The organism is Aeromonas sp. BIGb0405 (assembly GCF_024807335.1).
GTDB lineage: Bacteria > Pseudomonadota > Gammaproteobacteria > Enterobacterales > Aeromonadaceae > Aeromonas > Aeromonas rivuli.
The window spans coordinates 57,672-105,324 of record NZ_JANUEP010000009.1 but is presented as its reverse complement, the minus strand read 5'-3'; the positions used below and the strand labels follow the sequence as shown (position 1 = coordinate 105,324).

Annotated in this window: 45 protein-coding genes (1 of these 45 running past the window's edge); 29 read left to right on the top strand and 16 right to left on the bottom strand. The window is 60.1% G+C overall.

Annotated features, from left to right (window positions below; translation table 11 throughout):
• Window positions 1-533: 533 nt before the first annotated feature.
• The gene (locus M2366_RS16735) at window positions 534-1,442 is read left to right on the top strand and encodes a bifunctional methionine sulfoxide reductase B/A protein (RefSeq protein WP_042041994.1); all 909 of its coding nucleotides are present in this window, start codon (window positions 534-536) and stop codon (window positions 1,440-1,442) included.
• Between the two features lie 169 nt (window positions 1,443-1,611).
• Window positions 1,612-3,756: an AsmA family protein gene (locus M2366_RS16730; protein ID WP_259270202.1), complete on the top strand. Its 2,145-nt coding sequence runs from the start codon at window positions 1,612-1,614 to the stop codon at window positions 3,754-3,756.
• 78 nt (window positions 3,757-3,834) lie between these two features.
• Here M2366_RS16730 and M2366_RS16725 read toward each other — a convergent pair whose 3' ends face one another.
• The 3 genes from M2366_RS16725 to M2366_RS16715 form a co-directional block, all read right to left on the bottom strand.
• Window positions 3,835-4,641 carry a DNA-binding domain-containing protein gene (locus M2366_RS16725; protein ID WP_259270201.1) on the bottom strand — a complete coding sequence of 269 codons (807 nt, stop codon included), beginning with the start codon at window positions 4,639-4,641 and terminating at the stop codon, window positions 3,835-3,837.
• Window positions 4,625-5,476: a DUF692 domain-containing protein gene (locus M2366_RS16720; RefSeq protein WP_259270200.1), complete on the bottom strand. Its 852-nt coding sequence runs from the start codon at window positions 5,474-5,476 to the stop codon at window positions 4,625-4,627. The genes M2366_RS16725 and M2366_RS16720 overlap by 17 nt, the downstream gene beginning before the upstream one ends.
• Window positions 5,477-5,565: 89 nt before the next feature.
• Window positions 5,566-5,832 carry a hypothetical protein gene (locus tag M2366_RS16715; protein ID WP_259270199.1) on the bottom strand — a complete coding sequence of 89 codons (267 nt, stop codon included), beginning with the start codon at window positions 5,830-5,832 and terminating at the stop codon, window positions 5,566-5,568.
• A gap of 376 nt (window positions 5,833-6,208) precedes the next feature.
• On the opposite strand from M2366_RS16715, the gene M2366_RS16710 reads away from it, so the two are divergent.
• Window positions 6,209-6,544 (top strand): DsrE family protein, encoded by a 336-nt coding sequence (locus M2366_RS16710; protein WP_042041989.1) that lies wholly within the window; start codon window positions 6,209-6,211, stop codon window positions 6,542-6,544.
• 130 nt (window positions 6,545-6,674) lie between these two features.
• Here M2366_RS16710 and glnE read toward each other — a convergent pair whose 3' ends face one another.
• The 3 genes from glnE to M2366_RS16695 form a co-directional block, all read right to left on the bottom strand.
• Entirely contained in the window at window positions 6,675-9,503 is a 2,829-nt protein-coding gene (gene glnE, locus M2366_RS16705) for a bifunctional [glutamate--ammonia ligase]-adenylyl-L-tyrosine phosphorylase/[glutamate--ammonia-ligase] adenylyltransferase (protein WP_259270206.1), read from the bottom strand.
• A gap of 293 nt (window positions 9,504-9,796) precedes the next feature.
• Complete coding sequence (locus tag M2366_RS16700) at window positions 9,797-10,258, bottom strand: GNAT family N-acetyltransferase (RefSeq protein ID WP_259270198.1); 462 nt, start codon at window positions 10,256-10,258, stop codon at window positions 9,797-9,799.
• Window positions 10,259-10,400: 142 nt separating this feature from the next.
• Window positions 10,401-11,651, bottom strand: a complete 1,251-nt coding sequence (locus M2366_RS16695) for a methyl-accepting chemotaxis protein (RefSeq protein WP_042041987.1) — start codon at window positions 11,649-11,651, stop codon at window positions 10,401-10,403.
• Between the two features lie 101 nt (window positions 11,652-11,752).
• Here M2366_RS16695 and M2366_RS16690 point away from each other — a divergent pair, with 101 nt between their 5' ends.
• The 11 genes from M2366_RS16690 to M2366_RS16640 all read left to right on the top strand — a co-directional run bounded on the left by M2366_RS16690 (window position 11,753) and on the right by M2366_RS16640 (window position 23,012).
• Window positions 11,753-12,505, top strand: coding sequence for a potassium channel family protein (locus M2366_RS16690; protein WP_224431251.1), 753 nt, complete (start codon window positions 11,753-11,755; stop codon window positions 12,503-12,505).
• A 170-nt stretch (window positions 12,506-12,675) separates the two neighbouring features.
• Complete coding sequence (locus tag M2366_RS16685) at window positions 12,676-13,275, top strand: TIGR04211 family SH3 domain-containing protein (RefSeq protein WP_042041985.1); 600 nt, start codon at window positions 12,676-12,678, stop codon at window positions 13,273-13,275.
• Window positions 13,276-13,511: 236 nt separating this feature from the next.
• Entirely contained in the window at window positions 13,512-14,309 is a 798-nt protein-coding gene (gene nudC, locus M2366_RS16680) for an NAD(+) diphosphatase (protein ID WP_259270197.1), read from the top strand.
• A gap of 214 nt (window positions 14,310-14,523) precedes the next feature.
• Window positions 14,524-15,591 (top strand): uroporphyrinogen decarboxylase, encoded by a 1,068-nt coding sequence (gene hemE / locus M2366_RS16675; RefSeq protein ID WP_259270196.1) that lies wholly within the window; start codon window positions 14,524-14,526, stop codon window positions 15,589-15,591.
• A 216-nt stretch (window positions 15,592-15,807) separates the two neighbouring features.
• Window positions 15,808-16,737 carry an ROK family protein gene (locus tag M2366_RS16670; protein WP_259237356.1) on the top strand — a complete coding sequence of 310 codons (930 nt, stop codon included), beginning with the start codon at window positions 15,808-15,810 and terminating at the stop codon, window positions 16,735-16,737.
• Window positions 16,738-16,788: 51 nt separating this feature from the next.
• Window positions 16,789-17,799 carry an erythrose-4-phosphate dehydrogenase gene (epd, locus tag M2366_RS16665; RefSeq protein ID WP_259270195.1) on the top strand — a complete coding sequence of 337 codons (1,011 nt, stop codon included), beginning with the start codon at window positions 16,789-16,791 and terminating at the stop codon, window positions 17,797-17,799.
• A gap of 62 nt (window positions 17,800-17,861) precedes the next feature.
• On the top strand, window positions 17,862-19,025 hold the full coding sequence (locus tag M2366_RS16660; protein ID WP_259270194.1) for a phosphoglycerate kinase: 1,164 nt from the start codon (window positions 17,862-17,864) through the stop codon (window positions 19,023-19,025).
• 114 nt (window positions 19,026-19,139) lie between these two features.
• Window positions 19,140-20,219 carry a class II fructose-bisphosphate aldolase gene (fbaA, locus tag M2366_RS16655; RefSeq protein WP_042041977.1) on the top strand — a complete coding sequence of 360 codons (1,080 nt, stop codon included), beginning with the start codon at window positions 19,140-19,142 and terminating at the stop codon, window positions 20,217-20,219.
• A 170-nt stretch (window positions 20,220-20,389) separates the two neighbouring features.
• Window positions 20,390-21,682, top strand: coding sequence for an FAD-binding oxidoreductase (locus tag M2366_RS16650; RefSeq protein WP_259270193.1), 1,293 nt, complete (start codon window positions 20,390-20,392; stop codon window positions 21,680-21,682).
• Between the two features lie 241 nt (window positions 21,683-21,923).
• Window positions 21,924-22,622, top strand: a complete 699-nt coding sequence (locus tag M2366_RS16645; protein ID WP_259237353.1) for a hypothetical protein — start codon at window positions 21,924-21,926, stop codon at window positions 22,620-22,622.
• Window positions 22,623-22,634: 12 nt separating this feature from the next.
• Window positions 22,635-23,012: a hypothetical protein gene (locus M2366_RS16640; RefSeq protein WP_259270192.1), complete on the top strand. Its 378-nt coding sequence runs from the start codon at window positions 22,635-22,637 to the stop codon at window positions 23,010-23,012.
• A gap of 44 nt (window positions 23,013-23,056) precedes the next feature.
• Here M2366_RS16640 and M2366_RS16635 read toward each other — a convergent pair whose 3' ends face one another.
• The 3 genes from M2366_RS16635 to cutA all read right to left on the bottom strand — a co-directional run bounded on the left by M2366_RS16635 (window position 23,057) and on the right by cutA (window position 25,821).
• Window positions 23,057-23,467, bottom strand: coding sequence for a hypothetical protein (locus M2366_RS16635; protein WP_259270191.1), 411 nt, complete (start codon window positions 23,465-23,467; stop codon window positions 23,057-23,059).
• A gap of 264 nt (window positions 23,468-23,731) precedes the next feature.
• Window positions 23,732-25,507 carry a protein-disulfide reductase DsbD gene (locus M2366_RS16630; protein ID WP_259270190.1) on the bottom strand — a complete coding sequence of 592 codons (1,776 nt, stop codon included), beginning with the start codon at window positions 25,505-25,507 and terminating at the stop codon, window positions 23,732-23,734.
• On the bottom strand, window positions 25,504-25,821 hold the full coding sequence (gene cutA / locus M2366_RS16625) for a divalent-cation tolerance protein CutA (protein WP_259270189.1): 318 nt from the start codon (window positions 25,819-25,821) through the stop codon (window positions 25,504-25,506). The genes M2366_RS16630 and cutA overlap by 4 nt, the downstream gene beginning before the upstream one ends.
• 201 nt (window positions 25,822-26,022) lie before the next feature.
• Between cutA and M2366_RS16620 the strand changes: the two genes are divergently transcribed.
• Entirely contained in the window at window positions 26,023-26,364 is a 342-nt protein-coding gene (locus M2366_RS16620) for a hypothetical protein (RefSeq protein ID WP_224431240.1), read from the top strand.
• 166 nt (window positions 26,365-26,530) lie between these two features.
• Here the strand turns inward: M2366_RS16620 and M2366_RS16615 are convergent, their stop codons facing one another.
• Window positions 26,531-26,962: a PACE efflux transporter gene (locus M2366_RS16615; RefSeq protein ID WP_259270188.1), complete on the bottom strand. Its 432-nt coding sequence runs from the start codon at window positions 26,960-26,962 to the stop codon at window positions 26,531-26,533.
• A 155-nt stretch (window positions 26,963-27,117) separates the two neighbouring features.
• On the opposite strand from M2366_RS16615, the gene M2366_RS16610 reads away from it, so the two are divergent.
• Entirely contained in the window at window positions 27,118-28,011 is an 894-nt protein-coding gene (locus M2366_RS16610; RefSeq protein ID WP_224431239.1) for a LysR family transcriptional regulator, read from the top strand.
• A 108-nt stretch (window positions 28,012-28,119) separates the two neighbouring features.
• On the opposite strand, the gene M2366_RS16605 is transcribed toward M2366_RS16610, so the two are convergent.
• Together M2366_RS16605 and ygfZ are read right to left on the bottom strand one after the other, a co-directional pair.
• Window positions 28,120-29,844, bottom strand: a complete 1,725-nt coding sequence (locus M2366_RS16605; RefSeq protein ID WP_224431238.1) for an ABC transporter ATP-binding protein/permease — start codon at window positions 29,842-29,844, stop codon at window positions 28,120-28,122.
• A gap of 294 nt (window positions 29,845-30,138) precedes the next feature.
• Entirely contained in the window at window positions 30,139-31,086 is a 948-nt protein-coding gene (gene ygfZ, locus M2366_RS16600; RefSeq protein ID WP_259270187.1) for a tRNA-modifying protein YgfZ, read from the bottom strand.
• 76 nt (window positions 31,087-31,162) lie between these two features.
• On the opposite strand from ygfZ, the gene M2366_RS16595 reads away from it, so the two are divergent.
• Window positions 31,163-31,432, top strand: a complete 270-nt coding sequence (locus M2366_RS16595; protein ID WP_224431236.1) for a succinate dehydrogenase assembly factor 2 — start codon at window positions 31,163-31,165, stop codon at window positions 31,430-31,432.
• 13 nt (window positions 31,433-31,445) lie between these two features.
• Window positions 31,446-31,829, top strand: coding sequence for a protein YgfX (locus M2366_RS16590; protein WP_259237366.1), 384 nt, complete (start codon window positions 31,446-31,448; stop codon window positions 31,827-31,829).
• Window positions 31,830-31,930: 101 nt separating this feature from the next.
• Here the strand turns inward: M2366_RS16590 and nadB are convergent, their stop codons facing one another.
• Window positions 31,931-33,538 (bottom strand): L-aspartate oxidase, encoded by a 1,608-nt coding sequence (gene nadB, locus M2366_RS16585; protein ID WP_259270186.1) that lies wholly within the window; start codon window positions 33,536-33,538, stop codon window positions 31,931-31,933.
• A gap of 182 nt (window positions 33,539-33,720) precedes the next feature.
• Here nadB and rpoE point away from each other — a divergent pair, with 182 nt between their 5' ends.
• The 10 genes from rpoE (at window position 33,721) to pdxJ (ending at window position 42,480) form a co-directional block, all read left to right on the top strand.
• A complete protein-coding gene (rpoE, locus tag M2366_RS16580) occupies window positions 33,721-34,302 on the top strand; it encodes an RNA polymerase sigma factor RpoE (RefSeq protein ID WP_005898862.1) in 582 nt (193 codons plus the stop codon).
• A 22-nt stretch (window positions 34,303-34,324) separates the two neighbouring features.
• Window positions 34,325-34,906 (top strand): sigma-E factor negative regulatory protein, encoded by a 582-nt coding sequence (locus M2366_RS16575; RefSeq protein ID WP_259237346.1) that lies wholly within the window; start codon window positions 34,325-34,327, stop codon window positions 34,904-34,906.
• Window positions 34,907-34,947: 41 nt separating this feature from the next.
• Window positions 34,948-35,928 (top strand): MucB/RseB C-terminal domain-containing protein, encoded by a 981-nt coding sequence (locus tag M2366_RS16570; protein WP_042042965.1) that lies wholly within the window; start codon window positions 34,948-34,950, stop codon window positions 35,926-35,928.
• Window positions 35,929-35,988: 60 nt separating this feature from the next.
• The gene (locus M2366_RS16565; protein ID WP_259270205.1) at window positions 35,989-36,450 is read left to right on the top strand and encodes a SoxR reducing system RseC family protein; all 462 of its coding nucleotides are present in this window, start codon (window positions 35,989-35,991) and stop codon (window positions 36,448-36,450) included.
• Between the two features lie 116 nt (window positions 36,451-36,566).
• On the top strand, window positions 36,567-38,360 hold the full coding sequence (lepA, locus tag M2366_RS16560) for a translation elongation factor 4 (RefSeq protein ID WP_224431233.1): 1,794 nt from the start codon (window positions 36,567-36,569) through the stop codon (window positions 38,358-38,360).
• A gap of 3 nt (window positions 38,361-38,363) precedes the next feature.
• Window positions 38,364-39,287 (top strand): signal peptidase I, encoded by a 924-nt coding sequence (gene lepB / locus M2366_RS16555; protein ID WP_259237345.1) that lies wholly within the window; start codon window positions 38,364-38,366, stop codon window positions 39,285-39,287.
• A 2-nt stretch (window positions 39,288-39,289) separates the two neighbouring features.
• Entirely contained in the window at window positions 39,290-39,961 is a 672-nt protein-coding gene (gene rnc / locus M2366_RS16550) for a ribonuclease III (RefSeq protein ID WP_042043031.1), read from the top strand.
• Between the two features lie 58 nt (window positions 39,962-40,019).
• Window positions 40,020-40,925, top strand: a complete 906-nt coding sequence (gene era, locus M2366_RS16545; RefSeq protein ID WP_224431232.1) for a GTPase Era — start codon at window positions 40,020-40,022, stop codon at window positions 40,923-40,925.
• Window positions 40,926-40,939: 14 nt separating this feature from the next.
• Window positions 40,940-41,650 carry a DNA repair protein RecO gene (recO, locus tag M2366_RS16540; RefSeq protein ID WP_042042972.1) on the top strand — a complete coding sequence of 237 codons (711 nt, stop codon included), beginning with the start codon at window positions 40,940-40,942 and terminating at the stop codon, window positions 41,648-41,650.
• Between the two features lie 92 nt (window positions 41,651-41,742).
• Window positions 41,743-42,480 (top strand): pyridoxine 5'-phosphate synthase, encoded by a 738-nt coding sequence (gene pdxJ / locus M2366_RS16535; RefSeq protein WP_042042973.1) that lies wholly within the window; start codon window positions 41,743-41,745, stop codon window positions 42,478-42,480.
• A gap of 234 nt (window positions 42,481-42,714) precedes the next feature.
• On the opposite strand, the gene M2366_RS16530 is transcribed toward pdxJ, so the two are convergent.
• The 3 genes from M2366_RS16530 to barA form a co-directional block, all read right to left on the bottom strand.
• The gene (locus tag M2366_RS16530) at window positions 42,715-43,623 is read right to left on the bottom strand and encodes an N-acetylmuramoyl-L-alanine amidase (protein ID WP_310508878.1); all 909 of its coding nucleotides are present in this window, start codon (window positions 43,621-43,623) and stop codon (window positions 42,715-42,717) included.
• A gap of 3 nt (window positions 43,624-43,626) precedes the next feature.
• The gene (locus M2366_RS16525) at window positions 43,627-44,106 is read right to left on the bottom strand and encodes a DUF1456 family protein (protein ID WP_042042974.1); all 480 of its coding nucleotides are present in this window, start codon (window positions 44,104-44,106) and stop codon (window positions 43,627-43,629) included.
• An 84-nt stretch (window positions 44,107-44,190) separates the two neighbouring features.
• On the bottom strand, window positions 44,191-46,905 hold the full coding sequence (gene barA / locus M2366_RS16520; RefSeq protein ID WP_224431231.1) for a two-component sensor histidine kinase BarA: 2,715 nt from the start codon (window positions 46,903-46,905) through the stop codon (window positions 44,191-44,193).
• A gap of 461 nt (window positions 46,906-47,366) precedes the next feature.
• Here barA and rlmD point away from each other — a divergent pair, with 461 nt between their 5' ends.
• Window positions 47,367-47,653: the 5' end (the start) of a 23S rRNA (uracil(1939)-C(5))-methyltransferase RlmD gene (rlmD, locus tag M2366_RS16515; protein WP_224431230.1), read on the top strand. It continues 1,036 nt past the right edge of the window; 287 of the gene's 1,323 nt are visible here — the first part of the coding sequence; the start codon lies at window positions 47,367-47,369; its stop codon lies off the right edge, out of view.

Genomic DNA, 47,653 nt, shown 5'->3' with positions numbered 1-47,653 from the left:
CGGCCTGTCACGCCGGGGGTCGCGGGTTCGAGTCCCGTCCGCTCCGCCAATAAATAGAGAAGGCCTTCCCAATCGGGAAGGCCTTTTTGCTTTTGTGTGTTTTCAAGCCGGGTGGCAGCCATGCCCATATGATCCGACCTGCCATGTTTCAGTCTCTTTTAGTCCCCTCCACGTAATTCAAATGGCGCCAAAAGCCCACATTTTTCACCCTCATTATTGGAAACCATGGCTCTGCCGTTAGGGCTTTTACAGGCTTGTTCGCGATCGTTTGGCGCAAATATCAGCCATTGCATCATGATTTGCCATTCTGGCAGACCGGTCTGGTTGAGCACTAAGCCACGGGTTCAGCACGCCAATCAGGCAGGTGAAAGACAAGAGAGACAGGTGGGGCGCTCTGCTTGTTGGGTGATCCAACCTGTTTTTACGGTAAGGTTCCTTGTTGATGCTCAGGCTTGTATCTTGCGTCGCCTGGGCTTGAAATAGGACAAGCAGCTCCCCGGTCTACTATTCACCTGCAATAAAGGAGGTCCATCATGGCTGCCCTGACAGAGTTCGAAAAATATGTGATTGAGCAGAAAGGGACCGAGCGTCCCTTCAGTGGCGAGTATTACCGTCACGATGCACCCGGGCGCTATCTGTGCAAGAAGTGTGGTGCGCCTCTCTATACCTCAGAACACAAGTTCAATGCCCACTGCGGTTGGCCGGCCTTCGATGATGAGATCCCGGGGGCGGTGAAGAGAATTCCCGATGCGGACGGTCACCGGGTCGAGATAGTGTGCGCCCAGTGTGAAGGGCACCTTGGCCATGTTTTTGAAGGGGAGTATCTGACCGACAAGAATCTGCGCCACTGTGTCAACTCCGTCTCCCTCGATTTTGAGGCTAGGGAGGGGAGCGAGCCTCAGGGGTCGAAGATGGCATTGGCAACCCTGGGAGCAGGCTGCTTCTGGTGTGTCGAGGCGGTATTCAGCAGCCTGAAGGGGGTCAGCAAGGTCAGCTCGGGTTATGCGGGCGGAGCGGCCAGGGATGCAGATTACCAACGGGTCTGTTCGGGCCAAACCGGCCATGCCGAGGTGGTACAGATCGAATACGACCCCGCCGTCATCGACTTTGCGACCCTGTTGGAGGCCTTCTTTGCCAGCCATGATCCCACCACTCTCAATCGTCAGGGTCATGATGTGGGTCCTCAGTACCGCTCGGTGATCTTTGCCCATGATGATGAGCAAGTGCGGGTCGCTGGGGCCATGATCAAGGCGCTGGATGAAGCCAAGGTTTTCGCCAGCCCCCTGGTGACCGAGTTGACCGGCTATGATGGCTTCTATCCTGCAGAGGCGGACCACAAGGACTACTATGCCCAGCATGGTGAGCAGCCTTATTGCCAGATAGTGATCCGTCCCAAACTGGAGAAATTCAGGCAGCTGTTTGCCGAACACCTCAAGGGGTGAGGGCATTGCACGAACAGTGTTAACCGCAAAGACCGGCCAATGTGCCGGTCTTTGCCTTATCGGGGTTCAGAAGCTGTCGCCTCCCGATCGTGATGGGGGGCTAGCCCGGCCTGCTGCTGGCGGACCATGGTATAGTCGTGGCAATCGGTTTTTTGAGAGAGAGTGACTCATGAAGAAGATCATCTATGGGGTGCTGGGGCTGGGCGCGGCCTTGCTTGTCGGGGGCGCGGCTCTGGTAACCCTGGTCGACCCCAATGATTTCAAACCCTTGCTGATAGAGCAGGTGAAGAAGAGCACGGGGCGGGACCTAGTGGTATCGGGACCCATCGCATGGACCTTCTGGCCGAGTCTGGGACTCTCCCTCGAGCAGGTGGCGCTGCGCAATCCGAGCGGATTTGCCGAGCCGGACTTGGTACGCTTCGAACGGGGCCAGGCATCGGTCGCCCTGTTGCCTCTGCTCTCCCATCAGTTACAGATTGGCGAGGTGGCGCTGGACGGGGCTCACCTCTTTATCCAGACCAAGGCCGATGGCAGTTCCAACTTAAGTGGCCTGAAGAAGGCTGATGGGAGCGTGGCCACAGAGCCCAGTGCCGAGCCTGTGACACGGGAGGATCAGGCCGATCCCAACAAGGCGAAGTGGCAGTTGGACATAGAGAGCATCTCCCTCAATCAGGCCAGTGCCCTGGTGCTGGATGATCGCAGCGGCTCTCGCCTCCAGCTGGCACGCCTCGACCTCGCCCTCGGCGAGCTCAGATTCGATACCTGGGTGCCCATCAGCTTCGCCCTGGAGGGGGAGCAGCAGGGGCTCAAATTAGCGGCCAAAGGGGCAAGCAAGCTGAAACTAGGCAAGGATCTCGCGACGAGTGAGTTGCAGGGCCTCGCTGTCGAAGGCTCACTACAGCAGGCCGATACCCGAGTCGACCATTTCACGCTGAGCGCGGATCGTCTGATGCTGGATCAATGGAGCCAGCTTGACCTGAGTGCTCAAGGAGAGCAGGGAGAGCTGAAGTTCGACCTGAAGAGCAAGCTCAAGGGGCGTCTCAATGGTGCCCAGAGCCTGGTCGATTTTAGTGACTTGACCCTCGATGGCTCTTTGAGTGGTCCGCAACTGCCTGAGTCCGGGGTCAAGATGGCCTTGGCTAGTGAGGGTGAGGGGCAATGGGCCATGGCGAATAAAACGTTGACCCTGCCCAAGCTACAGCTGGGGGTTGATGATTTGCAGCTGAACGGCGATGCCAGCGTGGCGATGACGGCAGTGCCTGCCATTCGTTTCAATCTTGCGGCCGAGCGGCTGGATCTGGATGCCTGGCGTCAAAAAATGGGCAAGGGGATTACCGCTAACCCCGAGCCGGACAATCAGATTGCCCCTGCCTCCAAATCAACGAATGCCCCTGTTGCGCCATCAACCATCACGGCTGAACCGGATCTGAGCTGGTTGAAAGGGCTGGATCTGGCCGGTCGCCTGCAACTGGGGACCCTGATCGCCGATGGGGTGACCGCCCAGCAGGTTGAGCTCGATCTGGCCGCCAACAAGGGGCTGGTCAATCTCAAGCATGTTAGTGCCAAGCTGTTTGGCGGCTCGGTTCAGGGGGAGGGGGTGATCGATGCGCGTCAGCAACCGGCCAGCTTCAAGGTACACAAGCAAATCAAGGGGGTGGATCTGCAGCCCTTGCTTCACAGCGTTGCCAAGACCGACCTGCTGGCGGGCAGAGGCGATGCCGATATTGAGCTCAGTGGCCTGGGACTCTCTTCCCATGCGTTGCGTAGCCAGTTGAGCGGCACCATAGGGCTCAAGGTGGAAGATGGGGCCCTGAATGGTATCAACCTGCCGCAGATGCTGCGCGAGGCCAAGGCGACGCTCAAGGGAGAGAAAGCCAGGGAGGTCAAGGAGGCACGCAAGACAGATTTCAGTGCCCTGACGGCGAGCTTCAAGATAGCCAAAGGCGTGGCGAGCAGTGACGATATTCTGCTGTTGGCTCCGGCGCTGCGGGTCGAGGGCAAGGGAAAAACGGAGCTGCTGCCCGAGACCCTGGACTTCCTGATGGCAACGACAGTGGTGGAGACCAGCAAGGGGCAGGGCGGCAAGGATCTGGCCGAGCTCAAGGGCATTACCATCCCGGTCAAGATCGGGGGGCATTGGCGTGACCCCAGCTACAAGCTGGACATCAAGGCGCTGCTCGCCGATAACAAGCTGCTGGAGGAGAAGGCGCGCAAGGAGGCCGAGCGCGGCCTCAAGAAACTGCTTGGGGACAAGGCTGAGGATGAGCAAATCAAGGGGGTGGCCGACCAGCTGCTCAAAGGATTGTTCAAATAGCCGAGGACCCCATCAAGCAAACAGCCCTGCCGAGAGATCGGTGGGGCTGTTTTGTTTGTGTAGCTGAACCAAGCAGTGTCAATCGAGCCGTGATGCGTCTTGCTCCAGCCGGTAACCGCCGAGCAGCCCATCCGTGAGCCACTGTTGCAGATACTGGCCAGCCTGGAAGGCGGCGTTGTCACCGGGCAGGCGGGCATTGAGCAACATGCAGAGCGTTGCGAACGCCTCCTGATGGAGCAGGGCGTCGACCAGAATGGCTTCATCAGCATCCAGGCTGCGATAGCGGGTGCGCCGTTCGGGATCGCGCCAGATGAGACAAGGGATGGCACACTCACTGCGCTGTGGGGGAGGGGGGGTCTGCTCGGCCTTGAGTGCCTTCCACACCTCCAGGGAGTTGAAATGCTGGAGATGCAGATCAGTGGAGGGCGTCACCAGGAAGCGCAGATCGGGCCAGGACTCAGGGTCCAGGCGCTGGATCTCGCCGAGGGTCAGTGGCTCGGCATCGGCGGCATCGAAGGCGCCGCGCAGTCGCCATTCGAACTCGGCCAACTCGCTCACCTGAGGATGTTCGGCCAGGGCCTGCTCCAGATAGAGGGGAAACTGAGCCCCCAGCTCACGCAGGGTCCAGCTGTGGGGAGGGCGCTGCTGCAGATACTCCTGGCAGAGGGAAGCAAACATCTCATCCCCCACATAGGCCCAGGTCTGCTCGAAGTCCTGTTGCAGGCACTCCAGCAGTCGGCTCTGGTAGGCGTTGGCATAGATGTACCAGCGCAGATCGGCGGGCAGCGAACCGACAACGAGGGGAATGGGTGGGGTTGCGGTCTGCTGCTGCAAACCCGTCATGAAGGCCTGTTGCAGAGCCTGAAGCTCAACCGGCGTTGACATCTTGCGTCTCCAGAGCCCAGTGCGGGGCGGCAATCTGCCTTGCCTGATCCAGCTCGCTGACCAGCTCAGGGAAGGGGGGGATATGGTCGTCGCGCTCTATCATGGTACTGATCGGCCCGAAGCGGCGCACTGCCCGCTCAAACAGGGCCCAGACAGGATCGACGATGGGGTGGTCATGGGTATCAATGACATAGTCCCCATAGTCGCTATGGCCCGCGAGATGGAACTGCACCACGGAATCCCTGTCGATGGCGTCGAGGTAGGCGTTGGCATCGAAACCGTGATTGCGGCTGCTCACATAGATGTTGTTGATATCGAGCAGCAGGCGGCAACCACTCCGGCGGCTGAGGTGGTTGAGAAACTCATGCTCGCGGTAGTCGGCACCGGCAAATTCGAGGTAAGTGGAGGCATTTTCCAGCACCAGGGGGCGGCCGAGATAATTCTGCACCCGATCGATACGCTCGCACAGATGGGTGAGCACGGCATCGGTCAAGGGCAGCGGCAGCAGGTCATGGCTGTTGTGGCCAGAGACACCGGTCCAGCAGAGGTGATCCGACAGCCAGGCGGGCTCTATGCTGCGCATCAACTCCCTCAAGCGGCTGAGGTAATCCATGTCGAGGGGATCCGCCGAGCCTATGTTCATCGATACCCCGTGCATGACGATGGGGTAATCGGCCCGGACCTGCTCCAGGTAATAGCGGGGTTTGCCCCCTGCCACCATGAAGTTTTCCGAGAGGATCTCGAACCAGTCGGCGCCCTGCGCCCCGTCCAGCACCTCTTGGAAGTGGGGAGGCCTGAGCCCTAAACCAAAGCCGAGCCAGGGGAAACTGTGCATCTGAGCTCCTGATCTATCCATGCTTGCCATAAAAAACAGGCCGGTTGCCCCATGGGGTCACCGGCCATTCTACCCTGCGAAAGACCAGGTTAGCGGACTTTACCGCCTTGGGCATTGCACTCTTCGCGCGTCATGCTAAGGAAGCCTTGGCCCTTGCAGCTGCCTTGACCCTTGCAAGCATTGCTGGCGGTCTTGCAGTCATTATGGCCCTTGCAGCTGTTGACTCCCCAACATTGGACCTGATTTTCACCATGTTGTCCGGTATTGGCGGCCAGAGCGGCACCAGAGAGGGAAATGGCAGCCATCGCGAGGGCGGCACCGGCCAGACGGTTCATGGTTTTACGGGTTGCGTGCATGTTCTATCTCCTTGAAGGATTGTCACTCTACCAGCGTTGGCCGAGCGTCCATGTAACTTGATCTTGGTGAGGAGCGACTCCCCCACCACATGAGTCGGGGGATCAAGATGCTCAGACACCATTACGAACCTTGTTAATGAGTTGGATCATAATGACGCTGCTCTATCGACCTCGCTTTAGAAGACCGAGGGGGAGGGCTTTTACATTCATATAAAATCCATTTTTCTGCCGAAATAATGTCTAGCCCTTGTTATGACTGGGTTGGCATTCAGGTCTGACCAGTTAACTGGGGTCGCTTCTCTTGGCTGGGAGCCATGAGGCTCGCCTTGTGGGGCGGCGACTGTCATCATGGGGATCACTAACAAGGAGGTAACAGATGATTCGAGTGGTCTTTCACCTGTCCGAACGGGATCGCAGCCGGGCGGCATTCAATAATCTCAATAACTTACTGGCGGCTATGGCTGGTGAACCCGGGGAGCTGGTGTTGCTGGTCAATGGGATAGCGGTAACCAGCCTGCTGGAAGGAGGAGAGAGTGAGCCCGAGTGGGCCGGTCTGCGGCAACAGGGCGTCAGGTTGCTGGCCTGCGCCAACTCCCTGCGAGGTCAGCAGATAGCCCCCGAGCGGCTGCTGGCGGGGGTTGAGGTCGTCTCTACCGGCGTCCTGACCCTGATCGAATTGCAGCAACAGGGCTTCGCCTATATCAAGTCCTGAGCCGAGGCCAAGCATATGGAGCGTTGCTGCTCACCTCATTGACGGGTCGGTGGATGAAGGAGAGCGAGTGGCACACGTCAGCGGACATCGACCCCAGGATGAGGATCCACCCTGGGGCCGGGGCTCTGGCTCAGTCGCCAAGCTGCTGCTGCCACACCTGGCTGACCAGCTGGCGCTCGGCCAGCAGTTGATCGTCTTTTACCTTGCGGCTGATCTCGGAGAGATTGAGGCGGTGCCCCAGGTTGCGGATCTCCAGATAGGCATGTTTCAACCCTTCGGCCTGCTCCAGGCTGAGTACACCAGCCATCACGCACTCATCGAAGATGCGCACGTTATCTGACCAGCGGGTCAGTGCCTGAGGCTCGCTATGGGCATGGGCCAGTACCAGATACTGGGCAAGGAACTCGATATCCACCATGCCCCCCGGGGATTGCTTGAGATCGAACTCCCCCTCTGCCGCCTTGAGCAGGTGGCCGCGCATCTTGATACGCATCTCGCGCACCTCCTTGGCCAACTCCCCCAAATCTCGCTTGGTTGCCAAGAGATCGCGTCTGATACGCGAAAATTCGGCGACGATGTCATCATCGCCGTAAATGGGCCTTGCCCGGACCAGGGCCTGATGTTCCCAGGTCCAGGCCTCGTTCTCCTGATACTGCTGATAAGCGGCCAGGGACGACACCAGCAACCCGGCATCCCCCGATGGGCGCAGGCGCATATCGATCTCGTAGAGGATGCCGGAGGGGGTGCGGGTGCTGAACAGGTGCAACACCCGCTGGGCCAGGCGCAGGTAGAACTGGCGGCTGTCGATGGGCTTGGGGCCATTGGTGTAGCTGTTGGGGTCACCCCCGTGCAGGAACACCAGATCGAGATCCGACCCGTAGCCGAGCTCTATGCCCCCCAGCTTGCCATAGGCCACCACGGCGAAGCTGCGCCGACCGCTCTCGGCCACGTCGGGAGGCACGCCGTAACGCTCGCTGATCTGGCTCCAGGCCTGATTGACCACCTCTTCCACCAGGGCTTCGGCCAGCCAGGTGAGGTGATCGCTCACCTTCATCAGTGGCAGGGCACCGGCGATGTCGGCGGCGACGATGCGCAGCAACTGCACCTGCTTGAACTGACGCAGGGCCTCCATCTGCTGCTCTACGTCCTCTTCCGGGATGCGCAGCAGGAACTGACGCAGCTGGGGTTTGTATTGATCGAGGGGCGTAGGGTGGTAGAGGTGCTGGGGATCGAGCAGTTCATCGAGCAAGATGGGGTAGCGGGCGAGCTGCTCGCTCACCAGGTGACTGGCATCACACAGCCGCACCAGCTGGCGCAGGGCGGCCGGATTTTCCGCCAGCAGTTGCAGATAGGCGCTGCGGGTGAAGATGCGGGTGAGCAGGGTGCAGACCCGCTCGAACAGGCGGGCAGGGGTCTCGCTCGCTACCACAAGACGCAGTAACTCGGGCATCAGCCAGTCCAGGGCGATCCGGCCCTGGGGGCCAATCTGGCGACGCTTGTACTCCTCCTTGAAGCGCAGTACGGCTCCGGCCAGGGGCTCGGGGTCGCTGACTCCCTGCTCGGTGAGCAGAATGCCTACCTCGGCGGCATCCAGATCGGTGCGCCACAGATCCAGCCAGGCCTGTTCCAGATGATCCGGCGCCTCCTTCTCTTCCCCGACCACGGCGACGAACTCCCCATGGACGGCGGCCATCTCCTGATCGAGACGGGTCATGAAGGCCTCCCAATCCGGGAAGCCAAGCGCCGTGATGAGCCGCAGCCTGTCGCGCTCCTCCGTGGGCAGGGTCTGGGTCTGCTGATCGCCAATTTCCTGCAACAGGTTCTCGACCCGGCGCAGGAAACGGTAGGCATTGAGCAGGCAATCGCAACGCTCCGGGGTCAGGGCACCGCTCTGGGCGATGGCATCCAGGGCCTCGGGCAGGTGACGCACTCGCAGCAAGGGCTCTCGCCCGCCCCGGATGAGTTGCAGCGCCTGGGCGATGAACTCCACCTCGCGGATGCCACCGGCACCCAGCTTGATATTGTCCTTGAGCCCCTTGCGGCGTACCTCGGCGGCGATCATGGCCTTCATCTGGCGCAGGCCATCGATGACGCCAAAATCGATGTAGCGGCGGAACACGAAGGGGCGCAGCAGCTCGCTGAGCGCCTGGCTCTGCGCGCACTCCTGGCCAAGCACCCTGGCCTTGACCATGGCGTAGCGCTCCCAGTTGCGACCATGGTGCTGGTAGTAATCCTCCATGGCGGCGAAGGAGATGGCCAGCGGCCCCGCCTCGCCAAAGGGACGCAGCCGCATGTCGACCCGGAATACCTGACCATCGACTGTGGTCTGGTGCAGGGCGTTGATCAGCCGCTGACCCAGCTTGATGAAGAACTGTTGATTGGCCAGCTCGCGCCGCCCGCCGACCGTGTAACCGTTCTCGGGGAAGGTGAAGATGAGGTCGATGTCCGAGGAGAAGTTCAGCTCGCCACCCCCCAGTTTGCCCATGCCGAGGATCAGCAAGGGCTGGGGGTTGCCGTCACCATCCATGGGGGTGCCCAGCTCGTCGCACTGTTTGCTGTACAGCCAGTCACGGGCGCCACAGATGAGGGCATCCGCCAGCCTGGTCAGGTGAATGAAACTCTCCTCTACCTCGGCGCGGCCGAGGAGCTCACGCCAGGCGATGACCAGCATGCGGCTGCGGCGAAAACGGCGCAGGGTGCGCTTGAGTGCCTCTTCGTCCACCTGGTCGGCGAGCAGGGCCGCGAGCTCCGGCTCATAGGCGCGCCAGCGGTTGTCACTGTGAAGCTCCGTCGAGGCGAGCAGTTCGGCCAGCAGGGTCGGCTCTTGGATCAGGGCCTCGGCGGCGAAATCTGAGAGGCCAAACAGGGTGAGCAGTTCAGCGCGGCTGGCGCCGGTCAGCTCGCCATACTGGGGGGCTTGAACGAGCAGGCGTTGCCAGTGGCGATCGGCCTGGGTCATGAGGGAGGCGGGGAGCACCAAGGTTCTCTTCCTTACGTCTTGGTTAAAGGCAGATGCGGCGGCAGTGGGTGACTGACCGCATCCGGTACCGCTGTTCGGCACCGCATGACCATCAATCTAACATTGCCGGGCCCCGGGCTCATAGGGGCAAGGGCCCGGGTCCCGCAGAAGCGTGAGCCGGGTCAGATGTGCTCGCTGGCGAGGGGTCATCACAGGGGCGGGCAACTCGCAGCCTGTCAGCGGGTTGCACGTTGTCAGATGGCCCATGACGCGGTAGCGCGGGGGCCGGTTCGTCAGCGAATACTGTGATCCTGCTGGTAGATATCCGGCTGATAGCGCTCCATCAGGGTGGCTGGCCGGACGGGGGCCTGGAAGCCGAAGCCGCTGTAGAGCCCATGGGCATCCGAGGTGGCCAGGCTGATGCGGCGCAGCCCCTGGAGATTTGGGTGGGACACTATGGCCTGGATCAGCGCCTTGCCGTGGCCCAGGCCACGGTGGGCGGGCAGTACGAACACATCGGAGAGATACCCGAAGGTGGCGTGATCCGTGATGACGCGGGCGAAGGCGACCTGTTGACCGTCCAGGTAGCCACCGATGCAGAAGGAGTGGTTGATGGCTCGCTGCACGGTGGAGAGTGGTATGCCGAGGCACCAGTAGGCCTCTTGCGACAGAAACTGGTGGATGAGCGGCACATCGAGCCGCCCCTTGTCATCGCTGATTTCCAAGCCGGTGTCACTGTGGTGCAGGTCATGCATATGGGCTCCTTGCCTCGCTCTGGGGAGTATTGAAACGAAAAGAGGAACCCGCAGGCTCCTCTTTTCATAAGGTGACGATAACACCAGGGGACGTCAAGCCTCGATGAGCAGCTTGCGCCCTGCGCTCGCGCGCTCATCACGGCTAGTCCAGCTTGAAGGCCTGGATGTGACGATTCAGGGTCTGGCTGTGGGATTCGACCAGCATTGAGGCATCTTGCAGCTCGCGCAGCACCACCACGGATCCCTCGACGATCTGCTTGACCTGCTCCAGGTTGCCGCTCATCTCCTGGGCGACGGCGCTCTGCTCTTCGGAGGCGGTGGCTATCTGGCGGTTCATGTCGGCCACCCCCTGTACCCGCGCCACTATGGTGGTCAGCTGCTCACCGGCCTGGGTTACCTGCTCGACCCCGCGATCGGCCTGAGCCACGCTCTGCTCCATCAGACCCGCTGCGGTGCGGGCACTGCCCTGCAGCTGCTCAATCATCTTCTGGATCTCCACGGTCGCGGACTGAGCCCGGTTGGCGAGGCCGCGTACCTCATCGGCCACCACGGCAAAGCCGCGTCCGGCTTCACCGGCACGGGCCGCTTCGATGGCCGCATTGAGGGCCAGCAGATTGGTCTGCTCCGAGATGCTGCGAATGGTGTCCACCACTGAGCCAATGCGCTCGACCCCTTGCTCCACGTCATGGACGACGCTGGAAGATTGCTGAATGTTGCCGGACAAGGTGTGTATGGTGTTGACGGTATCGGCGACGCAGCGGCTGCCCTCCTGGGCCAGGCGGCTGGTCTCGCTGGTGGAGTGGGAGGCCTGCTCGGCGTGATGGGCCACCTCGCCGATGGCGCCGACCATCTGGGTCATGGCGCTGGCGAGCTGCTCTATCTGGACGAACTCCTCGTTGATCGCCTCATTGGCCTCTTCCATGCAGAGGGTCACCTGGGAGGCGATGTCGTTAAGCTCCTTGCAAGCCAGGCGCTGGCTGCCGAACACCTGCTTGAGTTCGTTCTGGGAGTGGGCCACCGCCTTGGCGATGTCGCCGAATTCGTCTTTGGATGCCAGTTCGACCCGGTGGCTGAGATCTTTTTGGGAGAAACGCTCCAGCAAGCTGACCAGATAGCGCACCTGCTTGACCATGAGGCGGGAACCCGCCATCAGCAGCACCACAAACACCACTCCCATCAGGGCCGTCTCGAGCAGACCGGTCCAGATCAGGCGGGAGGCGATGTCATTGGCCTTGGCGGCATCAATGCCCTCGCTGAGCAAAGTGCGCTCCAGATTACTGGCATCGAACCAAAGCTTGGTCAGCAGCAACAGGGTGCTGAATACCATCAGCAAGATCACCTTGGGCACCAGACGTATATCACTGAGCCGCTGTTCAAGCGGGTTGAACTGCATAGCTTCTCTCCTTTTAATGGGGGAATTTTCCTTTCTCATCAGGGCTATCGGCATTATCTTCTGTTTTATTAATTCGTTTCCCGTTTAAAGTTGGAATTTGCATGCGACATCACTTAACCCCCCTGCGCGCCATGGATCTGCTGATGGCAATCCTCTCTCTGGTGTCGGTTGGCCTGGTCAGTGTTCGCTGGTTTGGGGTGGCGACCCCGCAGACCATGCAGCTCTTCTATGACATCGACAGTCTCATCTGCTACATCTTTCTCGCCCACTTTGCCTACGGCTGGCTGCGGGCGGAGGATCGCTGGGGTTTTCTGAAGGCGAACTGGTTCTATCTGCCGGGTAGCCTGCCCATGGTGGAATCCCTGCGCTGGGCGCGGCTTATTCAGCTGTGGCGTGTCTATCAGCTGTTGCGCAACCAGCCGGATCTGCTGACCATGTTTCGTCGCGAGCGCAATGAGACCACTCTGTCCGGGATCTTGTTGCTGTTCTTTCTGTTGTTGGGGGTGGGATCCGGGGTCATGTTCTGGATTGAAGCCGGTCACCCCGGCAGCCAGATAGAGACCCCCTATGACGCCTTCTGGTGGACACTGGTGACGCTCTCGACCGTGGGCTACGGGGATCTGGTTCCCAAGACGGAACAAGGGCGTTTCGTCGCCAGCCTGCTCATCCTGTTCGGGGTCGGTCTCTATGCCGCCGTCAGTGGCTTCATGGCCAGCCTATTCCTGCAACCAAGGCATGGCGAGAAGAGAGAAGAAGAGCTGCGCTTCAAGCTGTTGCAGACTCAGCAGACGCAGATGCTGGCGGAGCTACAGAGCTTGCGTGACGAAATCCGTCAGCTCAAACGTGAACCCTGATCCGCGCGTGATGGCGCGCCGCGGCGCGCCAGTTCAGGGCCGCGGGTAAACATGGTGGTGTTGAACGGCCTCCCCGCCTCGGGGGGAGGCCGTTTCTTTGCTTGTCCTTTGACCACGGAGCGGCTTAACATTCCAGCCAATTCCTAACCAATCGAGAGAATCGACTGACCATGCGCGCCCTCCTCGGGATACTGATCTGCCTGTGTGCTCAATCCGCCCTGGCCGAGACCCGTTATGTTTCAGACAACATCTATATCTTCATGCACGGCGGACCGGGTACCCAGTACCGGATCCTCGGCAGCGTCAAGGCCGGTGAAGCCCTGGAAGTGAAAGGCGGCCAGGCCGGTTTCACTCAGGTGGTGGATGAACGTGGTCGTGAAGGCTGGATCAAGAGCGACGAGTTGCAGAGCGAACCCAGCCTGAAGGTACGTGTGCCCCAGCTGGAACAGGAGCTGCAAACCCTCAAGGATCGCCTGCAAAACCTCAATGGTGACAACGAGCAGCGCTTCGCCGAGAAGGATGGCAAGATTGCCGAGCAAGATAGCTTGCTCACCAACCTCAAGGGGCAGCTCGACAACCAGAGTGAGGAGCTGGCCAGCGTCAAGGCGCAGAATGATGCCCTGAACAGCAGCATCGACAACCGCGAGCATGATATGCAGATGGATTGGTTCATTCGCGGTGGCGCCATGGTCGGTGGCGGCATACTGCTTGGCATCCTCTTGCCCCTGCTGCCGCGTCGTCGCAAGCAGAGTGAGCGCTGGATGAACTGAGGCCCTGCCGAGGCAGCCAGGCCGTTTGGTCATGATAGAGGGTCGCCCATGGGCGGCCCTTTTTAGTGGGGCGGGTTGTCACTCTTTGGCTGGGGGCAGGTTTTCCACTCAAATGGGTTGAAAAGGGTCTCCCTAGGCTCGCCTGCGAGACGCATTCTTCGTAATATGCGACATATTCCTGGCAGGTTCTTACCTGCCAGATACCCCAATCGAACGTCAAAAAGAGCTTGGCTATCATGGAATTAACCGAACGGGCCCACTGGTTTGTGCTGGCGGGCGATCACCTCATCTGGCTGGATGAGGCGGACCGAGTCCCGCACTGCACCCGGCAGGCGCTGCCCCTGTGCTGGCAGGCTCTGGCCTTCGAGGAATTCGACCTGTGGGAGGGGGCCCCTTGCTATCTCCATGATCTGGGGGAAGGAGAGTCACTCCTCGGCGACTCATCGGAGTTTGGAGAGTTGAGCCCATTGCGTCAGCTGATGATGGCGGGAGACGAGGAGGGGTTTCGCCTCGGGGGCCGAGCCTGGCAGCTGGCCAGCTTCCGTCGCAGCCATAAATTCTGTGGCGAGTGCGGCGCCCCCATGACGCCCAAGACAGGGGAGTGGGCACAAGGGTGCCATCAGGGACACATGGCCTATCCGCGCATTTCCCCTTGCATCATAGTGGCGGTGCGTCGTGGCTCCCAACTGCTGCTGGGGGCCCATCGTCGTCACTATCAGGCGGACGACCCCATGTTTACCGTGCTGGCGGGCTTCGTCGAGGCCGGTGAAAACCTGGAGCAGTGCGTGGCGCGGGAGGTGTTCGAGGAGAGTGGCATCCGGGTCGGCAACATCCGCTATGTCGCCAGCCAGCCCTGGCCCTTCCCCCACAGCCTGATGATGGGCTTCACCGCCGAGTACCAGAGCGGCGAGATCCGTCTGCAGGAGGAGGAGCTGGTGGCCGCCGACTTCTTTGAACTCGATGCCCTGCCGCGTATTCCCCCCCATGGCACCATAGCGCGTCGTTTGATTGAACTCTGCCGCGAGACCCTCTAAGGGCGATTGCAATTGGGCGGCAGGTGGGGGGGGGGGGAGAGGCCTCAATTGCCCCGCGGTTGTCCCTGAGTGGCCATTGGCATCGGTGCCGAGGTTGCGCCCTCTCACATCTTTGCACTCCGGGCGGTCAGCGCCCTGGTTTGCATCCCCCGCAGCGGCGCACAAAGTGGTATCATATCCGTCATTTTATGCGTGATATGACTCAGGAACTGGGATGAAAGAGCTGAAGAACGATCGATACCTGCGCGCCCTGCTGCGCCAGGATGTGGACCTGACCCCGGTCTGGATGATGCGCCAGGCTGGCCGCTACCTGCCGGAATACAAGGCAACCCGTGCCCAGGCGGGGGATTTCATGTCCCTGTGCCGCAATGCCGAGCTGGCCTGTGAAGTCACCCTGCAGCCTCTGCGCCGCTATCCCCTCGATGCCGCTATTCTCTTCTCCGACATCCTCACCATACCCGACGCCATGGGGCTGGGTCTCTACTTCGAGCACGGCGAAGGCCCGCGCTTCGAGCGTCCCATCACCTCGCTGGCGCAGGTGCAGGCGCTGCCACATCCGGATCCGGAAGATGAACTCGGCTACGTGATGAATGCGGTGCGCACCATTCGCCGCGAGCTGAAGGGCGAAGTGCCGTTGATTGGCTTCTCCGGCAGCCCCTGGACCCTGGCCACCTACATGGTGGAGGGGGGCAGCTCCAAGGCGTTCACCAAGATCAAGCAGATGATGTATGCCGAGCCCCAGACTCTGCACCTGCTGCTCGACAAACTGGCGGACAGCGTGATCTCGTACCTCAACGCCCAGATCAAGGCCGGTGCCCAGTCTGTCATGGTGTTCGATACCTGGGGCGGCGTGCTGACCCCGCGGGATTACCGCGACTTCTCCCTGCAGTACATGCACAAGATCGTCGATGGCCTGATCCGTGAGAATGAGGGCCGCCGGGTGCCGGTGACTCTGTTCACCAAGAACGGCGGTCAATGGCTGGAGCAGATCGCCGCCACCGGCTGCGATGCCCTGGGACTGGACTGGACCATAGACATCGCGGATGCCAAGCGCCGGGTCGGTGACAAGGTGGCGCTGCAGGGCAACATGGATCCCTCCATGCTCTACGCCGCCCCTGAGCGCATTCGCGAAGAGGTCGCCACCATTTTGGCGGGCTTTGGCAGCGGCAACGGCCACGTCTTCAACCTGGGTCACGGCATCCATCAGGATGTGGATCCCGAGCACGCCGGGGTATTTGTGAACGCGGTGCATGAGCTCTCCGGCCAGTACCACGGCCGCTGAGGTTGAACCGCTGCATCAGCATCATGACAACGGGGCCCCAGGGCCCCGTTGTGTTATCCGGGGCGGCGCCGTTTTGGCCCTTGTACTGTTTTGGATACTGCGCGCCGGCCCCGGCTCGGGTTACACTGCGCCATCTGTGGCGGTGGCCACACACAAGATGAGCGACAGCGTGCGAGGCCGCGTATCGGCCGTCTCGCTCGCCATGCAGGAGGCAGAATGAGCAAGAAGTCGTGGGATTGGGGTATAGATCTGGGCGGTACCAAGTGCGAGTGCGTGGTGCTCGATGGCGACGAGGTGCTGCTGCGCCATCGCATTCCCACCGAGCGCCGTGGCGGTTACGAGCACATGATTGGTCAGATAGCCAAGCTGGTGGACGAGTGTGCCGCCAAGCTCGGTCAGCGTCCGGCCGTCATCGGCATGGGCACCCCAGGCGCCCGGGACCCCCAGACCGGGCTGATGAAGAACTGCAACACCACCGAGCTCAACGGCAAGCCGTTCAAGGAAGATCTCGAGCGCAGGCTCGGCATTCCGGTGCTCATCGCCAACGACGCCAACTGCTTCGCCCTGGCGGAAACCCACCTGGGGGCGGTGCGCCAGCACCATCCCGATGCCAGGGTTGTATTTGGCATCATCATGGGTACCGGGGTGGGCTCCGGTATCGTCATCAACGGCCAGATCCTCAATGGCCACCACGGCATCGCCGGGGAGTGGGGCCACAATGTGCTCTCCCCCGATGGCCCCGAATGCTACTGCGGCAAGCGTGGCTGCGTCGAAACGCTCATCAGCGGCCCGGCGCTGGAGGCCTGGTATGAAGCCAAGGCCAGGCGCCATCTCCCGCTGGCCCAGATTGCGGCGGCCACGGCCCACGATCACGTGGCCAAGCTCACCATCGACCGTCTGCACCTGCTGTTTGGCCAGGCCCTGGCCAACGTGGTCAATATTCTGGATCCGGATGTCATCGTCATCGGCGGCGGGGTGGGCAATGTGCAGAGTCTCTATAGCGTCCCGGCCCAGACAATTTTGCCCTTTCTCTTTAATCCCCGCTTCAGGGCCCCCATTATTGCTCCAGCCCTGGGTGACAGTGCCGGGGTCTTCGGCGCGGCACTCCTGGCTCGTGGCACCTTCCGGGAGGCGCAACTCTCATGATGCTTCCCTCTTCATCCTCTCTTTAGTCGCAGGTAAGGACACGTAATTTCCATGATCAAGATTGCCATCAATGGTTACGGGCGGATCGGCCGCAATGTACTGCGTGCTCTTTACGAGAGCGGCCGGGACAAGAGCATCAAGATAGTCGCCATCAACGAGCTGGCGGCGCCCGAGGCCATGGTGCACCTGACCCGCTTCGATACCAGCCATGGTCGTTTCGCACACCCGGTGCAACTGGCAGGTGGCAGCATGCAGGTAGGGCAGGATCTCATTGCCCTGTTCGCCGAGCGGGATCCCGCCAATTTGCCATGGCGGGCGCTGGGGGTGGATGTGGTGCTAGACTGTACCGGCGTATTTGGCTCCCGGGCGGATGCGCAGCGCCATCTGGGGGCAGGGGCGGGCAAGGTGCTCTTCTCCCATCCGGCGGATGCGGATGTGGATGCGACAATCGTTTTCGGGGTCAACCATCAGACCTTGACCGGGCGGGAGCGGATCGTCTCCAATGCCTCCTGTACCACCAACTGCGTGGTGCCCGTCATCGAAACATTGCATCGAGAATTCGAGATAAATTGTGGTACTATTACGACAATTCATTCGGCCATGCACGACCAGCAAGTCATCGATGCCTACCACAGTGACTTGCGCAGAACCCGGGCCGCCAGCCAGTCCATCATTCCGGTGGATACCAAGCTGGCAAAGGGATTGGAGCGTATCCTTCCCCACTTCGCCGGCAAGTTCGAGGCGATAGCGGTACGGGTGCCGACCATTAATGTAACGGCCATGGATCTCAGTATTACTGTTCGTAAAAAAGTGACAGTTACTGACGTAAATCAAGCCCTGCAGCGGGCATCCAGAGGTACATTAAGCGGTATTCTGGATTACACGGAGGAACCCTTGGTCTCCGTCGATTTCAATCATGATGCACACTCCTGCATCATCGATGGTACCCAGACACGGGTCAGCGATGCCAACCTCGTCAAGATGTTGATGTGGTGCGATAACGAATGGGGCTTCGCCAACCGCATGCTGGATACCACCCGGGCCATGATGGCCGCAGGCTGAGAGCCTGCACCGGGCGCAAGGTTACTGTTTTTAACATTACCTGAAAATATAGAGGACTGAATATGTCTGTTATCAAGATGACTGACCTGGATCTGGCGGGTAAACGCGTACTGATCCGTGCTGACCTGAACGTGCCGGTAAAAGATGGCAAGGTCACTTCCGATGCACGGATCAAAGCGACGCTGCCGACCATCAAGCTGGCTCTGGAAAAGGGCGCCAAGCTGATGATCACCTCCCACCTGGGTCGTCCGACCGAGGGTGAATACAACGAAGAATTCTCCCTGGCGCCGGTCGTTGACTATCTGAAAGACGCACTCTCCTGCAAAGTGACCCTGGCGAAAGATTACCTGGATGGTGTAGACGTTGCCGCCGGTGAGCTGGTTGTGCTGGAAAACTGCCGCTTCAACAAAGGCGAGAAGAAGAACACCGAAGAGCTGGCCAAAAAATACGCTGCCCTGTGTGACGTCTTTGTAATGGATGCATTCGGTACTGCTCACCGTGCCGAAGGTTCTACCTACGGTGTGGCTCAATTTGCTCCGGTAGCCTGTGCAGGTCCGCTGCTGGCCGGTGAACTGGAAGCCCTGGGCAAGGCCATGCTCAAGCCCGAGCGCCCCATGGTTGCCATCGTGGGCGGCTCCAAGGTCTCCACCAAGCTGACCGTGCTGGAATCCCTCTCCAAGATCGCAGACCAGCTGGTGGTCGGTGGTGGCATCGCCAACACCTTCATCGCCGCTGCCGGTCACAACGTCGGCAAGTCCCTGTGCGAGCACGACCTGCTCGACACCGCCAAGAAACTGGCCGCCGAGACCAACATTCCGGTGACCACAGATGTGGTCGTGGGCACCGAGTTCGCAGAAAACACCCCGGCTACCATCAAGTCCGTTAGCGATGTGACCGACGGCGACATGATCTTCGACATCGGCCCTGACTCCGCCAAGGCCCTGGCCGACATCATCATGAATGCCAAAACCATTCTGTGGAACGGCCCGGTCGGTGTGTTCGAGTTCGACCAGTTCTCCGCAGGCACCAAGGTGATCGCCGAAGCCATCGCTGCTTCCCCGGCCTTCTCCATCGCTGGCGGTGGTGACACCCTGGCGGCTATCGACAAGTTCGGCATCGCCGACAAAGTCTCCTACATCTCCACCGGCGGCGGCGCCTTCCTGGAGTTTGTAGAGGGCAAGGTACTGCCGGCAGTGGCCATGCTGGAACAGCGCGCCAAAGCCTAATTGACCCGAGACGGGGGGCAAAAGCCTCCCGTTTCGTTTATCATATGGCCGCTGCGGCGGTTCGTGATAAACCCCCACTTTTTATTAACGGCATACGAGAACAGGACGATTAACATGTCTAAGAAAATTTTCGACTTCGTAAAACCCGGCGTGATCACTGGTGATGACGTTCAGAAAGTGTTCGCTATCGCTAAAGAGAACGGCTTCGCTCTGCCGGCTGTTAACTGTGTCGGTACCGACTCCGTCAACGCCGTACTGGAAGCTGCCGCCAAGGTGAAGGCTCCGGTCATCGTTCAGTTCTCCAACGGCGGCGCCGTGTTCACCGCCGGTAAGGGCCTGAAGCTGGAAGGCCAGCAAGTTGCCGTTCTGGGTGCCATCTCCGGTGCCAAGCATGTGCACGCTGTTGCCGAAGCTTACGGCGTGCCGGTTATCCTGCACACCGACCACGCTGCCAAGAAGCTGCTGCCCTGGATCGACGGCCTGCTGGACGCCGGTGAGAAGCACTTCGCCGAGACCGGCAAGCCGCTGTTCTCCTCCCACATGCTGGACTTGTCCGAAGAGCCGCTGGAAGAGAACATCGACATCTGCTGCGAGTACCTGACTCGCATGGCCAAGATGAACATGACCCTGGAGCTGGAACTGGGCTGCACCGGCGGTGAAGAAGATGGCGTGGACAACAGCCACCTGGATCAATCTTCCCTGTACACCCAGCCGGAAGACGTGGCTTACGCCTACGAGCGCCTGTCCAAGATCAGCCCCCGTTTCACCATCGCTGCCTCCTTCGGCAACGTACACGGTGTTTACAAGCCGGGTAACGTCAAGCTGACCCCGTCCATCCTGGACGCTTCCCAGAAATTCGTTTCCGAGAAGTTTGGTCTGCCTGCCAAGTCCCTGGACTTCGTATTCCACGGTGGTTCAGGTTCTACCCTGGAAGAGATCCGCGAATCCATCTCCTACGGTGTGGTCAAGATGAACATCGACACCGACACCCAGTGGGCTACCTGGGAAGGTGTGTTGGACTTCTACAAGGCGAACGAAGCCTACCTGCAAGCCCAGCTGGGCAACCCGGAAGGTGCTGACAAGCCGAACAAGAAGTTCTACGATCCGCGCGTCTGGGTACGTGCCGGTCAGACTTCCATGATCGCTCGTCTGGAGAAAGCCTTCTCCGACCTGAACGCCATCGACGTACTGTAATTCTCGGTACTCGATTGCTGACCAAGGCGCCCCCAGGGGCGCCTTTTGCATTTCTGTGACTCGCCAAGGGTTTTCCGGTGGTGGATAGGCTGGATTGCCGACCCCCCTGTGGGTATTCTCTGTTAACGGTTGTTTATTTTAGTAAACATACATGGGCAGGATGCTGACTTATGAGTACAGGGAATCAGGAACACGCGGCCTCATACTATGCGGCGACACGCAATGACCTTTCGAGCTGGCCCGAGCTATCCGGTGAGCTGGAGGCGGATGTCTGCATCATAGGCGGCGGCTTCACCGGCCTTAACACCGCCATCAATCTGGCGGAGGCGGGCTACAAGGTCGTTTTGCTCGAGGCCAACCGCATCGGCTGGGGAGCGTCGGGTCGCAACGGTGGTCAGCTGATCCGCGGCATAGGCCACGACACCAGTCAGTTCACCCGTCATATCGGTGAGCAGGGGGTGCGCGAGCTGGATCTGATGGGGCTGGAGGCGGTGCAGCTAGTGCGCGAACGCATAGAACGCTTCAACATCGACTGCGATCTGCAGTGGGGTTACTGCGATCTGGCCACCAAGACGCGCCATCTGCGTGACTTTGAGGAGGAGGCCGAGCATCTGACCAGCCTCGGCTACCGGCATGAGGTAAGGCTGGTGCCGCGGGAGGAGATGCATACCGTGGTGGGATCGGATCGCTATATCGGTGGCATGATCGACATGGGATCGGGGCACCTGCATCCCCTCAATCTGGCCCTCGGCGAGGCGCGCGCCGCCGCCAGCCTGGGCGTCGCCCTGTTCGAGCACTCCCGGGTGACTCACATCGACTATGGCAGCACAGTGAGCGTCACCACTGCCCATGGTCGATGCCGCGCCAAATACCTGGTGCTGGGCTGCAACGCCTATCTCAATGATCTGGATGCCGAGATTGGGGGGCGGGTGCTGCCCGCCGGTTCTTACATATTGGCGACCCAGGTGCTGGAGAGGCGGTTGCGCCAGCGCTTGCTGCCGCAGAACATGGCGGTCTGCGATCAGAATGTGGCCCTCGATTACTACCGGCTATCGGCGGATGGGCGCCTGCTGTTTGGGGGAGCCTGCAACTACTCGGGAAAAGATCCCAAAGATATCAAGGCCTTCATGTTGCCCAAACTGCTACGGGTCTTTCCCGAGCTGGCGGGCACCGCCATCGAGTTTCAGTGGGGGGGGATGATAGGCATAGGTGCCAACCGCTTGCCGCAGATTGGCCGGCTATCGGCCCATGACAATGTCTTCTATGCCCAGGCTTATTCGGGGCATGGCCTCAATGCGACCCACATGGCCGCCAAGCTGGTAGCCGAGGCGATTGCGGGGCAGAGTCGAGGGTTCGATCTGTTCAGCAGCGTCCCCCACATGAGCTTCCCAGGCGGCCCTGCCCTGCGTTCTCCCTTGCTGGCGCTTGGGATGCTGTGGCACCGTATGAAGGATCTGCTGTGATCCTTTCCTGATCATATTGGGGGAGCCTGGTTCCCCCAGACATAAATCCATTAGATATCAACTTCCTGCCGCTTGCCTTCCGATAAAGCCTGATGAGTTACGAACGAAACCGTATCTGTCGGCTATAGTGAGCATCTGCTCGCCTCAAGGTGGATTCGTTTGGTGCGGCAGAATAGCAAGAGCATCAAGGCCATCAAGGGCCTGAGATGCTCAAGGAGATTACGGGATATAAGGAAATAATATGTTTAGTCCAAGACGACTCAGGTTTGATAATCTCATGCTGGATCAACATGGTCTGTCCAGCGCACCTCCCCCCACTGATTCGCTGTTCTGGCGATTGTGGCAGCCCTGCATTCCCATAGCCGAAAAAACGCTGAACACGCCCTTCATGTCAGGCATAAAGTCGGCCAGCCTGGATCCTGTTACTTATGGCGGGTTTAATGTGAGCGATGCTTATTATTGCTTCAATGGCGCCCAGAGTTATCTGGCTGCCGAGAGCCGTACCAGTGATGAGGTGCTGAAGTTTTTCCTGCTGGAGAAATATAAAAGATACCAAGCCTATAATGAGGCGTTCCCAACCATCTGGCATATTCGTGATGCCAATGGGGTGGTTCCGACGACGGCCTGTCGTGACTATGCCCAGTTTGAATCGGATACCGCCTCCCATGCCGATCCTATCTACACCCTCATCATGATGATCCCCTGTGAATATCTCTGGTATTGGCTCGCCAATCAGTTGATGCCTCCTTCCCCTGGCAACCTGTATGCGCCTTGGATCACGGGTAACAACAGCGCGTCTGGTGCTTATGCCATGGGGAATTTTCTGGATCAATATCAGAAAGAGCATCCGGGAGCCATAGATGAGGACAAGGCAATGAGCATCTATAGCACCGCCATGAATTTCGAGTGGAAAAACTTTTTATCAGCGACTCAACCTTAAGGGAGATCTATCATGGCGAATAAAACATTTAATATTGACTCATTCCCAGCCGGTTATTATATGTCCTGGTTTGTCACCACTCAGGCCGCCTTTTTAATAAAGGCGAAATTATATGATGGTAATAAAATTTATTTCGATAAGCAGAAGCAGAGTGTGGATATTAATCCTCCGCTGGCTCAGGGGGCTGATTTCGTCCAGGGAGGGCAAGTCAAACTGTCGATAGATATAGCTCAGTCAGTCAAATTGAGTAGCAGCATCAACACTTATAACATCACGACCAATGATGGCACTGTCATCGGTTATGGCTATAACATCTCCATCGAAGATCAAGATGATGATGACTATAACGATGTCGCCATCTCTCTGGTTGCGTGGAAAAACAAGGGATAGATAAGTAGCGGGGAAGGTTTTTATGACCTTCCCCATCAGCATTATCAGGTGGGTTCTGCCAGGCGCCAGCCTTGTTCCGTCTTGAGCATCCATACCTGGCTCTGTTGCGCCACGACCTGGCCCGCCTCAAAGTTGCCGTATTTACGCTCCAGCTCCATCAGCGCCATTTCCTGTTGATAGGGACCAACCCTGTCGTAGACCAGATCCTCGTCCTGCAATACTTGCAGTTGATCCAGCCCCTGCTTGAAATGAAGCTGATAACTGACCCTGATCAGATAAACCCCATCCTGGGTCTCACTCTGGTCCAGTACCTGAAAGTCACTCATGTCAAACAGCTTGGCATCGCTACCGGTCAGCAGCTGGGTCCTCACCTGACGCTCTATCTCGTCGACCCCGGGTCCCGAGCTGCAGGCAAACAGCCAGAGGGCTAACAGGGGGATGAACCACTTTTTCATCAAAACTCCGGACGACCGAGACGGGAAAGGGCAAATTTTGCCATGCTGCCGGGCATATACAAGGGATGACCAGAAAAATCAGGGGTTATCGGCCAGATCCCACCCAGGGTGGCGACAAATCCCTCTGATCCTCACCCGGGCTGCAATGACACCGGGGATGCTTTTTCTCTGGCTGCGTGTGAGCACTCTAGCTTGAAAAGGGGTTACCCCGCATAGGAATCACTTTCTCCCCTTGGCGAAGGCGTGGCTTCTAGCGAGCGGATATCAGCGCAGCTTGTCGAGCCGGCCGAGAAACTCGCTGGGACCCATAAAGCCGGTTACCCGCTGGCCACTTTGCTCGTTGCCTTCAGGGTCGAAGAAGATCAGGGTCGGCAGCCCCAGCACCTCCAGCTCATTGAGCAGGGTGACGTCGTCGTCATCATTGGCGGTGACATCGGCCTGCAGCAATACCATCTGATCGAAACGCGCACGCACGGCGGGATCGCTGAATGTCTTGTGCTCGAACTCCTTGCAGGCCACACACCAGCCGGCGTAGAGATCCAGCATGACCGGTGTGCCACGGGCGGCGGCCAGCTGCTGCTGCAGATCCTGCACCGTCTTGATCCGCACAAACTGAGGCGCCTTGGCCTCGACTTGCGCGATGGGGGGCGGGAGCAGGGTCTCCTTGACCATGAACACGCTGGTTATCATGGCCAGCAGTATGAGAAAACCGCGCAGGCTCTTGCCGATACCGTGGGGGGATCCCTGATTGTGATGATAGAGATAGCCGCACAGGGCCAGTCCCCAGCCGAGCCAGACCAGGGTGGTGACCTGCTCGCTCCACAGCCGTGACAGTAACAGCACGGGCACCGCCAGCAGCGCAAACCCGAAGAGCTGTTTGATGAGATCCATCCAGGCGCCAGCCCTGGGCAGCAGCTTGCCCCCCGAGGTGCCGAGCAGTATCAGTGGCAGACCCATCCCTAGCGACAGTGCATAGAGCGCCGCGCCGCCAAGCCAGAGATCGCCACTCTGGGCCACATAGATGAGCGCCCCCGAGAGCGGCGCCGTGGTGCAGGGGGAGCAGACCAGGCCGGAGATCATCCCCATGATGGCGACCCCGGGCACTGAGCCGCCCTGCTGGCGGTTCGACATGCCACTCAACCGGGTCTGCAGGCTGCTGGGCAGTTGCAGGTTATAGAGGCCGAACATGGAGAGCGCCAGCAGCACGAACATGACGGAGAGGCCGATCAGCACATAGGGGTGCTGGAGCGCGGCCTGGAATTTCAATCCCGCAGAGGCCACCACCAGGCCGAGCAGGGTGTAGGTGACCGCCATGCCCTGCACATAAACCAGAGAGAGCAGGAAGGCGCGTCGGGTCGACAGCCGCTCTCCTGCCCCCGCGATGATGCCGGTCAGAATGGGGTACATGGGGAAGACGCAGGGGGTGAAGGCGAGCCCCAGCCCGAGCACGAAGAAGGCGGCGATGCTGAGCCAGAATCCCTGACTGCCAAGCGCCGCGGCCAGTCTGTCTTGCTGGCTGGTGGGGCCATCAACGTCTGACTGGCTCTCGCCGGGATCCGCCGCCGCGGCGTGGGCCGCCAGGGGCGTCAGCGTGATGACCTTGTCCGTGGGCGGGTAGCAGAGGCCCTCGGTACAGCCTTGATAGCTGATGTGCAGGCGGCCCTGCTCGTCGACCTGGGTCAGCCGCAGTGGTATCTCCACTTGCTGGTAGTAAACCTCTGTTTTACCGAAAAAATCATCCTCATGATCCGTGCCAGGGGGCAGTGCGGGGCTATCGAAGCTGGCATGCTCTCCCTTGAAAGTGAAGCGGTGGCGGTAGAGGTAGTAACCTTCGGCTATCTGCAGGTGTACCGTCAGCCGCTCACCATCTTGCACGGCGTCGAGCACGAAGGCCTGATCGACCTTGAGGAAGTGGGGGGTCTGCTGCCCCAGTCCCAGGGAGTCGAGCAGATCATTGCTGGCCTGGGCTTGAGCCTGGGAGAGGGGGGCAATCAGGCTGAAAATCAGCAGCACGTAACGCAGCAAGATAGCGCCCATCATGAGGTTTCCGCTGCCAGCCAGGCGAGATAAGGCCCATGGCCAGCGCTGATGGGCAGCATCAGCAGCTCGGGGATTTCATAGGGATGCAGGGTCAGGATCACCTGCTCTATCTCGGCAAAGAGGGGGGCTCGGGACTTGATGATGAGCTGGATCTCGCTTGCCCGCTCTATCTTGCCCTGCCAGCGGTAGACGGAGCTAACCGGTGCCAACTGATTGATACAGGCCGCGAGGCGGCGCTCGAGCAGCTGCTCGCTGATGAGGTCGGCGCTCGCTTGACTCGGGCAGGTACAGAGCAGCAGCATGGCATCTGTCATGGAATAAGGGTCTCCGGAGATGGGGTCGACAAGGGGTCAGCGACCCCGCTTCTGGGGGTTACTATACCCAGAAGCGGCCCAAATAGCACAGCATGGCACCCCGCTCGTGAGAGGGGAAAATAAGAGTGTTTGGCGGGATAGACGCTCCTGAGCGGACAGGGCAAAATGAGCTGGCCTGTTCCCCTAGACGTAAGGAAATGTATGACCCAACAGAATGAGCAGCAGAGAACTCGCATGTTGAGCCTGCTGCGCGACGGCGAGCGTCGGATGTTGACCCAGTTGTCGGGCCTGCTGCGCAGTTGTGCAGACGAGATCAATGCCGAACTGGACAAGGAGGAACTGCAGGAGATCCTGGAGCAACCCATCACGGTCGAATACCTGAGTGGTGTGGTCCAGCATCATCTGTTCGAGCGGCTGCACAAGGGAGACATGGCGGCGGCCCAGCGTATGTTGAGTCAATATCAGCAAGATATCGAAGCCATGCTCAGGAAAGAGCAGACGGTCGAAGAGCAAGAGGCGCCCCTGGTCAACGCGCCGGCCTGAGCCGCCCCAAGCTTGCAATGGGGGCTGTCCTGTCAACGGTGGCAACCCGGACCCCAGCGCAATCCATCACTCACTCTGCATGACCCTTGGCACTGATTTGCCAGTGGGCGGGGAATGAGTAACAAGGTCCACCTCAGGGTGGACCTTTTGCATGGCGATGACAGGCTCAGGCGTGTTGCGTGACCTGAGTCGGGATGGGGAAGATCTTGTCATAGAGCAGGTTGTAGACGAAGGCATAGACCAGGTAGAAGACCACGAAGCCAAGATCCAGCACCAGGGCCTCCAGCAGGCTGATCCCCAGCCACCAGGCCATGGCGGGCAGGGCCACGATCAGCAGACCCCCCTCGAAGCCGATGGCATGCCCCACCCGCTGCCAGAGCGTCTTGTGGGTATGACCCTGCCGCTGTTGCAGCAAGCGATCAAATCCCAGGTTGTAGACATAGTTCCAGACGGTGGCCAGCACAGAGAAGAACAGGGCCAGTGGTCCCATGTGGCTCAAGGCTACCCCGGTCACCCAGCTGGCGAGGGGGGCGGCGATCAGCAGGCCAATCAATTCAAAGCCGATGGCGTGGCGCAGACGATCACGGGAGTTACGCATGTCTATCTCTCTCTTCAAACAGGTTTCATGGAAAGCATGGAGGTCAATCTATCGCTTAATTGCCGGGTATTCACGTTGGTATCTATCTCTTTAATAGATACATATGGCCTATACTGCCGCTCATCAAGCCCACTCCCATGACAAGGCATTCGCTCATGAATCTCTCCCTGGAGCAGCTCAGGACCCTGTTGGCCGCCGCCGACAGTGGTTCCTTTTCGGCCGCGGCCCGCCAGCTTGGCAAGGCACAATCGGTGGTGAGCAGCGCCATCGCCAATCTGGAGGCCGATCTTGATCTCGGCTTGTTCGATCGCAGTGGTCGCTATCCGCAGCTGACCCCGGCGGGGGAGCGCATCGTGGCCCAGGCCAGGGCGGTGCTCGCCAGCAGCGAGCAGTTGCAAGCCGTGGCCCTTGAGCTGCATGGGGGGGTGGAGTCGCGGCTGACCCTGGCCATCGATGATGACTCCCAGCTCTCCTGGGTGGCCGAGGTGCTGAGTCGCTTTGCCGAGCGTTTCCCCGCCATCGAGCTGGAGCTGCTGTTTCCCATGCTCGAGGATCTCACTCACCTGCTGCGGGAGGGGCGGGCCCAGCTTGGCATCAGCTACGAGCGCCTGCAGCCGAGTCCTGAGCTGGAATTTCATGCCCTGGGGCGGCTCGCCATGCCCATAGTGGCGGCCCCCACTCACCCTCTGGCGACCTTGGCCAAGGTGGGGCTCGATCATCTCAGGCTGGAGCGCCAGTTGATGGTGACGGGTCAGCGGGGAGGCGGGGAGCGGGAGCGCTTTCGCTTCTCGCCGAATGTCTGGTGGGTGGAGGGGGACTGGGGCCTGCTCGAGCTCACCAAGCGCGGCCTTGGCTGGGGCTCAGTGCCTCAGTATTTGTTGCAGGGGCCCCTGGCCCGGGGGGAGGTGGTGCTCTTGCCGGTGGACTTCCTCGCGCAGCAGAGCCTGGGGTTGGAGCTGCTGTGGCGCCGGGACAGATCCCTGGGGCCCGCTGGCCGCTGGCTCAAGGATGCCCTGGTGAGCCATGCCCGTCAGGTGTTCCGGGACTGAAGGCGGCGTAAAGCCTCGGCCTTGATTGCTGTTGCCCGACAGCGAGGCAGCTCCAAGGGATCGGGGCAGCCTCTGTCATATTTCCCCGTATGGCAAGCCCGGGGGCGGCTAAGCGGGTAGCGGCACCGCCACCAGGCTAACAGCGCCTTCTGAGTCAGGGCGGCAGTCGAGATGACGGCCATGCAGGGGCAGCAAGCTGGATCTGTGCGCCACGCTGACGAGGGTGGTATCCGGCAGCCGGGTCAGCAGCAGCCGATAGAGCCTGCTCTCGGCGGCCTCATCCAGGGCGCTGCTGGCCTCATCGAGGAACAGCATGCGTGGTTTGTGCAGCAGGGCACGGCCCAGGGAGATCTTCTGCTGCTCCCCTGGCGAGAGGCGTCGCTGCCAATCCTGCACCTGGTCGAGCTCGGGGAGCAGAGGGGCGAGCAGGCAGAGCGCCATCACCTGGCCTATCTCCTCATCGCCATAGGCACCCTCGGGCTCCGGATAGCAGAGTGCCGCGCGCAGGGAGCCTTGCGGCAGATAGGGGCGCTGGGGCAGGAAGAAGCACTCATGGGCACTCAGGGTGGAGACCTCCCCTCTGGCATGGGGCCAGAGTCCGGCGATGGCGCGCAGCAGGGTCGATTTACCGCAGCCCGAGGGGCCGCTCAGCAGCAGATGCTCACCCCGTTGCAGCACCAGGTTATCAAGATGCAGCAACGGCATGCCGGTCGGCGTCTCGAGGAGGAGACCCTGGATCCGTAATGGCCGTTCGAGGTCCCGATCCGGCGTCAGTTGCAAAAGAGTGGGCGCCGGTTGGCTAATGGCCTGTTCGAACTGACCGAGGCGGTTGAGGCAGGCCTTCCAGCTCGCCAGCTGATCGAAGGCGCCGATAAACCAGGAGAGGGCACCCTGTACCTGGCCAAAGGCGGAGGCGGTCTGCATCAGCCCCCCCAGACTTATCTGTTTGGCGAAATAGTGGGGAGCGGCCACCAGAATGGGGAATATGGTGGCGAACTGGCTGTAGAAGGTGCTGGCCATGTTGAGTCGCTTGCTGAGCCCCATGATGGAGAACCAGTTATCCCGCACCGAGTGAAACTCCCGATTGAGCCGCTGCTTCTCGAACCCCTCCCCCCGTTGCAGGGCGATGGCGTCGGCATGCTGGCGCACCCTGATGAGCCCGAAGCGAAAGTTGGCCTCCCTCTGTTGTTGCTGGACGTTGAGCCCGACCAGGGGGCGGCCGAAGCGCCAGATGACCCAGGAGCCAACGAGGGCATAGCCCAGCGCGAACCAGACCATGTAGCCCGGGATGCTCAGGGTCTGGCCCATGAGGGCAAACGTCAGGCTGCCCCCTATGCCCCAGAGGATATGCACGAAGGAGAAGAGGGTGACCAGGCTGGAGAGCAGTCCCAATCCCAGGGAGAGGGCGCCATCGGTGAGAGAGCCCAGATCGTCGGCGATACGCTGATCCGGGTTATCCAGTTCGGCGCTGCGCTCCAGATGCAGGAAGCTGTGCTGCGCCAGCCAGCGATCCAGATAGTGGCTGGTCATCCATAGGCGCCAGCGCATTTGCAGGCCCTGGGTGAGATAGATCTTGTAGACGGCGACCAGAATAAAGGCGATGGCCAGGGCGGCAAAGTGCCAGAGCTGGGTCTTGAAGGTGGCGAAATCGTGGCGCTCAAGGGCGTTGTAGAAGAGGTTGTTCCAGCTGTTGAACCTGACGTTGAGGTACACCATGGCGAGGGTGAGCCCTATGATGGCCCCAAGTCGGGCGAGGGCGTGCCAGCGTTGTTCGGAGCGCCAGTAAGGGGTGAGCAGGCGCCAGCTGGTGGCCCAGGAAGAGGTCTTGTTCATGTCGTCACCTTGTGCAGAGAGGGAGGTGTGAAAGCGGGTTTCGATATGGTTTGGAGTCCGGGCCGGGTCACATGGTTCAGGCGAGAATTAATTGCCGCTGAGTTGCAGGGCATGGCGGGCAGGCGAGGCGTGCAGAGGGAGTGTGTGTTAGGGGCAGTCTATGAGCCACCCTGGGCGAGCGTCCTTTGCGGGCCCGGTGGTGAGCCCGTGAAAGGATCGGTCGGGGCGGGCAGGGAGGCGGTCAGCCAGCAAAAAGGCCCGCTGAGGGGCCTTGGCAAGCGAGAGGGGGGCCGCTTAATCTTCCAGCGAGTAGGGCAGGGGCTGAAGGTGGAGGCGTGAGCCCTCTTCCTGCTTGAGGCGATAGACGGCGTCGGCCTCGGTATCCTTGGGCAGCACGGCGGTGAGCCAGACTCGGCCATCCTGCTGCCAGGCATTGAGCACCAGGCCGCCACGGCGCCAGTTCTCGCCCAGTTGCAGCTCCAGGGTGTCGCCGCTCGCCACAGGGGCTGTCGCCTCACCGGCCAGCACGAACAGAGAGCGATTGCTGGCACCGCGATACTTGGCGCGGGCCACCGTCTCCTGACCCATGTAGCAACCCTTGGTGAAGCTGATGCCGCCCAGGGCCTGCAGGTTGATCATCTGGGGAATGTACTCCCCCTGATGCACCGCCTCCAGATGGGGAATACCCGCCAGGATATCCAGCGCCCACCAGAGGGCGGGTTCGCCCTCGGGCAAGGTCAGGGCGGGATCCTGCTCGCACACCAGCAGCCAGCGATCGGTGGCGACCCGCACCGCCATGCCCTGGGGGATGAGGCCGGTCTCGCCGAGGCCGAACTGGGTGGCGACCCAGCCATCTGTGCCCGTGCCTGCGATGGCCAGACTTGTCCAGTCGCTCTGCTGGATATCGACCTTGGCGAACACGGCAAATTTCTTCAGCTCAGGCAGCTGGCGTGCCAGCAGAGATCGCTTGGTTTGCAGCAGCAGGCTGTCGGTCAGGCAGTAGAGGCGAAAATCCCCCCACAGCTTGCCCTTGGCATCGCAATGGCCACCCAGGCTACTCTGCCCCGGCGCCAGGGCGCTGACATCACAGGTGACCTGACCTTGCAGGTACTTGACTCTGTCCTCGCCCGTCAGGCGGACAACAGCGTAATCGGTCAGGGAGAATTGGGTTGGCTCGGCCGGGAAAACAGGGGGTTGCAGGCTCACGATCGCATTCCTGAGACAAAAGTATGTGACCTGCATGGTAAAGACGTAAGGAATGTTTGTCAGCCGGAAAATCCTGCTGTTACCATCCACGGGTCTTTGTAAGGAGAGTGCCATGTTGAGCCCTATCGAGAAATCCCGCCTGAAGTGGGCCTGCCGTCGCGGCATGCTCGAGCTGGATGTGATCTTTATGCCGTTTTTTGAACACGAGTTCGACAGCCTGAGCGAGCCCGAGCAGCTGACCTTCATCCGCCTGCTGGAGAGCGATGACCCGGATCTGTTCAAGTGGTGCATGGGCCATGGGACACCGGAGGATCCGGCCTTTGCCGCCATGATCCCGCTGATCCTCCGGCGCAATCAGGCCCGTCACGACGCCCAGCGCTGAGGCCTGAGTGCAGATCCCCGTGACCGTCTCCCGGCGCCAGCAGCTCTGTCTGCTGGCGCTGTTTTTATTGCTGCTCTGGCCCGTCTCGTCGCTGATCCAGGGCGGATTATGGGGACTGTTTCTGCCGTGCTGGCTGCTGGGGTTGGGGTTGGCACAGCGTCAGGCCCATCAAACTCAGGGAGCCTTGCGGTGGGAGGGGGAGTGGCTCCATTGGCAGGGGCAGCGTTACCGGATTGGGCCGCGCAGCTGCATCTTGCCCGGCGCCCTTTGGCTACAGATACTCGGAGAGCGGGGTGGGCAGGCTCGCCTTTGGCTGTTCGCCGATGCCCTGGCCCCCGAGCACTACCGTGCCCTGGCCCGGGCCGTGCACCTCCATCCAGGGCGCAAGGGGCAGTAGGGAGAGGCGGGGCTGTCAGCCTGGCTATCAAGGCACAGAGGGTGGCCGCTCTCCCATAACAACAGACCCCGCACTCGGCGGGGTCTGTTGTTATGGCGGGGTCAATCCCTGTCCGGGGTCAGCACGGTAGGCTTGGGGTTGGGCTTCAAATCAGGGAAGTCCAGGTTGTAGTGCAGGCCGCGGGACTCTTTGCGCTGCATGGCGCAGTTGACGATGAGTTCGGCTACTTGCAGCAGGTTGCGCAGCTCCAGCAGGTTGTTGGAGACCCGGAAGTTGGCGTAGTACTCCTGCACCTCCTGCTTGAGCATGTCGATGCGGCGCTTGGCCCGCTCGAGCCGCTTGTTGGTGCGCACTATGCCCACATAGTCCCACATCATCAGCCGCAGCTCGTGCCAGTTGTGCTGGATAACTACTTGCTCGTCCGAATCGTCCACCAGGCTCTCATCCCAGGCCGGCAAAGCGGGAGGTGACACGCTCATGGGCAGCTTGGCCAGGATGTCAGCACCGGCCTGATGGGCATAGACCACGCATTCCAGCAGAGAGTTGGAGGCCATGCGGTTGGCACCATGTAGGCCGGTGTAGGTCACCTCGCCGATGGCGTAGAGCCCGGGAATATCGGTCTGGCCATTGTTGTCTATCATCACTCCGCCACAGGTGTAGTGGGCTGCGGGGACGATGGGCATGGGCTCCTTGGTGATGTCGATGCCAACCGCTAGGCAGCGCTCATGGATGGTCGGGAAGTGCTTGATGATGAAATCCGCCGGCTTGTGGCTGATATCCAGATACATGCAGTCGGCCCCGAGTCGTTTCATCTCGTGGTCGATGGCGCGGGCGACGATATCCCGTGGTGCCAGTTCGGCCCGCTCGTCGAACTCCGCCATGAAACGGCTACCATCGGGACGACGCAGATAGGCGCCCTCGCCGCGCAGTGCTTCGGTCAGCAGGAAGTTCGGATCGTCCGGATGGAACAGGCTGGTGGGGTGGAACTGGTTGAACTCCAGATTCGCGACCCGGCAGCCGGCGCGCCAGGCCATGGCGATGCCATCCCCCGAGCTCACATCCGGGTTGGAGGTATATTGGTAGACTTTGGAGGCGCCCCCCGTGGCCAGGGCCACGAAGCGGGCGCGGATCACCTCGACCTGTTCGGCGTTGCGGTTCCAGACGTAGGCACCCAGCACCTTGTTGCCCGGCAGGCCCAGCTTGCGGGTGGTGATGAGATCGACCGCATTGAAGCGCTCCATCAGCTGGATATTGGGATGAGCCCGTACCTGATCGACTAGTGTGGTCTGCACCGCCTTGCCGGTGGCATCGGCGGCGTGGAAGATGCGACGATGGCTATGGCCCCCTTCCCGGGTCAGGTGATAGTGGGATTCGCCGTGGTCATCTTCTTCCTGATCGAAGGGGACGCCCTGCTGGATCAGCCACTGGATGGAGTCGCGGGCATGGCGGGCGGTGAACTCGACGACACCGGGGTCACACAGGCCTGCGCCTGCGTTAAGGGTGTCACTGACGTGGGACTCGATGCTGTCGGTTTCGTCAAACACGGCAGCGATGCCTCCTTGCGCATAGAGAGTGGCCCCCTCACTGATGGGCCCCTTGCTCAGAACCAGGACTCTTGCCTGATCGGCCAATCGCAGCGCGAGAGACAAACCGGCGGCACCGCTGCCAATGATGAGAACGTCGCAAAGGTATTCAACACTTGCTTTCATAAGTATCATTGGCCTGGATAAAGAACTGGCACCATGGTAGCCCAAGCAAGGGTAACGGTGCAGCACGCATCACTTTTTTTTCAACTAAAGCGAACTTTCTCTGATTCTCCCTGTCTGAACTTGTGCGCTTAGGAAGGGCCGGAAAAGAAAAACGATAACCTTAATGGGGGTCTTACGGCCTGATGAGCGACCAGAATTTACTGGACGAACAACTGGTTGAGCGAGTCCAACGTGGCGATAAAAACGCGTTCAACCTGTTGGTAAAAAAATACCAACACAAGGTGGTCAACCTGGTAGCCAGGTATGTCAATAATCCGGGCGATGTGCCGGATGTAGCGCAAGAGGCGTTTATCAAAGCCTATCGGGCGCTGCCGACATTCCGTGGCGAGAGTGCCTTCTACACCTGGTTGTACCGAATTGCCGTCAATACGGCCAAGAATTACATCACCTCCCAAGGGCGCAGGCCGCCCAGCAGTGACGTGGAGGCTGACGAGGCAGAATACTACGCTGGTGGAGAAGCCCTGCAAGAGGTCGCCACCCCGGAGAATCTGGCACTGACCGACGAGATAAAACGGACAGTGTTTGCCGCCATAGAGGCGCTGCCTGAGGACTTGAGGACAGCTATCACCCTTCGTGAATTGGAAGGGCTGAGCTATGAAGAGATTGCAGAAATCATGGATTGTCCTGTGGGTACGGTGAGATCCCGCATCTTCAGGGCGAGGGACGCAATCGATAAAAAGCTGAAACCTCTGACTGAGAATTAAACTGGGGAAGACAGGTTAACTTATGGCAAATAAACAGCAAATCTCGGCCCTGATGGATGGTGACCTGAGTGATGTACAGGAACTCGACTTCTTGGCGATGGATGCCGAGTCGCGGGATACCTGGAGCCGTTACCATCTGATCGGTGATGCCATGCGGGGAGATCTGCCGCTCAATCTGCAGCTGGATCTCAGCGACAAGATAGCCTTGGCACTCGATGAGGAGCCAACCATATTGGCTCCGATCGCGGCACCTGTTCAGCCGGTGCGGCAACCCGGTCGCGTCATCCCCTTCCTGCGCCGTGCGGGCCAGCAATTTGGTCAGTATGCCATTGCCGCCTCGGTCGCCGCTGCCGTCATCTTTGGGGTGCAGCAGTATCAGGGTCAGGATCCTGCCATGCAGACCAATCCTGTGCTGAACACCATACCCGTCGGCGGCAGTGCCGCACCGGTAAGCGTTCACTACGCCCAGGAGGGTGACCGAGCAAGTCGTCAGCAAACATTGAACGAGCAGCAGATGAATGAGCAGCGGGCGCGTATCAATGCCTTCCTGCGCGATCACCAGTTGCAGCAGCGCTTGTTGCAAGACAAGCAGGTTCAGGAATAAGGGCCTATCCGCCATCACCCTCTTCTCTCAGGAATGCTAACGTGCGCCAGTCCAGCCGTATCCTGCTGGCATCTGTCCTGCTGATTTGTGCCAAGGCCTCGGCCGACGAAATGTCGGCCGAGGCCTTGTTGCAGCAGATGCAGAGTGCCTCTACCCAACAGAATTTCGAACTCTCCATGGTCAAGGCGAGGCAGGGGCGGATCGAACCGCTCCGGATCAGCCACGCCATCATTGATGGCAAAGAGGTGGCTCATCTGAGCTATCTGGATGGCAAGGCGGTGGAGTACCTGCAGCGCCAAAATGAGTTCACCTTCTTCGAGAACACCCACGAACCCTATACCCTCAAAGGCGGTCGTTTCCCCGGTATCTGGTCCACCCTGGTCAGCATGCCGCTGGCACGGGTGCTGGGTAGCTACGATCTGGTGGTCGCCGGTCGCAGCCGGGTGGCAGGTCGTGTCTCCCAAGTGATCCGCATGGTGCCCAAGGAAGCGGACAAGTACGGCTTCGTGCTCTGGCTCGATGAAGAGAGCCACTTGCTGCTGCGTGCCGACATGATCGACAAGGAGGGTAACCTGGTCGAGCAGGTGCTGGGGGTGGATCTCGATCTGATGACGACGCCATCTCCCTGGTTGGTGACCCTGGCCAGCAGCCAGCTGCCTCAGGCGTTGGCGTTGGAGGATGCCTATCCGGCCCCCCAGCAGACTCTGAACTGGCAGATCACCTGGTTGCCAGAGGGCTTCAAGGTACTCTCTCAGGACAAGCATCAGTTGGTGACCACCAGTACTCCGGTCGATTACATGATGCTCTCCGATGGTCTGGTCGATCTCTCCGTTTACGTGGTCCGGGTCGATCCCAAGCAGGCGGTGCGTCAGCAACTCATCCGCCAGGGGGCAACCTCTCTGGTGAGTTTCGTCAACGATGTCGGGGTCGAGATCACTGTGGTGGGTGAGGTTCCGGCCGATACCGCCAAGCGTATCGCCGAGTCGGTGCGCCCGCTGACCCGCAACGAGACAGTGCAGTAGGCGTGCTGATGACGTATGGTGGGCGGGATCAGAGAAGAGAGGACGTTAACCTTGGATGAGATGAGCGAAGAGGTGGCGACAGTGGTCGCCATTGACGAACAACACATCTGGGTTGAGTGCGAGCGGCGTTCCGCCTGCAGTGGCTGTCAGCAGCAGTCCAACTGCGGTACCGGGACGGTTGCCAAGGCCTTTCCCCAACGTCAGCAACGGATCCGGGTACCGAGAACCATGACGCTGGCGGTGGGTCAGCAGGTGCGGCTCGGCATCCCTCAGCAGAGTCTGCTGCGTGGTGCCGCCCTGGTGTATGTGTTGCCCCTGTTCTGTCTGCTCGTCGGTGCCTTGCTCGGACAGCTTTGGTTGGCTCCCCTGCTTGCGGGAGGCGAGGGCATCACCATTCTCAGTTGCCTGGGGGGAGGTGCCCTGGGATTCCTGCTGGTTCGCTTCTATTCAAACCGTCTCGACCAGGGGGCTTACGGTCCCCGCATTTTGGGCGCGGTACTCACCACTCGCACCCTGTCATAACCATGTTGGCCAGCACCTGGCCTACCCGCAGACTAAAGATTGGCCGTTTAGCGGGTTATCCAGTAAAATCCTGCCTCCATATCCGGCCCTAACCTAATTTGAGTGATCCCTGCTCGATGAAATACATTCGTAACTTTTCGATTATTGCGCACATAGACCACGGTAAATCGACCCTGTCGGACCGTCTGATCCAGACTTGTGGCGGCCTGTCCGACCGTGAGATGCAGGCTCAGGTGCTTGACTCCATGGACCTGGAGCGCGAGCGCGGCATTACCATCAAAGCGCAGAGTGTGACCCTGAACTACCAGGCTCAAGACGGTAACACCTACCAGCTGAACTTTATCGACACCCCGGGTCACGTGGACTTCTCCTATGAGGTATCCCGCTCGCTGGCTGCCTGTGAAGGTGCACTGCTGGTGGTCGATGCCGGTCAGGGGGTTGAGGCACAGACTCTGGCCAACTGCTACACCGCCATGGAAATGGCGCTGGAAGTGGTGCCAGTGCTCAACAAGATAGACTTGCCTGCCGCCGAACCCGAGCGAGTCGCCGAAGAAATTGAAGACATCGTCGGCATCGACGCCATGGAAGCGGTGCGTTGCTCCGCCAAGACCGGCCTCGGGGTCGATCTGGTGCTGGAAGAGATCGTGGCCCGTATCCCGCCCCCCGAAGGAGATCCCGATGCCCCGCTGCAAGCGCTGATCATCGACTCCTGGTTCGACTCCTACCTGGGCGTGGTTTCTCTGGTGCGCGTCAAAAACGGCTCACTCAAGAAGAACGACAAGATCAAGGTGATGAGCACCGGTCAGGTGTGGGGCGTGGATCGCATCGGCATCTTCACTCCCAAGCAAGTCGACACCCAAGGTCTGGGTTGCGGCGAGGTAGGTTGGGTGGTGTGCGGCATCAAGGACATCCACGGCGCCCCCGTCGGCGATACCCTGACCCAGGCCAAGAATGGTGCCGACAAGGCGCTGGCGGGCTTCAAGAAGGTCAAGCCGCAGGTTTATGCCGGTCTGTTCCCCATCTCCAGCGATGACTATGAGTCATTCCGTGACGCCCTCGACAAACTCTCCCTGAATGACGCCTCCCTGTTCTTCGAGCCAGAGAGCTCGACCGCGCTGGGCTTTGGCTTCCGCTGTGGCTTCCTTGGCATGCTGCACATGGAGATCATCCAGGAGCGCCTGGAGCGGGAATACGATCTGGAGCTGATCACCACGGCACCGACCGTAGTTTATGAGATTGAGCTCAACGATGGCTCGACCATCCACATTGACAGCCCGGCTGCGATGCCTGCCTTGAACAACATCAAGGAGATGCGCGAGCCTATCGCCGAGTGCAACATACTGCTGCCGCAGGCGTACATGGGCAACGTCATCACCCTCTGTATCGAGAAGCGTGGCGTGCAGACCAACATGGTTTACCACGGTAACCAGGTGGCGCTGACCTATGACATCCCCATGGCGGAAGTGGTGCTCGACTTCTTCGACCGCCTCAAGTCTACCAGCCGTGGCTACGCCTCCCTGGATTACGGCTTCAAGCGCTTCGAAACCTCCGACATGGTGCGCCTCGACATCATGATCAACGGCGATCGCGTCGATGCTCTGGCCATCATCACCCACAAGGAGAACGCCCAGTATCGCGGTCGCCAGGTGGTGGAGAAGATGCGTGAGTTGATCCCGCGCCAGATGTTCGATATTGCCATTCAGGCCTCTATTGGCAGCCAGATCATCGCCCGCAGCACCGTCAAGGCCCTGCGCAAGGACGTGACCGCCAAGTGCTACGGTGGCGATGTGAGCCGGAAGAAGAAACTGCTGAACAAGCAGAAAGAAGGCAAGAAGCGGATGAAGTCCATCGGTCGTGTCGACGTGCCGCAAGAGGCCTTCCTCGCCATTCTCCACGTAGGAAAGGATTAATCGATGGCAAGTACGTTTTCCCTGATCCTGGTTATCGTCTGTGCGGTGACCGGCATTATCTGGTGTATCGACAAGCTGGTGTGGTCCAAGCAAAGGGCCGCCAAGATTGCCATGGCCCGTGCCCATGGCGGTGCAGGCCTGGATGAGAAGACCCTCGCCAAGGTGGCGCCGGTGCCGGTATGGATAGAGCAGACGGCGGGGATCTTCCCCGTCATCACCCTGGTGCTGATACTGCGCTCCTTCTTGTTCGAGCCGTTCCAGATCCCGTCGGGCTCCATGATGCCGACCCTGCTGGTGGGCGACTTCATCCTGGTGGAGAAGTTTGCCTACGGCCTCAAGGATCCGGTCAGCAACACCAAGTTCCTCGAAACCGGTGAACCGTCACGGGGCGATGTGGTGGTATTCAAGTATCCGCTGGATACCCGGATTGACTACATCAAGCGAGTGGTCGGCATGCCCGGCGATCGGGTCATCTATCGCAACAAGCAGATCATGATCCGTCCCAAGTGCGAGGAGCAGGCAGGGAAAACGTGCCCGGGTTTCAAGAAGCTCGATGTCAGCTTCGACCAGCGTGGGGAATTCAGCCAGATGGGTATCCCCCTGGATCGCTTTACCGAGCAGTTGGGTAGCGTGAGCCACGATACCCTGCGCAACCCCCTGATGCCGGATCTGGTGGATCGCTACTATCGCCAGCCCGGTACCTACCCGGATGAATGGGTCGTACCAGAGGGTCACTACTTCGTGATGGGCGATAACCGTGACAACAGTACCGACAGCCGTTTCTGGGGCTTCGTGCCCGAGCAGAATCTGGTCGGCAAGGCGGTTGCCATCTGGATCAGTTTCGAATTTGAGCGCGACGAGAGCTCCTGGCTGCCAAGCTGGGTGCCGACCGACGTGCGCTTCAACCGCATCGGCGGAATAAAGTAATGATGAATATCAAGATGAACAGACTGCAGTCCCGTCTCGGGCATGTCTTTTCGGACAAGGATATGTTGACCCGCGCCCTGACCCACAGAAGCGCAGGATCCCGCCACAACGAGCGTCTGGAGTTCCTCGGGGACTCCATCCTCAGCCTGGTGATTGCTGATGCGCTCTTCCACCGCTTCCCGCAAGCGGCGGAAGGGGATCTCAGCCGGATGCGTGCCACCCTGGTGCGCGAGAAGACCCTGGCCGAACTCGGCCGCGAGTTCGAGCTTGGGGATCACCTGATCCTGGGGCCGGGCGAGCTCAAGAGCGGCGGTTATCGTCGTGAATCCATCTTGGCCGATACGGTCGAGGCGATGATAGGCGCCGTCTATCTGGATACCGATCTCGAGGCGGTGCGGACCTTGTTGCTGAGCTGGTATGCCAGCCGCCTGGACGAGATAAAGCCGGGCATAGAGCAGAAGGATCCCAAGACCCGCCTGCAAGAGATACTGCAGGGAAGCCGTAAATCCCTGCCGACCTACACTGTGACCAAGGTCAAGGGTGAGGCGCACAATCAGGAGTTCACCGTGCACTGTGAGGTGGATGGCCTGGATGAGCCACTTATTGGGGTCGGCACCAGCCGCCGCAAGGCCGAGCAGGCCGCGGCGCAGCAAGCACTGGAAAGACTGTCATGACTGCTATTGATGCAAGAGGCCGCGGTCTTTCAACACAACAGGCACTGGAAAAACTGTCATGACGGATACAGATACCACTTACTGCGGCTTTGTCGCCATCGTGGGCCGCCCCAACGTGGGCAAGTCCACTCTGCTCAACAAGCTGCTTGGCCAGAAGGTGAGCATTACCTCGAAGAAGCCCCAGACCACCCGTCACCGGATTTTGGGGATAGACACCGAGGACAACTATCAGACCATCTTTGTGGATACCCCGGGTCTGCACATCGAAGAGAAGCGGGCCATCAACCGGCTGATGAACCGTGCCGCCACCAGTTCTCTGGGGGACGTGGCCATGGTGGTGTTCATGGTCGACGGCACCCACTGGACCAAGGATGACGACATGGTGCTCGGCAAGCTGCGCCATCTGCCTTGTCCCGTGGTGCTGGCGGTCAACAAGATAGACAACGTCAAGGATAAGGAAGACCTGCTGCCTCACCTGGAGTGGCTCGGTCAGCAGATGAAGTTCTCCCATATCCTGCCCATCAGTGCCGAGAAGGGCACCAACGTGGAGAAGATCCGCGAGTGGGCCAAGGATCTGCTGCCGGAAAACGTGCACTTCTTCCCGGAAGATTACGTGACAGACCGTTCGTCCCGCTTCATGGCCTCCGAGATCATCCGTGAGAAGCTGATGCGCTTCACCGGTGAGGAGCTGCCCTACTCGGTGACCGTGGAGATAGAGCGCTTCAAGGTCGAAGATAACGGTATCTACTACATCAATGGCGTGATCCTGGTGGAGCGCGATGGCCAGAAGAAGATGGTCATCGGCAACAAGGGTGAGCGGATCAAGACCATAGGCACAGAAGCGCGCATCGACATGGAACGCCTGTTCCAGAACAAGGTGCACCTGGAGCTGTGGGTCAAGGTCAAGTCGGGCTGGGCCGATGATGAGCGCGCCCTGCGCAGCCTTGGCTATGGTGATGATTAAGTGGTGATGATCGATTGCTGACACCGGCCTTCGTTATCCACAGTCGGCCCTATCGGGAGACCAGTCAGCTGGTCGAGGTATTCACCCAGGATAGTGGCCGATTTACCCTGGTGGCTCGCGGTTCTCGCGGGCCACGTTCCCCTCTAAAAGGGCTGCTGCAGCCTTTCTCCCTGCTCACCATTGCCTGGCGTGGCAAGGGGGATCTCAAAAACCTGACCGCAGTCGAGTGCCCGGACTACTCCCTGCGTCTGAGCGGCGACCTGCTGTTCTATGGTCTCTATCTCAACGAGCTGGTCTACTACCTGCTGGAAGCCCATACCCCCTTTCCCGAGGTGTTTGATGGCTATGCCCGCGCGTTGATGGCGCTCACCGATGGCGAAACCCCCGAGTTGCCCCTGCGTCGTTTCGAGTTTCTGTTGCTGCAATCCCTCGGCTATGCGGTGGATTTTGAATATGCCGCCGACGATGAGAGCATCATAAGGCCCGAGTTATTGTATGGCTTCGAGCGCGAACTCGGTTTCGTGGCTTGCGAGCGCACGGCAGATCCCCGTACCCTGTTCCTCGGCGCTCACCTGCTGGCCTTCGCCGAGGGGCGTTTCGATAGCCCGGCACTGTTGCAGGCGGCCAAACGGTTCAGCCGCCTGGCGCTGCAACCCTACCTGGGGAAGCGGCAACTCAAGAGCCGGGAGCTGTTTATCAAGCGAAAGAGTAGCGTCTCGGCCTGAGGGATCATGGACTCTGTTCAGAGGCGGGTTGGCCCAAGGGCGACCGACCTGGTCCGTAGTGGATTTTTATACAGACTTTCAAGGAGTTGTTAATGAGCGATATCTATCTGGGCGTGAACATAGACCACATTGCCACCCTGCGTAACGCCCGGGGCACCCAGTACCCGGATCCGGTGCAGGCCGCCTTCGTCGCCGAGCAGGCAGGGGCAGATGGCATCACGGTTCACCTGCGCGAAGACAGACGCCACATTACCGACCGTGATGTCGAGATCCTGCGTCAGACCATACAGACCAGAATGAACCTGGAGATGGCGGTGACCGAGGAGATGATCGAGATCGCCTGCCGTATCAAGCCGCATTTCGTCTGCCTGGTGCCGGAAAAGCGCACCGAGGTGACCACGGAAGGCGGTCTGGATGTGGCGGGTCAGCTCGATAAAATCACCGATGCGGTGCGTCGGCTGAGTGAGGTGGGTGCCAAGGTATCGCTGTTTATCGATGCGGATTATCAGCAGATAGACGCGGCCGTGGCGAGTGGTGCTCCCTTTATCGAAATCCACACCGGCCGCTATGCCGATGCTCCCACCGACAGTGAGCGCTGCGCCGAGTTCAAGCGCATCGCCGCCGGGGCTTCCTATGCGGCCGATAAAGGACTCAAGGTCAATGCTGGTCACGGCCTGCACTACCACAATGTTCAGGCCATCGCCGCCATCCCCGAGATCTATGAGCTCAACATTGGTCACGCCATCATAGGCCGTGCCGCCTTCGATGGTCTGGCCAAGGCGGTCGCCGACATGCGCGTCCTGATGCAGGAGGCGCGCGCCAGCGTCTGATACCCTCAATCGGCGACAGCATGTCTCTCGATGAACCGCCAGCGGGCTATCCCGCTGGCGGTTTCTTTTTTGGGGGAGGGCAGGGCTGGAGCTAGTCTGACGCTCGGTTCAGGGATGTGCTGGGTGGTACTTCTCAAGCAGGGCCATCAGGGAGATGACCTGACTCGCGACTCAGGGATGTGCTGGGTGGTATTTCTCAAGCAGGGCCATCAGGGAGATGACCTGACTCGCGACTCAGGGATGTGCTGGGTGGTACTTCTCAAGCAGGGCCATCAGGATGGCCTGACTCTCATTATCGGGTTCGCTGTCGACCCTGGCCGCGCGAAAATGGAGCTGAAAGGCGCGCAGGGCATCCCGGCTTGGGGCATCCCAATCACCGCTCTGGGGCAGGTCATAGCCATAGCGAGCAAGCGCCTGCTGCCAGCGTGCGGCATCCCAGCGCCCCTGGGGAGCCTGTTCCAGCTCGGCGTTCAATACCGCCACCCGCGCCTCATCGGGCCAGGCGCCCACCCCGTACTCCAGAGAGAGGCGCCGCCAGGGGAAGCGAGGGCCGGGATCCAGCTTGCGGGTCGGCGCTATGTCGCTATGAGCCAGCACATGGGTCGGGGGGATGTGATAGCGCTCAACGAGATCTTGACTGAGCGCGCCAACGGCGGCGATTTGCGCCTCGGTGAAAGTTTGCCAGTGGCGGGCATCAATCGGCAGTTGAGCCTCCTTGGTGTCGTAGCCCAGGTTCACTATCTCTATACCCAGCGAGCTGGCGTTAAGCCCGGCCTGATTGTGCCAGCGACTGCGGCCCGCATGCCAGGCGCGCTGGCTGTCCGGTACTAGCTGATAGATGGGCAGGGGGCTGCGATCCGGGGCGCGGGGCACCAGATAGTGGGCGCTGACCTTGTAGGGGGATTGGGTGAGCAGGCGCAGGGAGTGGTCATCATCTTCATCCGTGTAGTGCAGGATCAGGAAGGCGATGCGGCCATCCTGGCTGGCGCTCTGATATTGGTGTTCGAGCCGATAGTGGACGGGTTTGCAACCTTGCAGGACGAGGAGCACCAGCAGGAGGCTGCAGCAGAGTACAAGGGGAGAGAGCTGCGCCGCGCTCCACCCCAGGGAGCGGATCTGGTGGGGGAGCGACGGCGCAGCCATGACTCAGCCGCGCAGCTGCGCAGTCAGGCCAAGCAGGAAGTTGCGCAGTATCTGATCGCCGCAATCCTGATAGTGTTTGTGATCCTTGGAGCGGAACAGGGCACTCAGCTCGGATTTGGAGAGCTTGAAGTCGGCGGCCTTGAGGGTTGCCAGCATGTCATCTTCCTTGAAATTCAAGGCGATGCGCAATTTACGCAAGATAAGATTGTTGTTGATCCGGTTGGGGATCTGCTGGGGCGGCGCGTCTTCGCGTACACCACGGCGCACGACTATCATGCCGTCGAGGAACTGGCTGAGGGCAGCGTCAGGGCAGGCGACAAAACCGGCTTCCTGCTCTTCCCCTTCGGCGGCTTCTTTGAGCAACCAGCTGTGCAGCAGGGCGTGATCGACGGGCAGGTTGCCTTTGGCAAACATCTCGACCATCTGGTCGTTGCTGATGCTGAGGGCATAACGCAGGCGGCGCAATATATCGTTGTTGGTCATGATGACTCCTGTAAAAAAGCGGGCAACTGTACCACTTGCCGGAGGTGGCGTCAGAAAAAGCGGCCAGGACTGCGCCAGCTTCCCTTAAAGGTAGCGGGGCGCTTCGGCACGCACCTGCTCGATGGCGTCTTGCAACTCCAGTAACTCGGGTTCCAGTTCGGCCAGGACGGTGCCATCACGCAACTGCTGTTCGAGTTGGGAGAGCAGGCGCTGCAGGCCTGGCACGCCGGAATAGGCACAGCCGCCATTGAGCCTATGGATCTGATCCAGCACCTGTTGCTGTTCGGCCTCACCCCGGATAGCGGCATCCAGCAGGGGATCCAGCTCGTCGAAGCTTATCAGCAACATGGTCAGCATCTCTTTGGCCAGTTCAGGCTTGTTGGCCGCCTGACGCACGGCCAGGGTCCAGTCTATCTGCTGGATGGTACTGCTCTGGTGACGCCTGTGGGCGAAGTCCTTGATGAGTTGAGCCAGCATGCCTTCGTCGATGGGCTTGGCCAGGTAGTCGTCCATGCCCTGGCGGATCAGGCGCTCGCGCTCCCCCGGAATGGCGTGGGCCGTCACCGCCACTATGGGAGTCTCGGTATTGAGGGACTGACTGCGGATCACCTGAGTGGCACTGATGCCATCCATGATCGGCATCTGTATGTCCATGAAGATGATGTCAAAGCCCTGGCTCTGGGCCTGCTTGACCGCCTCCTTGCCGTTCTTGCACAGCACCACCTGGCTGACCATCTCCTTGAGCATGGCGGCAATCAGTTTGAGGTTGGCGGCATTGTCATCCACCGCCAGCACCCTGATGTCCTCAATCTGGCGGGGCGGGATCTGGGGCAGTGCCAAAGGCGCGTTGCTGACCGCCTCTGGGGAGAGCAGGGCATGGAGCAATTTGCGGTGATTGATGGGCTTGGAGAGACAATGTTGGGCCCCATGCTGGTGCATCTTCTCATACAACGCCGGCTCGTGGCTGCTCAGCAGCACGATGCGATTCTGCTGCCCCTTGAGATCGTCAAGGCGGGCCAAGACCGATTCTGTGCTGTGGCGCTGGCTGCTGCCAATCACCACTATGTCCTGGTCGGTGATGGTGGGCCAGGGGGCATTGGGCTCGACCAGCACGACATCCAGCAGCCACTCCTTCAGCAGGGCGCACAGAGAGGCCTGAGCGAAGGGATCCGCCTCCAGCAACCAGACGCGTCTGCCACGGATGCGGTCCAGCGGCAGCTGATCGGCCTGGGGCAGGGGCGAGACTTCCAGATCCAGGCTGAAGGTGAATACGGAGCCCTGTCCGAGCTCGGATTCGAAGCGGATGAGGCCGCCCATCTGCTGCACCAGTTTCTGGGTGATGACGAGGCCCAGGCCGGTGCCCCCATAACGTCGGGAGATGGAGGAGTCGGCCTGGTTGAAGGCCTGGAACAGTTGGCGCTGCTGATCCGGCGAGATGCCGATACCGGTGTCGCGGATCTGCACATTGAGGCGGAATGTGCCTTGGTGCAGGGGGCCGCTCTGGCTGATGTGGACATCCACGTTGCCCTGCTCGGTGAACTTGATGGCGTTGCCTGCCAGGTTGGTGATCACCTGTTGCAGCCGCATGGGATCGCCGGTGAGATGATCCGGCACCTCGGTATCGACGCGCAGTGAGAGCTCGAGCTGCTTGTCGTGGGCGCTCGGGCCGAGCAGGTGCATGGTCTCGTTGAGGGTGTCGCGCAGGCTGAACGGGATATGCTCGAGTTGCAGCTTGCCCGCCTCCAGCTTGGAGAAGTCGAGGATGTCGTTGATGATGCCGAGCAGGTTGCGGGCCGACTTCTCTATGGTCTGCATGTAGTCGGTCTGACTCGGGGTCAACGCCGTCTTGAGCAGTTGGCGGGTGAAGCCGATGACCCCATTGAGCGGGGTGCGCAGCTCGTGAGACATGTTGGCGAGGAACTCGGATTTGACCCTGGCCGCCTCCTGAGCCCGCTTCTTGGCCATGTCGAGCTCGACGTTCTGGATCTCTATCTGTTCAAGTGTCTCCCGCAGGTCTGAGGTGGCCTGATCGATATTCTGCTGCATCTCCTCGTGATATTCGGAGAGCGCCTTGGCCATGGCGTTGATGCCATTTTTCAGCATGTCCAGCTCACCGGTAAGCTGGCCGCTGACCCGGGTATCGAGCCGCCCCTCCCTGATTTTGTGCACCGCCTTCACCATGTCAGTGATGGGCTGAGTCACGCTCTTGACCAGTCGGAAGCCGAACAGGGTACTGACGGCGAGGCCGATCAGCACCATGACCACCGCGAAGAAGGTATCGCGATATTGCAAGATCATGGCCCTGTCGGTGGTCATCTGCATCGAGATATAGCCAATGACGGGGGGCTCGACATCGCTGGGCAGCGGGAAGCCATCCAGGCTGGTTTCGGCCTGGATCGGGGTGCGCAGGATGATGTCGTCCCCATAGAGGGTGACGCTGGTGAGTTCGGGTATGGTGCTGCCATCCGGCAGCCGCAGCCGGGTGAAGTCGCGGTGATAGTTGGACGTCACGAACAGCTGGTTGTCCTGGGTAAAGACGGCGATGGACTTGATGAGCGGTGAGTTCTTGCGGTGAGTCAGGCCAATCAGCCGTTTGAGGGACTCACGACTGTGCTGGGTCATGCCATATTCACTGGCGATGGCCAGGGGCTCTATGATGTTGATGCCCTGATCGATGAGATTGTTTTCCAGCTGCTGATAGCGGTGGAAGGTGAAATAACCCGCCATCAGGCCGCCAATGATCAGGGTCGGCAATATGGTAAAGGCCAGCACACGGGCTCGAAGGCCGTACTTGGTCATGCGGATGATCCCCCGATGAGCAGGCTGGGCAAGATTGTCAATGACACGACACGGGCTCGAAGGCCGTACTTGGTCATGCGGATGGTCCCCCGATGAGCAGGCTGGGCGAGATTGTCAATGACACGGCATGAGCGCGAAGGCCGGACTTGGTCATGCGGATGGTCCCCCGATGAGCAGGGTGGGCGAGATTGTCAATGACACGGCATGAGCGCGCAGGCCGGATTTGGTCATGCGGATGGTCCCCCGATGAGCAGGCTGGGCGAGATTGTCAATGACACGGCATGAGCGCGCAGGCCGGATTTGGTCATGGGAATAGTCCCCCGAAGCGCCGGGTAGGCAAGAGGGTGAGCGACGGTGCGCGGGCCCGCAGGCCGGATTTGGTCATACTATTATTCTTGTGGGACAATAGCCTGCTGCAGATTCCACAATCATGACATAGCCACCTATAGGCACCAAGTTTTATGGCCCAGTTTTTCAAGCCCCAAAAGAAATCCACCCAGCTCCAACGTATTGAAATTACGGTAGACAATCTGGACCACCACTGCGTCGGCATCGGCCGTCATCAGGGGAAAGCCGTCTTCGTGGAAGGGGCCCTGCCCGGTGAACGGGTCAAGGTACGCCTCACCGAGGACAAGAAACAGTACGCGCATGCGATCTTGCAGCAGGTGGTGAGCCCGGCCGAGAACCGTATCGTGCCTTTCTGTGGCCATTATCGCGAGTGTGGTGGCTGCAACGCCCAGCATCTGAG

Coding starts and splice junctions, on each gene's coding strand:
- M2366_RS16735 (WP_042041994.1), top strand. CDS start 534: ATGGCTGCCCTGACAGAGTTCGAAAAATATGTGATTGAGCAGAAAGGG.
- M2366_RS16730 (WP_259270202.1), top strand. CDS start 1,612: ATGAAGAAGATCATCTATGGGGTGCTGGGGCTGGGCGCGGCCTTGCTT.
- M2366_RS16725 (WP_259270201.1), bottom strand. CDS start 4,641: ATGTCAACGCCGGTTGAGCTTCAGGCTCTGCAACAGGCCTTCATGACG.
- M2366_RS16720 (WP_259270200.1), bottom strand. CDS start 5,476: ATGCACAGTTTCCCCTGGCTCGGCTTTGGTTTAGGGCTCAGGCCTCCC.
- M2366_RS16715 (WP_259270199.1), bottom strand. CDS start 5,832: ATGCACGCAACCCGTAAAACCATGAACCGTCTGGCCGGTGCCGCCCTC.
- M2366_RS16710 (WP_042041989.1), top strand. CDS start 6,209: ATGATTCGAGTGGTCTTTCACCTGTCCGAACGGGATCGCAGCCGGGCG.
- glnE (WP_259270206.1), bottom strand. CDS start 9,503: ATGACCCAGGCCGATCGCCACTGGCAACGCCTGCTCGTTCAAGCCCCC.
- M2366_RS16700 (WP_259270198.1), bottom strand. CDS start 10,258: ATGCATGACCTGCACCACAGTGACACCGGCTTGGAAATCAGCGATGAC.
- M2366_RS16695 (WP_042041987.1), bottom strand. CDS start 11,651: ATGCAGTTCAACCCGCTTGAACAGCGGCTCAGTGATATACGTCTGGTG.
- M2366_RS16690 (WP_224431251.1), top strand. CDS start 11,753: ATGCGACATCACTTAACCCCCCTGCGCGCCATGGATCTGCTGATGGCA.
- M2366_RS16685 (WP_042041985.1), top strand. CDS start 12,676: ATGCGCGCCCTCCTCGGGATACTGATCTGCCTGTGTGCTCAATCCGCC.
- nudC (WP_259270197.1), top strand. CDS start 13,512: ATGGAATTAACCGAACGGGCCCACTGGTTTGTGCTGGCGGGCGATCAC.
- hemE (WP_259270196.1), top strand. CDS start 14,524: ATGAAAGAGCTGAAGAACGATCGATACCTGCGCGCCCTGCTGCGCCAG.
- M2366_RS16670 (WP_259237356.1), top strand. CDS start 15,808: ATGAGCAAGAAGTCGTGGGATTGGGGTATAGATCTGGGCGGTACCAAG.
- epd (WP_259270195.1), top strand. CDS start 16,789: ATGATCAAGATTGCCATCAATGGTTACGGGCGGATCGGCCGCAATGTA.
- M2366_RS16660 (WP_259270194.1), top strand. CDS start 17,862: ATGTCTGTTATCAAGATGACTGACCTGGATCTGGCGGGTAAACGCGTA.
- fbaA (WP_042041977.1), top strand. CDS start 19,140: ATGTCTAAGAAAATTTTCGACTTCGTAAAACCCGGCGTGATCACTGGT.
- M2366_RS16650 (WP_259270193.1), top strand. CDS start 20,390: ATGAGTACAGGGAATCAGGAACACGCGGCCTCATACTATGCGGCGACA.
- M2366_RS16645 (WP_259237353.1), top strand. CDS start 21,924: ATGTTTAGTCCAAGACGACTCAGGTTTGATAATCTCATGCTGGATCAA.
- M2366_RS16640 (WP_259270192.1), top strand. CDS start 22,635: ATGGCGAATAAAACATTTAATATTGACTCATTCCCAGCCGGTTATTAT.
- M2366_RS16635 (WP_259270191.1), bottom strand. CDS start 23,467: ATGAAAAAGTGGTTCATCCCCCTGTTAGCCCTCTGGCTGTTTGCCTGC.
- M2366_RS16630 (WP_259270190.1), bottom strand. CDS start 25,507: ATGATGGGCGCTATCTTGCTGCGTTACGTGCTGCTGATTTTCAGCCTG.
- cutA (WP_259270189.1), bottom strand. CDS start 25,821: ATGACAGATGCCATGCTGCTGCTCTGTACCTGCCCGAGTCAAGCGAGC.
- M2366_RS16620 (WP_224431240.1), top strand. CDS start 26,023: ATGACCCAACAGAATGAGCAGCAGAGAACTCGCATGTTGAGCCTGCTG.
- M2366_RS16615 (WP_259270188.1), bottom strand. CDS start 26,962: ATGCGTAACTCCCGTGATCGTCTGCGCCACGCCATCGGCTTTGAATTG.
- M2366_RS16610 (WP_224431239.1), top strand. CDS start 27,118: ATGAATCTCTCCCTGGAGCAGCTCAGGACCCTGTTGGCCGCCGCCGAC.
- M2366_RS16605 (WP_224431238.1), bottom strand. CDS start 29,844: ATGAACAAGACCTCTTCCTGGGCCACCAGCTGGCGCCTGCTCACCCCT.
- ygfZ (WP_259270187.1), bottom strand. CDS start 31,086: ATGCAGGTCACATACTTTTGTCTCAGGAATGCGATCGTGAGCCTGCAA.
- M2366_RS16595 (WP_224431236.1), top strand. CDS start 31,163: ATGTTGAGCCCTATCGAGAAATCCCGCCTGAAGTGGGCCTGCCGTCGC.
- nadB (WP_259270186.1), bottom strand. CDS start 33,538: ATGAAAGCAAGTGTTGAATACCTTTGCGACGTTCTCATCATTGGCAGC.
- rpoE (WP_005898862.1), top strand. CDS start 33,721: ATGAGCGACCAGAATTTACTGGACGAACAACTGGTTGAGCGAGTCCAA.
- M2366_RS16575 (WP_259237346.1), top strand. CDS start 34,325: ATGGCAAATAAACAGCAAATCTCGGCCCTGATGGATGGTGACCTGAGT.
- M2366_RS16565 (WP_259270205.1), top strand. CDS start 35,989: ATGAGCGAAGAGGTGGCGACAGTGGTCGCCATTGACGAACAACACATC.
- lepA (WP_224431233.1), top strand. CDS start 36,567: ATGAAATACATTCGTAACTTTTCGATTATTGCGCACATAGACCACGGT.
- lepB (WP_259237345.1), top strand. CDS start 38,364: ATGGCAAGTACGTTTTCCCTGATCCTGGTTATCGTCTGTGCGGTGACC.
- rnc (WP_042043031.1), top strand. CDS start 39,290: ATGAATATCAAGATGAACAGACTGCAGTCCCGTCTCGGGCATGTCTTT.
- era (WP_224431232.1), top strand. CDS start 40,020: ATGACGGATACAGATACCACTTACTGCGGCTTTGTCGCCATCGTGGGC.
- pdxJ (WP_042042973.1), top strand. CDS start 41,743: ATGAGCGATATCTATCTGGGCGTGAACATAGACCACATTGCCACCCTG.
- M2366_RS16530 (WP_310508878.1), bottom strand. CDS start 43,623: ATGGCTGCGCCGTCGCTCCCCCACCAGATCCGCTCCCTGGGGTGGAGC.
- M2366_RS16525 (WP_042042974.1), bottom strand. CDS start 44,106: ATGACCAACAACGATATATTGCGCCGCCTGCGTTATGCCCTCAGCATC.
- barA (WP_224431231.1), bottom strand. CDS start 46,905: ATGACCAAGTACGGCCTTCGAGCCCGTGTGCTGGCCTTTACCATATTG.